This is a genomic window from Paraburkholderia atlantica, assembly GCF_000092885.1.
Lineage (GTDB): Bacteria > Pseudomonadota > Gammaproteobacteria > Burkholderiales > Burkholderiaceae > Paraburkholderia > Paraburkholderia atlantica.
Map to the genome: position 1 here is coordinate 2,118,811 of NC_014117.1, position 57,671 is coordinate 2,176,481.

Below are 57,671 nucleotides of genomic sequence, written 5' to 3' on the forward strand. Positions count from 1 at the left end.
GGGGGCGCGGGGCAACCGCACGGCGGCCCGCCGCCGCAGGGCGCAGCGGGCGGTCCGCGCGGGCCTGGCGGCGCCAATGGCGGCCCGCAACCCGGCGCAGGCGGGCCGCCTCCCGTACAGCCGCAAGCAGGCAACGGCGGACGAGGCACCGACTGGGTGAGAAACGCGCCCGCCCGTCGCGCGGGGCAACCGACGGAACATTGAGGACCGTCCGGCGCTGAGCTAAGCCCGCCCGCGCCCACGGTGACGGCTACGCGAGCGCGCGGCTGTCAAACCGCTCCCACTGCCGCCCGGTCAGCCAATATGGCTGCGTTGTGCTGCATACAGCTCGCGGAACGTACGACCCACCGGCGCCGGCATGTCGCGCGTATCGGTCCACCCCGCGCCGCCGAGCGGCAGTTTTGCGATCGACCGATTGTGCCCACCCATGCGCTCCAGCACTCGCACGGCGAGTTTCGTAACGAGCGCATAGGCATCCGGATGCAGGGCGAGCCAACCCCACAGCGCCAACCCGGCGCGCTCCTTCCACGGCCGCAGGTGTCGCTCCGTCTGCTTTTCGCGCAGCTTGCGTAACAGATCGGACAACGGGATTCCGACCGGGCACACGCTATTGCATTCGCCGCACAAGGTTGCTGCTTGTGGCAAATCGAGCGCCTTGTCGATACCGACATAGCTCGGCGTCAGCACCGAGCCCATCGGCCCCGGATACACCCACCCATACGCATGGCCGCCGACCTTCTGATACACCGGGCAATGATTCATACACGCGCCGCAGCGGATGCAGCGAAGCATCTCCTGAAAGTCGCCGCCGATCAGCCCAGTGCGGCCACCGTCGACGAGCACCACGTACATATGCTCCGGCCCGTCCTGATCGCCCGCGCCGCGCGGCCCGGTCAGCATCGAAAAATAGTTCGAGGTAGCCTGGCCGGTTGCTGAACGCGGCAGCAGGCGCATCGCGGTCGCGAGATCCTCGAGCGTCGGCAGCACCTTCTCGATGCCGGTGACAGCGACATGCACGCGCGGCATCACCGTGCACATGCCTTCGTTGCCCTCGTTGGTCACGACCGCCACCGACCCCGTTTCCGCGATGACGAAATTGCCGCCCGTCACGCCCATGTCCGCGCTCAGAAAATGCGGCCGCAGCATCTCGCGCGCCTCGCGTGTCATGTCGGGAATCTCGGTGAGCCGCGGCCGGCCGTGGGTCTTCGCGAACAGATCGGCGATCTCGTCCTTATCCTTGTGAACCACCGGCGCGATGATGTGGCTCGGCGGCTCGTTGTCGTTGATCTGCAGGATGTATTCGCCGAGATCGGTTTCGATCGACTGCACGCCCATCTGCCCCAGCACCTCGTTCAGGCGCATTTCTTCGGTGACCATCGACTTGGTCTTGATCACCTTCTTCACGTCGTGCTTGCGCGCGATGTCGCCAACGAGCCGCGCAGCCTCCTGCGTCGTTTCCGCGAACAGCACCGTCACGCCGCGCCGGGTCGCCTCGCGCTCGAAGGTTTCGAGCCACACGTCGAGATTTTCGAGCGCGCGATTGCGACGCTCCTTGAGCGCCGCACGGGTCGCGGGAAAGTCGATCGCGGTGATTGCGCTCGCGCGCGCCGATACGAACTTCGTGGACAGCTTGGTCAGGTTCTGCTGCAGGCGCTGGTCGGCAAGTTTCTGACCGGCGCGAGCCTTGAACTGCATCGATTGGACTTGCATGGCGGCCCTGATGAGATCGGATTGAAACGCGCGCGCCCTATCCGCGCGCGACGCAATGCGTGACAGACGAAAGAAACGTGACGCGAACAATGACCGTGTTCGCCGCGCTGGGATTACACGTCGCCGGCCAGCACCTGCGCGATATGCAGCACGCGCGTCGTGGAGTCGCCTTGGCGGCGCAGCCGCCCTTCGATATTCAACATGCAGCCGAGGTCGCCGAGCACGACCGTACCGGCACCGCTCGCGGCGATGTTGGCGCACTTTTCGTCGACGATCGCGGTCGAGATATCGCCGTACTTGACCGCGAACGTGCCGCCGAAGCCGCAGCAATGCTCGCAGCCGTTCATTTCGGTGACCGCGACGCCGACCTGCGCGAGCAGTTCGCGCGGCTGCGCCTTGACGCCCAGTTCCCGCAGGCCCGAACAGGAGTCGTGATAGGTCACCTGTCCCGCGAACTCGCCCGGTTGCAACCGCACCTTCGCGACGTTTACGAGGAACTCCGTCAGTTCGAACACCTTGCCGCGCAGGCGGCCGAAACGGTTCATCAGTTCAGGATCGTCGCGAAACAGGTCGCCGTAGTGCGCGCGGATCATGCCGCCGCATGAGCCCGACGGCACCACCACATAGTCGAACTGTTCGAACTCGCGCAGCGTTTTCTCGGCGAGTTCGCGCGCGAGCCGGCGATCTCCAGAGTTGTACGCGGGTTGCCCGCAACAGGTTTGGGCGGGTGGCACCACGACCTCGAAACCGGCGCCTTCAATCAGCTTGATGACCGAAAAACCGATTTCGGGACGCATCAGGTCGATCAGGCACGTGACGAACAATCCGACTCGCATGAGCCCTCCTTCCGGGAAACGTCCCTGATTATCCGCTGTTTGCCGGTGCAATACCAACGGCCGGAAGGCATAGGAAGCACGTCGCGTTGGATTGGAAGCGCGCCTCGAAGCGCGTTCGCTTTTTTCACAATACGAGATACAATCAGTTTTCGCTGTTTGACGCGTCCACCGATTCTCATATGAGCGATACGAACCCGGATCCCAAAACCTCGATCCAGGTGATCGAACGCATGATGCGCCTGCTCGACGCACTGGCTGCACATAGCGACCCGGTCAGCCTGAAAGAACTGGCCCTCCGCACGGAGCTGCATCCGTCCACCGCGCACCGCATCCTGAACGATATGGTGATGTGCCGGCTGGTCGACCGTTCGGACCCCGGCACCTACCGGCTCGGCATGCGCCTGCTCGAACTCGGCAATCTCGTCAAGGCGCGCCTGTCCGTGCGCGACGCGGCGCTCACGCCGATGCGCGAGTTGCACCGTCAGACCGGGCAGACCGTGAACCTGTCGGTGCGTCAGGGCGACGAAATCGTCTATATCGAACGCGCGTATTCGGAGCGCTCCGGCATGCAGGTGGTGCGGGCGATCGGCGGGCGCGCGCCGCTCCATCTGACCTCGGTCGGCAAGCTGTTCCTCGCCGCCGACGAAGCCACCCGCGTGCGCGCCTATGCCACCCGCACCGGTCTGTCGGGCCATACGCAGAACAGCATCACCGACCTCGCGAAACTCGAGCGCGAGCTGTCGCATGTGCGCCAGCAGGCCTGCGCGCGCGACAACGAGGAACTGGAGTTGGGCGTGCGCTGCATCGCCGCCGGCATCTACGACGACACGGGCAAGCTGGTCGCGGGGCTGTCGCTGTCGGCGCCGGCCGATCGTTTGCAGGATTCGTGGCTCGGGCAGTTGAGCCAGACCGCGTTGATGATTTCTGAGTCGCTAGGCTACCGGCCACAGGCGCAGCAGGATCATTCGCACGGCTCTCATGGGTCGCACAGTTCGCACGGCCAGCATTCGTAGGTCGCACGTACAGCGGTCGCCTGGCCGCAGTTGTACTTCCGCTCGCGCCCCCGTCGACGCCAAACGAAAAAAGCCTCGCATCTGCGAGGCTTTTTCTTTGCACGATAACTGCAGCCGGCCCGAATCCGATCGGCTGACTAATCGTTCCCGCTTCAGGTACCCGGACCGCCAGCATCGGCGCTCGTGATACGCGGCTGGTCGCCGCCGTTGTCGATCCATGTACGCAGACGCGTCGCATCGGCAAAACGCGAGTACTTGCCCGACGAATCGAGCAGCACCAGGATCATCGGCCGGCCGTGGATGGTCGCCTGCATCACGAGACACTCGCCCGCTTCGTTGATGAAGCCGGTCTTCTGCAGACCGATGTCCCACGTCGGGTTGCGCACCAGCGCGTTCGTGCTGTTGTACGCGAGCGTGCGCTTGCCGGTGTACACCTCGTAGCTGTGATCGGTCGAGAACTTGCGGATCAGCGGATACTGATACGCCGCGTTGACCATCTTCACGAGATCGCGCGCGCTCGACACGTTCATGCTCGTCAGACCGGTCGGGTTCTCGAAGTGCGTGTCGTTCATGCCGAGCTGCTTGGCCTTCGCGTTCATCGCCGCGAGAAACGCCGGACGGCCACCCGGGTAATACCGCGACAGCGCCGCCGCCGCGCGGTTTTCCGACGCCATCAGCGCGATGTGCAGCATGTCTTCACGCGACAGCACCGAGCCCACCGCCAAACGCGAACCGGTGTTCTTCTCGTAGTCGCGGTCTTCGTCGGTGACTTCGATCTGGTCGGTCATCGGCTCTTTCGAATCGAGCACCACCATCGCGGTCATCAGCTTGGTGATCGATGCGATCGGTACCACGGCACGCGAGTTCTTGTCGAACAGCGTCTCGCCGCTGTTCTGGTCGATCACGTAGGCGACGCTCGATCGCAGCATCAGCGCGTCCGGCGTCTCGTGCAAACCAAAGGCCTGGCCGACGCTCGGCTGGCGCGGCTCGTACGCCACGCGTCGCATCACCGAATGGTGCCGGCCGTTCGCCGCGAACGTCACGCGCTTGCGTTTGACGCTGGCGCGCGGCGCATCATCATCCGCGGCAGCGGCTTTCACGGCCTCGCCCTTGCCGGCTTTCGCTGCCTCAGCCTTGCCGGCTTTCGCCGCACGGCTCGACACCTTTTCGGTGGCGGCCGCTTGCGCCGGCTTTTTGGCGGTTTTTGCGTGCTTGGAAGTTTTTGCGGGTGCAGCAGACGTAGCTGCAAAAGTGCTGACAGGCGTAGCGAGCGCCGCTGCGACGGCCAGCGAGACGGCCACCGACAGAGCGGTGCTGCGCGCCGCGCCGTGGAGCACTTTTAGCGACGAAAACATGTCGGTTTTCATGGGTGTTCGATAGGGAGCGGCGAGAGGTTTCCGCAAGTGTAGTAAAGCAACGAAAAATTAGCAATTTGAAGCACTTATACGCGGTCCTTAAACCGGCTTGTCAGCTCCGATCGCGAAAACACAAATAAGTGCCGCACCTCGATCAAAAAAAACGATCGTCGCCAGCTAGCCTCGCCATTGCTGCCGCCCAGCCCAACCGAGCAGATCCTTGCAGGATAACGGCAATTTTGAGAAAACCTTGATCCGGGAAATACTGTCACAGCATCGGCGGAGATTACTGCGCCGCGCCATGAAGGCGTTGCGAGCGTGCGACAAACTTTTAAGTGTCTGACGAAGTCGCTAACGCGCGTTCGACTACCTTCGTTCCTTAACGTTCCTTGTCATCGTCTGGTTTACATCGAATTGATGATGATCGGTTTTTCAGGGGCGAATCGCAGCGATGCTACCCCTCTCGGGCCCGGAGAAAGGCTTGACGCGGAAAAATAATTTCTCGACCGCCTCTTAAGGAGGACGTTTATCTGGCACCAGCGAGGTGCAGTGGCCCAGTCGTTCCGCGTCATATTAATGACATGCCTACTGCATAAGCTCTTGTTTTATCGGCGTTTTCTTAACATTGTGCGACGCACAAAAAATGCTTGACATTCTTTGCGACCATCCTAAAATGGGAACCATTGCTGCGATGCACAATACATCGCTGTCCAGGCGGACGATCAATCGGCGTCTTGCCACCCACCCAATGCGGTCCGCACAGACCGGCCGCGATCCAGGAGCGTAAACCATGACTCTGCTGACCCCTGAGCAATTCGCCGCAGCCCAGAAAGCCAACTTCGAAACCCTGTTCGGCCTGACGACCAAAGCATTTGAAGGCGTCGAAAAGCTGGTTGAGCTGAACCTGCAAGTTGTGAAGTCGACGCTCGCCGAAAGCCAGGAAAATGCCCAACGCGCGCTGTCCGTGAAGGACGCGCAGGAACTGCTGGCGCTGCAAGCAAGCCTCGCGCAGCCGGTGGCTGAAAAGGCGCTGTCGTATGGCCGCCACGTGTACGAAATCGTTTCGGCAACGCAAGGTGAATTCACCCGCGTCGCGGAAGCGCAATTCGAAGAGCAAAACCGCAAGGTTCAGGCGCTCGTCGAAAACGTCGCCAAGAACGCACCGGCTGGTTCGGAAACCGCTGTCGCCGTGATGAAGTCGGCTATTACCGCCGCCAACACCACGTACGAAACGGTCCACAAGGCAACCCGCCAGGCCGTCGAAATCGCCGAAAGCAACTTCAATGCAGCGGCAACGGCCGCTTCGAAGGCAGCTTCGCAAGCCGCCGCGCAAGCATCGCGCGCTGCCGCCAAGAAGGCAGTCTAAGCTTCACGCATGAACACGCCAGGCTTTCCGCCCGGCGTCGTCGTCTTTCACGCCGGCCCAGCCTACGCGCTGCGCCGGCGTTCTCGCAAGCAACAGCGTCGTGCCGTTGCCGCTTATACGGTTTGATGGGCCGAACGCTCCGATACGTTGCAATGACGTATCGTTTGCCCGGCCGCCAAGCCGGGATTTTTTTGCCCGCCTGGCGGCCGTCACGAAAACAGAAACGGCGCGCTCCGACATGGAGCGCGCCGTTTTTCTTTGTGGTACGGCTTGACCCACTTCGGCAGGCCCGCATGTCGCCATGCAGGCCCCTCGCACCGTCTTACTTTTTCTTGACGGGCGGCAGATCGGTACAGACGCCTTCATACAACTCGGCCGCCATGCCGATCGATTCGCCGAGGGTCGGATGCGGATGGATCGTCTTGCCGATATCCGTGGCGTCCGCGCCCATCTCGATCGCGAGACAGACTTCGCTGATCAGGTCGCCCGCGTTCAGACCGACGATACCGCCGCCGATCACGCGATGCGTCTCCTCATCGAACAGCAGCTTCGTGAAGCCTTCGTCGCGGCCGTTGGCGATCGCGCGGCCCGACGCGGCCCACGGAAACACCGCCTTGCCGAACTTGATGCCTTCGGCTTTCAGCTGGTCTTCCGTCTTGCCGGCCCATGCCACCTCCGGATCGGTGTAAGCCACCGACGGAATCTGCATCGCGTCGAAGTACGCCTTCTCGCCATGCGCGGCTTCCGCCGCGACGTGGCCTTCGTGCACGGCCTTGTGCGCGAGCATCGGCTGACCGACGATATCGCCGATCGCGAAGATGTGCGGCACGTTCGTGCGCTGCTGATTGTCGACTTCGATGTAGCCGCGATCCGTCACCGCGACACCGGCCTTTTCCGCGCCGATGCGCTTGCCGTTCGGCGAACGGCCCACGGCCACCAGCACGAGGTCATAGCGTTGCGGCTCGGCCGGCGCCTTCTCGCCCTCGAACGACACGTAAATACCGTCGTCCTTCGCTTCGGCCGCGGTGGTCTTGGTCTTCAGCATCACGTTGGCGAAACGCTTGCTGTTGTACTTCTCCCAGACCTTGACCAGATCGCGGTCCGCGCCGGTCATCAGGCCTTCGAGCATTTCGACGACGTCGATCTGCGAGCCGAGCGTCGAGTACACGGTGGCCATTTCGAGACCGATGATGCCGCCGCCGATCACCAGCATGCGCTGCGGAATCTGGCGCAGTTCGAGCGCGCCGGTCGAATCGACGACCCGCGGATCTTCCGGAATGAACGGCAGCTTCACCGCTTCCGAGCCCGCGGCGATGATCGCCTGCTTGAACTTGACGACCTTCTTGCCGCCCTCGGTCTGCACTTCCATGTGATTCGGATCGACGAACGCGCCGGTGCCGGTCACCACTTCGACCTTGCGCATCTTGGCCATGCCGGCGAGACCGCCAGTCAGCTTCTTGACCACGCCCGATTTGAAATCGCGCAGCTTGTCGAGGTCGATCTGCGGCTTGCCGAACGTGATGCCGTGCGACGCGAGATCGGCTGCTTCGTCGATGACGAGCGCGGTGTGCAGCAGCGCCTTCGACGGGATACAACCAACGTTCAGACATACGCCGCCGAGCGTCGGATAACGCTCGACCAGCACGGTCTTCATGCCGAGGTCGGCGGAGCGGAATGCGGCCGAATAACCGCCGGGGCCCGAACCGAGCACGAGCATGTCGCACTCGATGTCGGCGCTGCCCGAATAGCTGCCGGCCTGCGGCGCCGGTGCGGCGGCCTTCGGCGCGGCAGGCGCCGGCGCCGCCTTTTCCGGTTCCTTCGCTGCCGGCGCGGCCGCGGCCGCGCCGCCCGCCGCGGCCTCGACGAGCGCGATCACCGTGCCCTGCGAAACCTTGTCGCCCGGCTTGATGCGCACTTCCTTGACGGTGCCGGCGGTATCGCTCGGCACTTCCATCGACGCCTTGTCGGATTCGAGCGTCAGCAGCGACTGCTCCTGCTCGATGACGTCACCCGGCTTGATGTTGACTTCGATGACGTCGACGTCCTTGAAGTCACCGATGTCCGGCACTTTTACTTCGACGAGACTCATGGTGTCCCCTTCTCTTATTGATCGATGATGAGCGGCGCATTCGGCGCGCACGGCGCACGCGAACGCGCGGACGGCGCGACGCGGATCGGTCGGAACCCTCCGCGCCCGCGCCGGCGGACCTCACCAGCCGGTCAAAGAATCACACGCCGGAAATCGGCAAGAATCGAACCGAGGTATGCGTTGAAGCGCGCGGCTTCCGCTCCGTCGATCACGCGATGGTCGTACGACAGCGACAGCGGCATGGTCAGGCGCGGCTCGAACTGCTTGCCGTCCCACACCGGCTTCATCGCGCTGCGCGACAGGCCGAGAATCGCGACTTCAGGCGCATTGATGATCGGCGTGAAGTGCGTGCCGCCGATACCGCCCAGCGACGAGATCGAGAAGCAGCCACCCTGCATCTGGTCCGGCTTCAGCTTGCCTTCGCGCGCGGCCTTCGACAGGTCGGCCATTTCCTTCGCGATGTCGACGAGACCCTTCTTGTCCGCGTCGCGAATCACCGGAACGACGAGGCCGTTCGGCGTGTCCGCGGCAAAACCGATGTGGTAGTACTGCTTGAACACCAGGTTGTCGCCGTCGAGGCTCGCGTTGAAGGTCGGAAATTTCTTCAGGGCCGCCACGCAGGCCTTGATCACGAACGCGAGCATCGTGAACTTGACGCCCGCCTTTTCGTGTTCCTTGTTCAGCTTCACGCGCAGCGCTTCGAGCTCGGTGATGTCCGCTTCGTCGTTGTTTGTGACGTGCGGGATCATGACCCAGTTGCGATGCAGGTTCGCGCCCGAGATCTTCTTGATGCGCGACAGCGGCTTCGGATCGATCGGACCGAACTTCGTGAAGTCGACCTTCGGCCACGGCAGCAGATTCAGTTCGCCACCGCCGGCGGCCGGCGCGGCGGCTCCTGCCGGCGCCGCGCGCTGGCCGGTCATCACGCCCTTCACGAACGCGGTCACGTCGGCCTGCGTAATGCGGCCCTTCGGACCCGTGCCCTTCACCTGGCTCACGTCGACGCCGAGTTCGCGCGCGAACTTGCGCACCGACGGCGAAGCGTGGCTCGGATGACGCGTGCCGCCTTCGCCCGCCGGGATCAGCGGCGCCTGCGCGAGCGCGGACGGCGCGGCCGGTGCCGGGCTCGGCGTGGCCGGTGCGTCGGACGGCTTTTCAGTTGGCGCCTTCACGGCCGGTGCCGGCGCGGGTGCCGCGGCAGCGCCGCCTTCCGCTTCGATCACGACGATGACCGAGCCTTCCGACACGTTATCGCCAACCTTGACCTTCACTTCCTTGACGACGCCGGCGGCCGAGCTGGGCACGTCCATCGTCGCCTTGTCGGATTCGAGCGTGACGAGCGACTGTTCCTTCTCGACGCGGTCGCCGACCTTCACCGCGATCTCGATCACGGGAACGTCTTTGTAGTCGCCGATATCCGGCACCTTGATTTCCTGCACGCCGCCGCCTGCCGCCGCAGGTGCGGGTGCGGGTGCGGGTGCGGGTGCGGGTGCGGGTGCCGCAGCGGGAGCCGCCGCCGGTGCCGGTGCGGGCGCTGGAGCCGCCGCCGGCGCGGGCGCCGCGGCAGCCGCGTTGGCGCCTTCCAGCACGACGATCAGCGTGCCTTCGGACACCGCATCGCCGACCTTGACCTTCACTTCCTTGACGACGCCGTCAGCCGAGCTCGGCACGTCCATCGTCGCCTTGTCGGATTCCAGCGTAACGAGCGATTGCTCTTTTTCGACGGTGTCACCCGCCTTTACCAGCACCTCGATCACAGGGACGTCCTTGTAATCGCCGATGTCCGGCACCTTGACTTCGATCGCTTGACTCATTGTTAGTGTCTCCTGGGCCGCGCACGCCGCCTGCCCCTCGCGACGAGGAGCAGGCGCGTGCATCGTGGCACACGGGTGATGCCTTAGACGGTCATCGGGTTGGGTTTGGCGGGATCAAGGTTGTACTTCTTGAGCGCCTCGGCGACCACCTTGCGTTCGATCGTGCCTTCGTCCGCCAGCGCGTTGAGCGCGGCGACCGTGACCCAGTAGCGATCGACTTCGAAGAAGTGACGCAGCTTCTCGCGCGTGTCCGAACGGCCGTAGCCGTCGGTGCCCAGCACGACGAACTTCTGCGGCACGAACGCGCGGATCTGCTCGGTCAGCGCACGCACGTAGTCGGTCGATGCGATGACCGGACCCGGCGCATCCTTCAGCAGCTTCTCGACGTGCGACAGCTTCTTCTCTTCGGTCGGGTGCAGCAGGTTCCAGCGCTGCACTTCGTGACCTTCGCGCGCGAGCTCGGTGAAGCTCGGTACGCTCCACAGGTCGGCGTTGACACCCCAGTCGTTCTTCAGCAGGTCGGCCGCCGCGATCACTTCGTTGAAGATCGTGCCCGCGCCCATCAGCTGCACATGCGGCGCCTTCTTGTCGGCAGCGGTCTTGCTGAACGAGTACATGCCCTTGATGATGTCCTCGGCCACGCTTTCCAGCCCCGGGCCCTGCGGGATCGCCGGGTGCTCGTAGTTCTCGTTCATCACCGTGATGTAGTAATACACGTCTTCCTGGTCGGCGACCATGCGGCGCAGACCGTCCTGCACGATGACCGCGAGTTCGTAGCCGAACGTCGGGTCGTAGCTGATGCAGTTCGGGACCGAAGCCGCCCACAGCAGCGAGTGGCCGTCTTCGTGTTGCAGACCTTCGCCGTTCAGCGTCGTGCGGCCAGCCGTGCCGCCCAGCAGGAAGCCGCGCGAGCGCATGTCGCCCGCGGCCCATGCGAGGTCGCCGATGCGCTGGAAGCCGAACATCGAGTAGAAGATGTAGAACGGGATCATGATCTCGCCGTGCGTCGAGTACGACGTCGCGGCCGCGATCCAGTCGGCCATGCCGCCGGCTTCGTTGATGCCTTCCTGCAGGATCTGACCGGTTTCCGACTCACGGTAGAACATCAGCTGGTCGGAATCTTCCGGCACGTACTTCTGGCCGTCCTGATTCCAGATGCCGATCTGGCGGAACAGGCCTTCCATACCGAACGTACGCGACTCGTCCGGCACGATCGGCACGACGCGCTTGCCGAGCGCCTTGTCTTTCAGCAGGATGTTCAGGATTCGCACGAACGCCATCGTCGTGGAGATCTCGCGGCCTTCGCCCGTGCCCTTCAGCAGCGGCTCGAATGCCGATAGTTCCGGCACCGGCAGCGACTGGGCCTTCTGACGACGCGCCGGCAGATAGCCGCCGAGGTCCATGCGCCGCTGGCGCATGTATTCGAGTTCCTTCGAGCCTTCCTCGAACGTCAGGTACGGCACGTCGACGATCTGCTCGTCCGTGATGGGCAGACGGAACTGGTCGCGGAATTTCTTCAACTGCTCCACCTGCATCTTCTTCTGCTGGTGGGTGATGTTCATCGCCTGGCCGGCTTCGCCCATGCCGTAGCCCTTGATCGTCTTCGCGAGGATGACGGTCGGCTGGCCCTTCGAATTCGTCGCTTCCGTGAACGCCGCGTAGATCTTGTGCGGATCATGGCCGCCGCGGTTCAGATTCCAGATGTCGTCGTCGGACCAGTCGGCGACCAGCGCCTTCAGTTCCGGCGTGTTGAAGAAGTGCTCGCGCACGAACGCGCCCGACTCCGACTTGTACGTCTGGTATTCGCCGTCGACCACTTCCATCATGCGGCGCATCAGCGCGCCCGACTTGTCGCGGGCAAACAGCGCGTCCCAGCGGCTGCCCCAGATGACCTTGATCACGTTCCAGCCGGCGCCGCGGAATTCGCTTTCGAGTTCCTGGATGATCTTGCCGTTGCCGCGCACCGGACCGTCGAGACGCTGCAGGTTGCAGTTGATCACGAACACGAGGTTATCCAGCCGCTCGCGGCCGGCCATGCCGATCGCGCCGAGCGATTCCGGCTCGTCCGTTTCGCCGTCGCCGAGGAAGGCCCAGACCTTGCGGCCGTCGGTCTTCGCGATGCCGCGCGCCTGCAGGTACTTCATGAAGCGCGCCTGGTAGATCGCCATGATCGGGCCGAGGCCCATCGACACGGTCGGGAATTGCCAGAAGTCCGGCATCAGCCACGGGTGCGGATACGACGAGATGCCCTCGCCGCCGACTTCCTGGCGGAAGTTGTCGAGCTGCTTGTCGGTCAGGCGACCGAGCAGGAACGCGCGCGAATAGACGCCCGGCGACGAATGGCCCTGCACGAACACGAGGTCACCACCGTGCTCGGCCGACGGTGCGTGCCAGAAGTGGTTGTAGCCGACGTCGTACAGCGTGGCGGCCGACGCGAACGACGCGATGTGGCCGCCGACGTTGGTTTCCTTACCGGCGCGCAGCACCATCGCCATCGCGTTCCAGCGGGTGTACGAGCGGATGCGGTGTTCGATGTCCTGGTCGCCGGGGTTCTTGGCCTGGCGCGCGACCGGAATCGTATTGATGTAAGGCGTGTTGGCGGAGAACGGCAGATGTTCGCCGTGCACGCGTGCAAACTCGATCTGCTTTTCGATCAGGTAGTGGGCACGGTCAGGGCCAACAGCAGAAATCACGCCATCCAGCGCTTCCAGCCATTCGCCGGTTTCCTGGGGATCGTCGTCTTTCTCGGCGGCGACATATTTCATGACTTCGTCGGGTACAGCGGACATGCTCGTCTCCTGGGTATGGGGAACGCACTTTGAACAGACCACGCGGACGCAGGATTAGGCCGCGGCAGCACCGGCTGATTGTAATAAGGGTCCCGACGTCAACGCAATCAAATTTTCAAATTACGAGATCAATTCTCACAATGCGGAAAATTGCTGCAACGCAACCTGGTTTGACTGCCATTAGACGTATCCGTCGGCTAGTTTGCGCCGATTAACTGCACTTTCCGCGCTTTTTTGCGTCATTTGTCGGGGACGTGCTGAGCTACAATGCCACGCATGTTGACCGAACGGCTTTTCTCTCGCTCGGCGCGCACCGCGGGTTCGCCGGCGGATTCGTCGCCGTCCTCGCGCTGGCACCACGGACCCTGGTGGTCCAATTCCTATTTGCTGACGCCGCTGCTGTCGATCCTGGTATTCCTGGTCGTCATGAGCCTGATTCTCTGGAGTCTGAACCGGCGCGAGCAGCAGCAGCAGGAAGACACGCTGTACCGCAACGTCGCGTGGGCGCAGCAGCAGATCCGGCTGTCGATGACGAGCGCACAGGAACAGATCCAGGCGCTCGCGCGCGACCTCGCCGCCGGCCATGCCGACGAGCACTCGTTCCAGGTGAACACCACTGACATCATGCAGGGGCATCCCGAGATCCTCTACATGAACTGGTACACCGCACAGCAGCAGCCGCGCTGGCCCAATGCCGCGCCGCCGGTGCTCGGCCAGCGGCTCGCGCGCCCGAACGACGCGCAAATGGACGAAGCGGTCAAAGCTGGTTTCGCCGAGGCGCGCAACACGCGCCGCCAGGTGTACTCGCCGCTCATCTACGACGACCTCGGCAACGGCTTCATCACGCTGCAAACGCCGATCTTCCGTGATCGCGATTTCCTCGGCACGATCGCCGCGGTGTTCTCGGTGGAAGGCATTCTGAAGCGCGACATCCCGCCCGAGCTGTCGGCCAAATACAAAATCTCGATCATCGACGCGAACAACCGCGAGTTGACCACCACGTCGACCCGCCCGCGCCTGCCTCGCGACATGTTCTACGACCTGCCGCTCGACCCGCCGGGCCAGGGCGTCTCGGTGCGCGTCTACGCGTTCCCGCAGATCACCAACTTCACGAACAACACGCTGGTGTGGCTGGTGGCGGGCCTCTCCTGTTTCGTGCTGTGGAGCCTGTGGAGTCTGTGGAAGCACACGCGGCAGCGCTTCGAGGCGCAGCAGGCGCTGTACGCGGAAGCGTTTTTCCGCCGCGCGATGGAAAACTCGGTGCTGATCGGCATGCGCGTGCTCGACATGCACGGCCGCATCACGCACGTGAACCCGGCGTTCTGCCGCATGACCGGCTGGGACGAAAGCGACCTAGTCGGCAAGAGCGCGCCGTTCGCCTACTGGCCGCGCGACGCTTACCCCGAGATGCAGCGCCAGCTCGACATGACGCTGCGCGGCAAGGCGCCCTCGTCCGGCTTCGAGTTGCGCGTGCGCCGCAAGGACGGCTCGACGTTCCACGCACGGCTGTACGTGTCGCCGCTGATCGACAGCTCGGGCCGCCAGACCGGCTGGATGTCGTCGATGACCGACATCACCGAGCCGAAGCGCGCGCGCGAAGAGCTCGCCGCCGCCCACGAACGCTTCACGACCGTGCTCGAAAGCCTCGATGCGGCGGTGTCGGTGCTCGCCGCCGACGAAGCCGAGCTGCTGTTCGCGAACCGCTACTACCGGCATCTGTTCGGCATCCGCCCGGACGGCCACCTCGAACTCGCGGGCGGCGGCTTCGACAGCTCGCAGGCGTCTTCCGATTCGATCGACATGGTCGACACCTTCGTCGGCCTGCCCGCCGCCGCGCTGACCGAAAGCACGGCCGACGCGCAGGAAATCTACATCCCCGGCATCCAGAAGTGGTTCGAGGTGCGGCGCCAGTACATCCAGTGGGTCGATGGCCATCTCGCGCAGATGCAGATCGCGACCGACATCACGACCCGCAAGCGCGCGCAGGAGCTGGCGCGCCAGCAGGACGAGAAGCTGCAGTTCACGAGCCGCCTGATGACGATGGGCGAAATGGCCTCGTCGCTCGCGCACGAGCTGAATCAGCCGCTCGCCGCGATCAATAACTATTGCTCCGGAACCGTCGCACTGGTTAAATCCGGTCGGACGACGCCTGACAATCTGCTGCCGGTGCTCGAAAAGACCGCGCAGCAGGCGGTGCGCGCCGGCATGATCATCAAGCGCATCCGCGAATTCGTGAAGCGCAGCGAGCCGAAGCGTCAGGCCACGCGGGTCGCGGATATCGTCGCCGACGCGGTGGGTCTCGCCGAAATCGAGGCAAGGAAGCGGCGGATTCGCATCGTGACCGATCTGCGCTCGCGGCTGCCGGTGATCTACGTCGATCCGGTGCTGATCGAACAGGTGCTGGTGAACCTGCTGAAGAACGGCGTCGAGGCGATGGCCGAAGCGCGCCCGAACGCGGTCGACCCGGTCATTCGCGTGGTCGTGCGGCTGGATAGCGGCTTCGTTTGCATCAGCGTCGTCGATCAGGGGCCGGGCGTCGACGAAACGACCGCCGAGCGTCTGTTCGAACCGTTTTACAGCACCAAGTCCGACGGTATGGGCATGGGGCTGAACATTTGCCGTTCGATTATCGAATCGCATCGCGGACGTCTGTGGGTGGTCAACAACGTCGAATCCGACGGCCACATCACGGGCGCCACGTTCCATTGCAGTCTGCCTATTGGGGAGCCTGACGGCCCGAGCAACGGCGGGTCCGAGGCGCCGACACCACAAACCGTTACGGGAGAGCTATGAACAGCCCAGTCACCACCCAGGAAACCGTCTTTGTCGTCGACGACGACGAGGCCGTGCGAGATTCGCTGCGCTGGCTGCTGGAGGCGAACGGCTACCGCGTTCAATGCTTCCTGAGCGCCGAACAGTTCCTCGACGCATGGCAGCCGCATCAGCATCCGGGCCAGATCGCGTGCCTGATCCTCGACGTGCGGATGTCCGGCATGAGCGGACTCGAGCTGCAGGAACGCCTGATCGCCGACAACGCTTCGCTGCCGATCATCTTCGTGACGGGCCACGGCGACGTGCCGATGGCCGTGTCGACGATGAAAAAAGGCGCGATGGACTTCATCGAAAAGCCGTTCGACGAAGCCGAGTTGCGCAAGCTCGTCGAGCGCATGCTGGACAAGGCGCGCAGCGAAAGCACCAGCGTCCAGCAGCAGCGTGCCGCGGCCGAGCGCCTCGGCAAGCTGACCGCGCGTGAGCATCAGGTGCTCGAGCGGATCATCGCGGGCCGCCTGAACAAGCAGATCGCCGACGACCTGGGCATCAGCATCAAGACGGTGGAAGCGCATCGCGCGAACATCATGGAAAAGCTGAACGTCAACACGGTCGCCGATCTGCTGCGACTCGCGCTGTCGAACAAACCGCAAACGGCGCAGTAACGGCGGTACGGGCGGCCCTCCGCTCGGAGGGCCGTTTCTATGTGCCCGCCGCGGGTGGCGGTTGCGTCGCCGGTTCGCGACGGCGTGAGCGTCGCTGAGTCCTGCGTGCGCGTGGCGTGCGAGCGGCCTGCCCCGCCGCCCGAGTAGCGCTTTCTTGCCGTCGCACGTCCCGCCCCACCTCCCGTACGCTCCCAAGCGCGCCGCGAATCCACTGCGGAAGCGCGCGCCCCGCGCCGGTATAATGTCGGACTTTGCAGCGGCGCCTTGCGCGAATCCCCAACGCTCTGTGACAGGCGACCTGGCTTCGTCAAGCAGCCGAAGCACACCGTCGCGCGCCCCCTCCGCGCGAGCGCTTCGCCCGCCAGCCAAACCGCCTGCCCCGAATCCATTCCCGATCCCAACCTCGACTCAACGTTCGACCGACCATGACTGCCAAACTGATCGACGGCCTCGCCCTCTCCAAGACCCTGCGCGCCGACGTCGCGGCGCGCGCCGCCGCCCTGACCGCCCGCGGCCATCAGCCGGGCCTCGCCGTGATTCTGGTCGGCGACAATCCGGCCAGCGAAGTGTATGTGCGCAACAAGGTGAAAGCCTGCCACGACAACGGCCTCGGCTCGTCGTTCGACCGCTATCCGGCCGACCTGCCCGAAGCCGACCTGCTCGCGCGCATCGACGAGCTGAACCGCGATCCGGCCATCCACGGCATCCTCGTGCAGCTGCCGCTGCCGAAGCACATCGACAGCCACAAGGTGATCGAGGCGATCGCGCCCGAGAAGGACGTCGACGGCTTCCACGTCGCCAATGCGGGCGCGTTGCTGACCGGCCAGCCGCTGTTCCGTCCGTGCACGCCGTACGGCGTGATGAAGATGTTCGAGGCCTACGGCATCGAGCTGAAGGGTGTCAACGCGGTGGTGATCGGCCGCTCGAATATCGTCGGCAAGCCGATGGCGCTGCTGCTGCTCGAAGCGGGCGCGACCGTCACGATCTGCCACAGCAAGACGCGCGATCTGGCCGCGCACACGCGCAACGCCGATGTCGTGGTCGCCGCGACCGGGCTTCGCAACATTCTGACCGCGGACATGGTGAAGCCGGGCGCGACCGTGATCGACGTCGGCATGAATCGCGACGACGCCGGCAAGCTGTGCGGCGACGTCGACTTCGCGGGCGTCAAGGAAGTGGCCGGCCATATCACGCCGGTGCCGGGCGGCGTGGGCCCGATGACGATCACGATGCTGCTGGTCAACACGATCGAAGCGGCCGAGCGCGAGGCGAACGCGGCCAAGGCCTAAGCACCGGGCGGTCAGTGCGAGACGGAGTAAGGCAACTCATCCGTCTCGTCCACCGGGTCATCGCCCGTCCTCCTCTCTCGTAGCCCCCCCTCGTCACCGCGCCCGCCGGACCACGCCCCGCCCCATCGCGCGCCAGCGCACCGCAACATCTGTTAATTTGTCAGCCGATGGATTGGAATCGGCGCGCCCCGCCCCAATACTGTCCTCAGCCGGTGCCGCCACGCGCCGTGCGCCGATCGTCGAGCGACACGCCATGAGACGGCTCGCGCGAACGCCGCCGCACCACCACCCCTTTCACCCGCGTCAGACAGGAAGCCCTATGTCCACTACCGCCACGCCTCAAGACAATCCGCTCCTCGATTTTTCCGATCTGCCGCGCTTTGGCTCCATCCGACCCGAGCACGTGACGCCCGCCCTCGACGTGCTGCTCGCCGACGCGGCGGCCGCGGTCGAGCGGGCCGCGCTGCCGGTCACGCCCGCGTCGTGGCCCGACGTCGTCGAACCGGTCGAGCGCGCCACCGAGCCGCTGTCGCGCGCGTGGAGCGTGATCGGCCATCTGAACGCCGTCGCCGATACGCCCGAGCTGCGCGCCGTATACGGCGAGAACCTGCCGCGCGTGACCGAGTTCTGGTCGAGCGTCGGCCAGAATCTCGCGCTCTACGAGAAGTACAAGGCACTGAACGCCAGCGACGAGTTCGCGTCGCTGAACGGCGAGCGCAAGAAGATCCTCAGCAACGCGCTGCGTGACTTCCGTCTGTCCGGCGCCGAGCTGCCGGAAGACCAGAAGCCGCGTTTCGCCGAATTGCAGGAGCGCCAGGCGGCGCTGTCGAAGGCGTTTTCGGATCACGTGCTCGATGCGACCAACGCGTATGCGTACCTCGTCGATGCGGGCAACGAGGCGCAACTGGCGGGGCTGCCCGAAGACGTGATCGAGGCCGCGAAGGAAGCCGCCGAGCGCGACGGCAAGACCGGCTACAAGTTCACGCTGCACTTCCCGTCGTATTTCCCAGTCATGCAGTACTCGGAAAACCGTCCGATGCGTGAAGCGATGTATCGCGCGTACGTGACGCGCGCGTCCGAGCTCGGCGCGCAATACGGCAACGGCAAGACCGAGTGGGACAACACCCAGGTGCTCGCCGACGAACTGAAGCTGCGCGCCGAAGAAGCGCAGATGCTCGGCTACGGCAACTTCGCCGAAGTGTCGCTCGCGCCGAAGATGGCCGAATCGCCGGCTCAGGTGATGACCTTCCTCGAAGACCTCGCGACGCGCGCGCGTCCGCATGCTGAGCAGGACTGGAAAGAGCTGCGCGAATTCGCCGCGAGCGAACTCGGCATGACCGATCTGCAGCCGTGGGACATGACGTTCGCCGCCGAGCGTCTGCGTCAGAAGCGCTATGCGTTCTCGGAAAACGAAGTGAAGCAGTACTTCCCGGAAGACGCGGTGTTCAAGGGTCTGTTCAAAGTCACCGAGACGCTGTTCGGCGTGCGCATCCGCCGCGACGAAGCGGCCGTCTGGCATCCGGACGTACGCTTTTTCCGCGTCGAGAATCAGGACGGCGGCCTCGTCGCGCAGTTCTATCTCGACCTGTATGCACGCGAAGGCAAGCGCGGCGGCGCCTGGATGGACGACGCGCGCGGCCGTCACAAGCTCGCGCACGGCGCGGTGCAAACGCCGGTCGCATACCTGACCTGCAATTTCTCGGCGCCGGTCGGCGGCAAGCCCGCCTGCTTCACGCACGACGAGGTGATCACGCTGTTTCACGAGTTCGGCCACGGCTTGCATCACATGCTGACGCGCGTCGATGAGCTCGGCGTGTCGGGCATCAACGGCGTCGAATGGGATGCGGTCGAACTGCCGTCGCAGTTCATGGAGAACTTCTGCTGGGAATGGGACGTGCTGTCCGACATGACCTCGCACGTCGATACCGGGAAGCCGCTGCCGCGTGATCTGTTCGACAAGATGCTCGCCGCGAAGAACTTTCAGAGCGGTCTCGGCACGCTGCGGCAGATCGTGTTCTCGATGTTCGACATGCAACTGCATACGGGCTTCGATGCGAATGGCGCGAAGAGCGCCAACGACCTCGCGCGCGAAATCAACGAACGCTTCCACGTCGTGCCGCAAGCGCCGTTCTCGCGCTGGCCGAATACGTTCAGCCATATTTTCGCGGGCGGTTACGCGGCCGGCTACTACAGCTACAAGTGGGCGGAAGTGCTGTCGGCGGATGCGTACGCGGCGTTCGAGGAAGCTGCGCAAGCCGCGGGCAGCGTGCTCGATCAGTCGACCGGCATGCGCTATCGTCGCGAGATTCTGGAAGTGGGCGGCAGCCGGCCGGCGATGGAATCGTTCAAGGCGTTCCGCGGCCGCGAACCGAATATCGATGCGCTGCTGCGGCATAACGGCATGGCGCCGGGTGCCGCACACTGAGCGATTCAAGCGTCGCGATGATCGTTCGTTCGGCGTGGATGGGATGGCGCCGAACGAGCGATGCCGACAAAAAACCGGCGGTCTGCGCGAGCAGGCCGCCGGTTTTTTCATTCATCCGCGAGATACCGCGCTACGCGCGATGCAGCTTGAAATCGACCTGCTCAGGGCGCCCTTCGAGCGATAACGACGCGCGCGCGGCCGGCGCACGGCTCACCACCCTGCCCCGGCTCACCACCGCGAGCCGCGCGGCGCGCAGACGGATCGCCTCGATCTCGTCGCGCGCGTCGAGCACGACGAGATTGGCCGCGCAACCGGGCGCGATGCCGTAGTCTTCCAGACCGAGAATGCGCGCCGCGTTCACGGTCACCGCGTCGAAACAGGCGCGCATGCCGTCGACGCTGGTCATCTGCGCAACATGCAGGCCCATCTGCGCGACTTCGAGCATGTCGGCCGAGCCGAGGCTGTACCACGGGTCCACCACGCAGTCGTGGCCGAATGCGACCGTGATGCCCGCCGCCAGCATCTCCGGCACCCGCGTCATGCCGCGCCGTTTCGGGTAGGTGTCGCTGCGGCCTTGCAGCGTGATGTTGATTAGCGGATTTGCGATCGCCGCGACGCCCGACTCGCGCATCAGCGGCAACAGCTTGCTCACGTAGTAGTTGTCCATCGAATGCATCGACGTCAGGTGCGAACCGGTGACGCGTCCGTGCAAGCCGAGCCGATGGGTTTCGGCCGCGAGCGTTTCGATGTGGCGTGACAGCGGATCATCCGATTCGTCGCAGTGCATGTCGACGCGCAAGCCCTGCCCGGCCGCGTACTCGCACAGCATGCGCACCGACTGCGCGCCGTCGGCCATCGTGCGCTCGAAATGCGGAATGCCGCCGACCACGTCGACACCCATGCCGATCGCGCGCTTGAGGTTGTCGAACGCACCAGCGCTGCGCAGCAGACCGTCCTGCGGGAAAGCGACCAGCTGCAGATCGAGATACGGCGCGACGCGGCGCTTCACTTCGAGCAATGCTTCGACGGCGAGCAGACGCGGATCGCATACGTCGACGTGGCTGCGGATCGCGAGCAGGCCGCGCGCGACGGCCCAGTCGCAATACTGCATCGCGCGTTCGATCAACGCTTGCTGCGTGAGCTCGGGCTTCAACTCGCCCCATAGCGCGATGCCTTCGAGCAGCGTGCCCGAGGCGTTCACGCGCGGCAAACCGTACGACAGCGTCGCGTCCATATGGAAATGCGGATCGACGAACGGCGGCGTGACGAGCGAACCGGCCGCGTCGATTTCGTCGCGCGCGCTCGCGGCCAGGTTCGGCTCGACCGCGACGATGCGCCCCGCGTCGATGCCGATGTCGACTGGGGACGGGTGATGCGGGGACAGCTGGGCGGCACTGCGCGGCAGCGTCGCGCGGCGGATGATCAGATCCATGTTCGCTCCGGTTGATCGCGTTCGGACTGGCTACGATTCTATCGACGCCAGAATAATGCGGGCACCGATGCGTACCGGCGCACGCGCCGCAATCCGTACCGGCTGCGCGCGATGCGACGCGCCTATACTCGCCGTTTCGGCCATGCATTGACGGAGCGTACAGATGAAAACGATCGGTGTGATCGGCGGAATGAGCTGGGAGTCGTCCTCCGAGTATTACCGGCTGCTGAACCGCCACGCGAAGACGCGGCTCGGCGGTCATCATAACGCGCGCAGTCTGCTGCTGACCGTCGATTTCGCGTCGATCGAGGCGAACCAGCGCGCCGGCGACTGGCAAGCGCTCGGCGAACAGATGGCCGATGCCGCGCGCCAGCTCGAACGCGGCGGCGCCGATCTCGTGATTCTTGCGACGAACACGATGCATCGCGTGTACGAATCGATCGAGCAGGCAATCACGGTGCCGTTCCTGCACATCGCCGATCCGACCGGCGCGGCGTTGCGCGCGGCTGGCGTCGAGCGCGTGGGCCTGCTCGGCACGCGCTACACGATGGAACAGACGTTCTATACGGGCCGGCTGCGCGAGCGCTATGGACTCGACACGCTCGTGCCTGATGACGACGAACGCACGGACGTGCACCGCATCATTTACGACGAGCTATGCCACGGTAACGTGGACGACGCGTCGCGCAAGGTCTATCAACGCGTGATCGAACATCTGGCCGCGCGTGGCGCGCAGGCGGTGATACTCGGGTGCACGGAGATCACGCTGCTGATCAAGCCGGAAGATTCGGTGCTGCCTGTATTCGACACTACTGCGTTGCATGCGCAGGCGGCGGTGGAGTGGTCGATTGGGGAATGACGATGGGTTCGAGGCTTCGATCGCGCACCAATCGTGTTGCGTCAGTTCACGCGCTCGCAGCATATGCAGCGAGCTACCACAGGCAAAACGAGGCGCTGAAAGTCAAAAAGCCCGCATGGCTTGCGCGATGCGGGCTTTCAACAATGCTTTGGTTGCGGGGGTAGGATTTGAACCTACGACCTTCGGGTTATGAGCCCGACGAGCTGCCAGACTGCTCCACCCCGCGTCAGAGAAAAAAGATTATATAAGGTTACTAGCAAAACGTCAAACCTATGCGCGGAACATTTCTCGAACGACCTCGTCGCCATGAAATTCGAGCCTCGATAAACACGCATGAACATGCGCCGTGAATCGCAAGACAAGCGACCCAGCCTCGCATTCCATGCACGGCGCAAGGCACACAGCAATTCGAATGTCGCCGACTTTGACCGGCGAGGCCCCCGCTATAATCGGCCTTGCTCTCATCACGCACGCAACGGATATTTTCGTGAAAATCGCCACCTGGAACGTCAACTCCCTCAAAGTCCGCCAGCAGCACGTGATCGACTGGCTCGCGAGCAGCGGCACCGACGTGCTGTGCCTGCAGGAACTGAAGCTCCCCGACGAAAAGTTTCCGCGCGCCGAACTCGAGGCGGTCGGCTATCGAAGCTGGTACGCGGGTCAGAAAACTTATAACGGTGTCGGCATTCTGGTGCGCGAAGGTGTGAACGTCGACGAAAGCAGCATCGTGCGCAACATCCCCGGTTTTGAGGATCCGCAGCAGCGCGTCATCGCGGCAACCGTCGACGGCGTGCGCATCATCTCCGCGTATTTTCCCAACGGCCAGGCGCCCGGCACCGACAAGTTCGCGTACAAGCTGCGCTGGCTCGACGCGCTGCACGACTGGCTCGCAACCGAGATGACGCTGCATCCGAAGCTCGCGCTACTCGGCGACTACAACATCGCGCCCGAAGATCGTGACGTGCACGACCCGAAGGCATGGGAAGGCCAGAATCTGGTGTCGCCCGAGGAACGCGCCGCGTTCGTGCGGCTGATCGGCCTCGGTCTGCTCGACGCGTTCCGCCAGTTCGAGCAGCAGGAAAAAATCTATTCGTGGTGGGACTACCGGATGATGGCGTTCCGTCGCAACGCGGGGCTGCGCATCGATCACATCCTGCTGTCGAAGGCGCTGTCCGACATCTGCAAAGCGTGCGACATCGACAAAGTACCGCGCAAGTGGGATCAGCCGTCGGATCACGCGCCGGTGTTCGCGCAGCTCGGTTGATCCGCAACCCAGCCACGAAGCGAGGCAGTGCGGCCTCGCTTCCCTGGTGCTTCAAGCGCCGCCCAGCACACCCCACAAGAACTCGAACACCATCGCATCATGCTCGGCCTGCTCCAGCTCATCGGAGCCGCCGTGTCCGCCTTCCGTATTCTCCCGGTACCACACGTTCTGCGCGCCCAGCGCCTGCATGCGCGCGGCCATCTTGCGCGCGTGGCCGGGATGCACGCGATCGTCGGCGGTCGACGTCATGAATAGCACCGGCGGATACGCGACGCCCGCCGCGAGGTTGTGATACGGCGAATACGCGGCGAGCGCGCGCGCTTCATCGGGTTCATCCGGGTCGCCGTACTCGTCGATCCACGACGCGCCCGCGTGCAGCAGGTGATAGCGGCTCATATCGAGCAACGGCACCTCGCACACGACTGCGCCGAATAGCTCCGGCCGCTGCACCATGCAGGCGGCCACCAGCAGACCGCCGTTGCTGCCGCCCTGAATGCCGAGCTGCGCGGCGCTCGTCACGCCGCTCGCAATCAGAGCCTCGGCGACCGCGATGAAATCATCGAATGCGCGCTGGCGATGTTCGCCTTGCGCCGCCGTGTGCCAGCGCGTGCCGAACTCGCCGCCGCCGCGAATATGCGCGACCACGTATACGCCGCCACGTTCGAGCCAGCCGATGCCCTGCCCCGTCAAATAGCTCGGCAGCAGCGGGATCGCGAAGCCGCCGTAGCCGCTGAGCAGACACGGACGCGTCGGCTGTCTATCGCCCGGCGATGACGGCGCTTCCTTCGGTCCAATCACCGTGTACGGAATGCGCGTGCCATCGGCCGATACCGCATGGCCGCGCGTCACGGCAACGCTCGTCGCGTCGAACTGCGTCGGCCAACGGTCGAGCAACTCCCATTCGCCGGGCTCGTCGCGCGCGAGATCGGCGAGCCAGTAGGCGGGCGGTTGCAGATAATCGTCGGTGTCGACGAACACTTCGTCGTTCAGCGTCGACTCGACCGGCGATACGTCCACTTGCGCGTCGCCGCGCAACGCGAACACACGCTCGCGCCAGTGCCAGGTGCCGTCCTCGCGTTGCGACGGCGTCCAGATCAGCGTCTTGCCGCGCACGTCGTCGAGATACGACACGATCAGATGATGGCGCGTATGCGACCACTCGCAGGCCGAAGTCAGCGGCGTCGGCGTGAAGAGCGGCGTCACGTCGCGCTCGCCGCGCAGAAACGCGTCCTCGCGAATCGCGAGCAGCGCGCCGCCAGCATAGCGCGCGCGATTGCCGTCCCACTCGCATTCCCAGTCGAGGCGCGGCTCGAGCAGCAGCCAGCCCTGCCACGCCCCCACCGCGACGTGCGACGGTACCTCATAGCGATGCCAGGCATCGCTGGCACCGTCGAGGTAATAGGTGTGCGAATCGAAAAAGTCGACGCTGCTCGTCACCGTATGCCTGCGGTCGACCGGATCGTAATTCGCCTCGACGCCGATGTCACCGAACTCGCCGCGAAACACGACCGGCGCGTCGGAGAGCGCGGTGCCGCGAGTCCAGCGCCGCACGTCGCGTGGGTAACCGGAACGCGTCAGCGTCTTGCGCCCGTTGTCCCAGCCGACGTACAGCGTATCGCGATCGATCCACGACACCGTGTGCTTACCCGCCTTCGCAATCGCGAAACCATCATCGACGAAACGCCGCACGTCGAGATCGAACTCGCGCACGACGAGCGCGTCCGAGCCGCCCGGCGACATCGTGATCAGCGCGCGATCGCCGTCAGGATAAAGGATGTCGAGATCGACGCACACCCACGGCTTGCCTTCGGCCGCACCGAGCGCGTCGAAGTCGAGCAGGTTCTGCCACACCGGCGCGCCGGCGCGCCATGCGGCCCACGCGGTGCGTCGCCAGATGCCGCGCGGATTGCGTTCGTCCTGCCACAGATCGTAGGCCCAGTCCTTCCAGCGATCCGGAATCACCGGACGCTCGCGCGGCAGATACGCATCGGCGAGCCTGCGTCTGAGCGTGTCGAACGACGCGCCGCTGCACCACGCCGCACGTGTGCGCGCATTCTGCGCGTCGACCCATGCGAGTGCGTCAGTGTCGTACAGCTCTTCGAGCGACAGAAAAGGATCGGGGGAAAGCGGCCACTCGAACGGGGCGGGAGAAGCGGAAGAAGCTGGCATCGTTGGCTGTCGGATCGGAACAGCGTTGATTATGCCTTGTGCGCGCGGGTTGCCCGCCTGCCACGACGCGCGATGCAAAAACGACGAAGGCGGCCAGAGCCGCCCTCGCCTGCGATGCAGGATCGCTCAATACGAACGCATCAAGGCTCGAGATTGAGCTCCTGAATCTTGCGCGTAATCGTATTGCGGCCAATACCGAGCCGCTCGGCCGCCTCGACCTTGCGGCCGCGCGTGAAGTCGAGCGCCTCGCGGATCACGGCCGCTTCGAAGCGGCGTGCGAGTTCGTCCATCACGTCGGCCGCGTTCTCGCGCAGCATGCGCGCGACTTCGGTGCGCAGGCCGCCTTCCCATGCGCTCAGCGCAGTGGCGACCGACGCACCCGCCGGATGCACGAGCGTGCTGGCGTTCGCGCCAGCGAGCGGCGCGCCGACCGTGAAGCCCGCATTGGTCGCCACGGCGCCATCCGTCGTCGCTCCCGCGGCGGCACCCGCACCAGGCTCGCTCCCGCCGCTGTGCGCGGGACCGAGATCGGGCGGCAGATCCTTGATTTCGATCGTCTGCGCGGGCGCCATCACCGTGAGCCAGTTTGCGAGGTTCTCGAGTTGCCGCACGTTGCCCGGAAACGGCAGCGACGCGAGATACGCGAGCGCCTCGTCGGACACGCGCTTCGGTTCGACGCCGAGATCGCGCGCGCTCTTCTGCAGGAAATGCCGCGTCAGCAGAGGAATGTCCTCGCTGCGCTCGCGCAATGCGGGCAAGCGCAGACGGATCACGTTCAGACGGTGATACAGATCCTCGCGAAACAGCCCCTGCCGCACGCGCGCTTCGAGGTTCTGGTGCGTCGCCGCGATCACGCGCACATTCGCCCGCAGCGGATTGTGGCCGCCCACGCGATAGAACTGTCCGTCCGACAGCACGCGCAACAGGCGTGTTTGCAGATCGAACGGCATGTCGCCGATTTCGTCGAGAAACAGCGTGCCGTTCTCGGCCTGTTCGAAGCGTCCCTGGCGCATCGCCTGCGCGCCGGTGAACGCGCCGCGCTCATGACCGAACAGCTCGGACTCCAGCAGATCCTTCGGAATCGCGGCCGTGTTCAACGCGATGAAGGGGCCGTTCGCGCGTGGGCTATGTCGGTGCAGCGCACGCGCGACCAGTTCCTTCCCGGTGCCTGATTCGCCCGTAATGAGCACGGTGGCCGCCGAATGCGACAGGCGACCGATCGCGCGAAACATGTCCTGCATCGCAGGCGCCTGGCCGAGCATCTCGGGCGCTTCAGCGACGCGGTCGTCCCATGTCTGCTCGCCGCGCATGCTTTCGTCGACCGCGCGGCGAATCAGTTCGACCGCCTTATCAATGTCGAACGGCTTCGCGAGATACTCAAACGCACCGCCCTGGAATGCGGCGACCGCGCTATCGAGATCCGAGAACGCGGTCATGATGATGACCGGCAAGCCCGGCACCTTGTCGCGTACGGTCTGCAGCAGCTCCAGCCCGGAGCCGCCGGGCATGCGGATATCGGAGACCAGCACCTGCGGGCTGTCATGATCGAGCGCGGCCGACGCTTCGCGCACGTTCGCGAAGCTGCGCGTCGCGAAGTTCTCGCGCGCCAGCGCTTTCTCGAGCACCCAGCGAATTGATTGATCGTCGTCTACTATCCAGATCGGCTTCATAAGGTCGGTCTTGAGGTGCTTGGTGGTATCTAGAGATCGAGCGGCAGCAGAATCTGAAACTCGGTATGGCCCGGCCGGCTATCCACCTCGATCAGGCCTTCGTGCTGCTGCACGAAGGTCTGCGCAAGCGTGAGACCGAGACCGCTGCCGTCCTCGCGCCCCGATACGAGCGGATAGAAAATGCGGTCGCGAATCTCTTCGGGAATGCCTGGGCCGTTGTCGACGATATGCAAGTCCAATGCCAGCTTGCACAGGCGTTTTGAAATCGTGACCTTGCGCGCGATGCGCGTACGCAACTCGATGCGCGCATCGCCCTGCGAGATCCGCTCGCGCAACGCCTCGGCCGCATTGCGCACGATGTTCAGCAGCGCCTGGATCAGCTGCTCCTTGTCGCCGCGCAGATCCGGCACGCTGACGTCGTAGTCGCGCTCGATCGTCAGACCGCGGGGAAATTCCGCGAGAATCACCTGACGCACGCGCTCGCACACCTCGTGAATATTCACGTCGCCGACGATATGCGGATGCCGGTGCGGTTCGAGCAAGCGGTCGACCAGCGTCTGCAGGCGATCCGATTCCTTGATGATGACCTGGGTGTACTCGCGCAACTCGTCGCGCTGACGCTCGCCGAGTTCGAACTCGAGCAACTGCGCGGCGCCGCGAATGCCGCCGAGCGGATTCTTGATTTCGTGCGCGAGATTGCGGATCAGATGCTTGTTGACGGCCGTCAGGTCGTTGATGCGCTCTTCGCGGTCGGTGCGCAGATGCCGCTCGTTCTCGAACAGTTCGAGCAGCACGTAGTCCTGCGCGCTTTCCAGAAAGCCGACGATCGCATGCACGTGCAGCGGCTCGTGGCCGGGACGCTCGAGCACGGCGTCCAGATGCGTCGCGTGAAAACGGTGAGCGGCGATCGCGGTGATCGTCGCGACCAGTTCGTCCGCATTCGAGAAGATGTCCGGCCACGCCATCTGCGTCAGTTGCTTGCGCGACATCTCCAGCATCGATTCCGCCGACGGATTCGCGAACGCGACGCGCAGCGTGCGCTTCTCGAGCACCAGCACGACGGTGGGCAACGCCTCGAAACCCGGCAGCAAGCCAGAGCTCACGAGCTGAACGTCATCCGACAGCGTCTGTTCGTGTACTTTCCTTGCCTTGATCAGATTCTTGAGAACCATCTTGCAGTGTGGCCGGTAGGAGATGGTGGTAAATCAGGAGTGCGGGCCCGTTGGTGATTCGTCGAATTGCATGTTGACCGCGCGCGGTCGGCCGTGCGTATGGCCTAACAAAAAAGGGACGGCGCCGCCGTCCCTTCGTGACCGATCGCGAGCGTCGGGCAAAGCGCTTCGCCGCGTGAAGGGCGAAGCGCCATGGCCGCTTACAGCGAGTAGTACATTTCGAATTCGATCGGGTGCACCGACTGACGATAGCGTTGCAGCTCGCCCGTCTTCAGTTCGATGTACGCGTCGAGCATCGAATCCGTGAACACGCCACCGCGCGTCAAGAACTCGCGGTCCGCGTCGAGTGCGTCGAGAGCCTGGTCGAGGCCCGCGCACACGGTCGGGATCTTTGCATCCTCTTCCGGCGGCAGGTCGTACAGGTTCTTGTCGGCAGCTTCGCCCGGGTGAATCTTGTTCTGCACGCCGTCCAGACCCGCCATCATCAGCGCGGAGAAGCACAGGTACGGATTCGCCAGCGGATCCGGGAAGCGCGTTTCGATACGGCGGCCCTTCGGGTTCGACACGTGCGGAATACGGATCGATGCCGAACGGTTGCGAGCCGAGTAAGCGAGCTTGACCGGCGCTTCGAAGTGCGGCACGAGACGCTTGTACGAGTTCGTACCCGGGTTCGTGATCGCATTCAGCGCGCGAGCGTGCTTGATGATGCCGCCGATGTAGAACAGCGCGAATTCCGACAGACCCGCGTAACCATTGCCCGCGAACAGGTTCTGGCCGTCCTTCCAGATCGACTGGTGAACGTGCATGCCCGAGCCGTTATCGCCGACGACCGGCTTCGGCATGAACGTCGCCGTCTTGCCGTACGTGTGCGCGACGTTGTGGATGATGTACTTCATCTGCTGCAGCCAGTCCGCGCGCTGCACGAGCGTCGAGAACTTGGTGCCGATTTCGTTCTGGCCCTGGCCCGCCACTTCGTGGTGGTGCACTTCGACCGGAATGCCGATCTGTTCGAGCAGCAGACACATTTCCGAGCGGATGTCCTGGAACGTGTCGACCGGCGCGACCGGGAAGTAGCCGCCCTTGGTGCCCGGACGGTGACCGGTGTTGCCGCCTTCGAATTCCTTCGCCGACGACCACGGTGCTTCTTCCGAGCCGATCTTGATGAAGCAGCCCGACTGGTCCGTGTTCCACTGGACCGAATCGAAAATGAAGAATTCCGGTTCCGGACCGAAGAAGGCCGTGTCGCCGAGGCCCGAGCTCTTCAGGTACGCTTCGGCGCGCTTTGCGAGCGAGCGCGGATCGCGCTCGTAGCCCTTGCCGTCAGCCGGTTCGACGACGTCGCAAGTCAGCACGAGGGTCGATTCTTCGAAGAACGGGTCGATGAAGGCCGTGTTCGCGTCCGGGACCAGCAACATGTCCGATGCTTCGATGCCCTTCCAGCCGGCAATCGACGAACCGTCAAACGCATGGCCGCTTTCGAACTTGTCCTCATCGAATGCCGACACCGGCACCGAAACGTGTTGCTCCTTGCCACGGGTGTCGGTGAAGCGGAAGTCGACAAACTTGACGTCTTCGTCTTTGACGAGTTGAACGACGTCGGCCACGGATTTACTCATAACCTATCTCCTGATTAACAATTTCGGCGGAATTCAGCCGCCGCCCAATCTAGCTGACCCGTCCCGGAACGTCCACATATACGGCGTCGCAGGCGGAAAATTCTGCGGGACCAATCGATCGGCACCAATAAAGCAGATAGTGTGCCACCTATGAGCCCACTATGAGCCAATTCGGCGGACATCCTTGCTGCGCTTACGTGTGCGGGCTGCGTGCGGAGCGCGGGCCGCGCCACGAAGAAACGCCCGAACATCCGCACGCACCAGTTTTGTGCATTCACCGCTTTGGAAAACACGTTGTCTTCCATTTTGGTGCATTCAGATTAAAGCGCACCATATTTGCGCATCGAGGTTAGGACAGCGCCCGCCGACTGCCCCGCAGACGCCCAGTCTACACAGGTCTGCGCGGTGCCTGCCGCGCGCTAGAATGATCATTTGGTCCGAAGGAGATTGACGCTCATGAGCACGCTCGAACAGCTTTACGCGAAGGCGGACGCCCGTCGCGCCGAGAACCAGTTGCCCTACGCGGGCGCGGTATCGCCGGCCGAGGCGTTCGAACTGCTGGAACTCGATCCGCGCACCCGTCTCGTCGACGTGCGTACCCGCGCCGAACTCGACTGGGTCGGCCGGCCGGTGATCGGTGATGGCCAATACGCGCATGTCGAATGGACGCGCTATCCGGGCGCGGTGCCCAATCAGGAGTTCATGCAGCAACTCGCGCAGGTCGCCTCGCCCGACACGCCAGTGCTGTTCCTGTGCCGCAGCGCCGCGCGCTCGAAGCTGGCCGCGATCGCCGCGACCCAGGCCGGCTTCACGAAGGCGTACGATCTGCTGGAAGGCTTCGAAGGCGATAAGGACGGCCAGGGGCATCGGAAGACGGTGTCGGGATGGTGTTTTCGCGGCTTGCCCTGGATCGGCGCCTGACGGCGGTCGGCGCACTGCCCTCACATGCGCAAGCCCCGTCGCACGGGTCTGAGGCAGGCCAATCGAAACGGGACGCGCCGACCACGCATTGATTGCATCGTCGGCGCGGGTTGTGACACTGGGATGTCGCGGCCCGCGCCAACCCAACCTCCGGCGCGAACCGCTGCCAGCCGCTCAGCTTCGCGGCTTACCGGTGGCGGCTGCCGCCGCGGCCGCTACTTCAGGCTCGACAATATCGCCACCGAGCAGATGCACCCCCTCGCGCAGCTTCACGAACGCCGCGGCGACGGCTTCCGGCTCACCCTTCACACCGAGATCGATGTGATGCCGCGCATACACACCACCGCGCTCCGCATCCCCGACGCTCGGCAGGCTGAACACCCGCACGCCCGGAAAATCGCGCTCGATTTTCTCCATCAGCGGCGTCACGCGCGACTCCGGCAGCTCGAACACCAGCAACGACTTTTCAGCGTGCGGCGTGGTGTGATGCAGATGCGCGTACTGCGTGTCGAGCACCCACTCGATCATCGGCCAGGCCATCACCGGGAAACCCGGCACGAAATGGTGCTGGCGGATCGAAAAGCCCGGAATCTTGTTGTAGCCATTCGGAATGATGTCGGCGCCCTGCGGATAGGTGCCCATGTTCAGGCGATGCCGGTTCTCGGGCGAGTTCAGATCGAGCGGCATCGCCGAAGTCGCCGGATACATGTCGCGGATGCGCTCCTGGATCAGCTTCGCCGCCTCCGGATGCAGTTCGAGGGGCACGCCGAGTGCGGCCGCCGCGCACTGGCGCGTGTGGTCGTCAGGTGTCGCGCCGATGCCGCCCGTCGAGAAAACGATGTCGCCCGACGCGAACGTGCGACGCAGCGTCGCCGTGATGCGCTCCGGATCGTCGCCGATGTACTCCGCCCAGCCGAGCGACAGCCCGCGCGCCCGGAGCAACTCGATGACCTTCGGTAGATGCTTGTCGACGCGCCTGCCCGACAGGATTTCATCGCCGATGATGATGACGCCAAATGCCATTGCCGCCTCTTTCGTTTGGATCAATAGGGAATCGGCGCGACCTCGCGCGCGCCGCCAGACGCTTCCGCCCGCATCCGCTGCAACGCGCGTAGGCAGTAGTTGCCGAACCACAGCGCCGAGAACACGAGGATGAACGCGTAAATCCAGATCGTCACCGTCGTAATCACCGGGAACAGCACGATCAGCCATACAGACGACGCCCATAGCAGCGTCGGCAGCGAACCTAGCAGGCCGCTCGCGACACCGATCAGCAGCAACGGCAACCGATGGCGCCGCACCAGTTCGCGCCGCTCGTCGGGCGTCGCATGCAACGCGAGCGCGTCGTAGGTCATCACGCGATACGTGAGCCAACCCCACAGCAGCGGCGGAATCAGCGCAAAGAACGGCGGCACGAGCCACAACGGCAACGTGACGATCAGCAGGACGAGACACAGCAGCGTGGTCCAGAGCGCCTGACCGAGGCTACCGTACCATGTTCCGCCGCGTCGTATCTCCAGCCCGGCGAACTGGCGCGCCGCGAGAAAGCGGATCACGGCCGGCATCGACAGCATGGCGATCAGCAGCAGCACCGTGACGACGATCAACGGGATCGCCATCGCGATCACGATGAACGGCGCGATGACCGCGTGTAGCGTCGAAAAACCGAGCACGTCGAACAGATGATAAAGCGTGGCGGTGAAAGACCAGTCGTCGAGCCAGGTGCGGGTCGCGCCGGTCAGCGTCTGCCAGAAGAACCACAGCAGTAATCCCCAGCCGACCGTCGCGACGATAAACGGTTTGAAGGTCAGCCAGAGCATGCGCGGATGCAACGCGCTTGCGAGTGCGCGCCCAAACGAGCGCAACAGATCATTCATCGAGCCAATGCCTGCGTACGAAACGATGGACGGGAAAAACGCGCCGCCCCGGCCTGGCATGCTGGGGCACTGGAGGCGCGCACGAACGTGCACAGCATAAACCAAGGGACGCGCCGCCGGCGGAAGTGGGCGGGGCGGCGGAGCGCGTGCACGAATGGATGCGCAATGGGCGCAGAATGGATTCTGAATACTCTGAATGAACTCAAACGGCGGCGGTGTCGTTGCGGGTTGCGCGGCGCTTCGATACGAGGCGATGCGCGATGCGCACGAACGCGAACCAGTGCTGCGCCCAGAAGCCATCACCATAGCGGCGGCCTTCGAGCTGATCGCTGATACCGGTCGGCTCCATGTCGCGGCTCCACGACACGCTGCGGAACAGCATGTCCCACCACGGGAACAGCACGCCGAAATTGCAGCCGTACTTGAGCCCTTCATGACCCAAGCCAATCGCGTGGTGACGGCGATGGAATGTCGGACTGACGAGCAGCCGCTCGCCGAGCCAGCCGTAATACAGGCGGATGTTCGCGTGCTGCACGCTTTGCGCGAGGTTCGTGATCGCGACTAGCACGACGAACTGCGACGGCGGCACACCGATCGCGAGCGAGATCACCGCGAAGAACGACGCCTGCAGCAAATCGTCGAGCAGATGGTTACGATCGTCGGACCACAGCGACATCTGCCGCTGACTATGGTGTACCGCATGCAGTTCCCACCACACGCCGAAGCGGTGCTGCCCGCGGTGATACCAGTACCCGGCGAAATCGAGTACCAGTAGATACATGACGAACGTGGCGAGCGGCTGCGTGGTCACGCCAGGCCACAGGTTGTCGAAGTTCAGGTTCGCGATGCCGTGAAGCCGGAGCCAGCCTTGCACGTTGTCGAAGAATGGCTGCAGTGCGAAGAAAAAGAACAGGTTCAGAATGCCGAGCTTGGCGATCCAGGTGTACAGCACGTCGACGCGCACTGCCTTGCGGTTTTCCCATTGCTCGACCGGGCGCAGCGCCTCGAGCGGACGCAGGATCGCGTACATCGCGAGCACCTCGAGCACACCGACGATGACCCAGTACAGGCTGTCGTAGGTGTCCTCGTCGTAGTCCATCAGATTGAACCGGAACAGCAGCGGCTGCACCACGTCGACGTACAGCCACGTCTGCGTGGCTGAAACGAAGCTGTCGAGTGTGGAGAAAATCAGATGGAACATTGTGCTGGCCTGTTACTTCATTCTTGATGGCTCGTGGCGCCCGGGCTCTGCTCTGTTGCTCTCAGGCACACGCTGAGACCCCTCAAGCACCGTTCGGCGCCGTGACCGGCGCGCGGTTGAAGAAATAGATGCCATGCGGCGAGCGGCCCACTGCAATCGTCTGGATCAGCTTGCGCGTGTTGAGATCGATGATGCCAATGTGCTTCGCGAAGCGGAAGGTCACCCACAGATAGCGCTTGTCGGCGGAAAGTTCCATGTCATCCGGTCCCGGCATCAGGCCGCTGATGTCGCCGACGTTGGTGAGCGTGTCTTCGTCGATGATGCTGATCGTGCTAGCGACGCGGTTCGACACCGCGACATGCTTGCCGTCGGCGAGCGAGCGGAAGTTGTGGGCGCCCTTGCCGGTGTGAATCGTCTTGACAACCTTCTGGTTGCGCCAATCCACGACGGCGACGTAGTCCTCGCCGGTCATGCCAACGAGCAGGTACTTTTCGCCCGGCGTCATCCACAGACCCGCGGGCACCTTGCCGACCTTCATCTTCCATTTGACGGTTTGCGTGGGCAGATCGATGGCGGCGAGTTCGCCCGAGATCTGCAGCGAAACGAACACCGTCTTGCTGTCGTTCGTGAACGCCATGTGGCTCGGCATCACCGCGAGCGGCAACCGTGTAGCCAGCGTCATCTGGTTCTTCTGGTTGTCGTAGTGGTAGATGTCGAGGCGGTCGAGCCGCAGGCCCGTAGTGACGAGCCACTTGCGATCCGGCGAAAAACCGATTTGATAGGGATCTTCGATGTTTTCGACCCAGCGCTGCAACTGCCCCGTTTTCGGATCGACGAACATCAGGTTGTTCGACACCGAATTGGCGACGATCAGCGAGGAATTGTCCGGCGTGACCATCAGGTGATGCGGTTCCTTGCCCGTGGACACGGTGCCGATGACCTGTCGGCTGTTCTCGTCGATCAGGCTCAGCGTGGCCTCACCGGAATTGAGCACGATCACGTTATTGGCGTGCGCCGCCGTAGAAAAAAAGCCTGCGGCGGCGACCAGCGCCGCAGCCGCGGCGAACGTGGCAGTGAAGCCGGGAAGAAGAAATTTACGCATGAAAACTCGCTTCGGAGAACAACGGTCATTGTAGAACGTTTGCCGGCCCGAGCGGTTGACGTAAGTCACCGGGCGACGACCGAAAAATGACGGATGCGATGAAGTGCGGCCGCGCGCAGGTGGGTTCGTCTACCACGTCCAGGTCGATGCTCGCGTCACGGGTTTTCGAGTGCGAAATCAATGTGCTCTCCTTGTCAGAATCAATCATGCATCAACCACACGCCAATATCGCCCAGAAGCATTAGCGAAAAAATAGGAATATTCCTTTTTTCACACCAGTTAAAATCTACCTGTATTAATATATTTTTTAGCCCGTTTGAATTTCGGAGTTCGCTGATATCCGAATTGCGCGCGTACATCGGAGAATTCTTCTACGCGCCGCCTCGCCAGCGCCTCACCCATGAAAGCCGCGCGCACAACGCGGGGACGACGCGCGCTCGGCCAAATAACGCAGGTTTCATCAATGCCCAGCGTTTTGTATTTTCAATATTTTAAAACCCACCATGGCAATAACGTCGCGTTTATCTTGAATTACACACCAAACGCACAAAGCACAATAATGCGGAGAAATTTAAATTGATGCCCAAACATATTTCGATAATTCGCCGTACCACGTCTCAAATAAAAGTCGCGGCGTCGCGAACAGCCTGCCTGCAAACACACGTTGCTTGCGCGCGCCAGAAAAGCATGTCCCGGGTGGTTCGACGTACCGCGGGTGTTGCCATAGCGGCGGCCCTTTACGTCACGGAAGCGAACGGCGCCGGCGTCGCTTCCGTCGAGGTCGGCACGGCCAGCGCGCCCGGTGACGCCGCGGTCGCGATAGGCGCACAGGCCATCGCAAGCGGCAACTCATCGCTGGCGATCGGCTCGCAGGCGAACGCGCAAAACGACGGCGCGCTCGCGGTAGGGGCAGGCGCCACCGCACAGGGCGACAGCGCAGTCGCCGTGGGTCTCTCCTCTTCCGCACAGGGTGAAGGCGCGAGCGCCTTCGGGCCCTATGCGAATGCGCAAGCGGAACGCGCGACCGCGGTCGGTCTGAACGCGTCGGCGCTCGGCGTCGACTCGGTCGCAGCGGGCTCCGGGTCAATCGCGGCGAATTCGGCCGCCTCCGCGTTCGGTTCCCTATCCACGGCAACCAGCGTCGGATCGACCGCGCTCGGCTATGTCGCGCAGGCCGGAGGCACCAACTCGCTTGCCGCTGGAGCATGGGCCTCGGCGCTGGCGGATTCTAGCGTCGCGCTGGGTAGTAGTACCCTTGTCAGCGGTGTCGGCGCCATCGCCCTTGGCGTCGCTGCGCAGGCGAGCGGCGCCTACGCCAGCGCAATCGGCTTCGGCGCAACGGCGGCCGGAGCCGGCGCGATCGCGCTCGGCAGCAACGCAAACGCGAGTGCCGACAACAGCGTCGCGCTTGGCGCCAATGCCAGCACCACGACGGATCTGTCGCAAAGCGCCTTTGTGCACGGGGGAGTGGGCGCGACCCCGGTCGCAGCCTCCAGCGCGACAGGCGAAGTCTCGCTCGGTTCGGCGAACAATGAGCGTCGCCTGACCAACGTCGCCGCGGGCGCCGCGCCCACTGACGCGGTCAACGTGAGCCAGTTGAGCGCGGTCGACAACAAGGTCGATGCACTCGCTCAAAGCAGCGCGCTGCATTACCTCAGCGCTGCTGACCCGGCCGACGGCTCCAACGACGCGCTCGCAGACGGTACACACGCGCTCGCCGCGGGCAGCAACGCCAGCGCCATGGGCACCGACGCAAGCGCATTCGGCACGAGCGCCAGCGCGAGCGCAACCGACTCGACCGCGATCGGCGCGGGCGCTGCCGCCGGCACGGCCGGCGCGACCTCGCTGGGCGCATCAGCGTCGGCCTACGGCTCAGGGGCGACGGCGCTCGGGGCCAGCGCGACGGCAAACGGAGACGGCGCCCTCGCGCTCGGCTATCAGTCGAGCGCGCTAGCCGCAAACTCCGTCGCGCTCGGCCAAGGCTCGATTGCCGATCGCGCGGGTACCGTGTCGGTCGGTTCACCGGGCAACGAGCGCCAGATCACCAACGTCGCGGCTGGCACTGCCGACACCGATGCGGTCAACGTCGCCCAGTTGAAAGCGGTGAGCGACCAGAGCAGCGCGAACGCAGCGAAATTGGACGGCGCGGTCATGTACGACACGAACGCCGACGGCAGCATCAATCACAACAGCATTACGCTCGGCGGGGATACCACAGAGCGCACCGCCATCCACAACGTCGCGGACGGCGTGCTCGCGTCCGACGCGGTCAACCTCGGTCAGCTGAACGCGGCGCTCGAAGGCGCGATCAATAACGCGGCGATCGGCACAGCCGGCGCGTTGTTCAGCGCGGAGGGCGATAACGCGACCGAAACCGCGCAGGCATCGGGCGCACACGCGATTGCGGCTGGGGCGAACGCGCGGGCAAGCGGCGTCAACGCGGTCGCCGAAGGTGCGAACGCGCAGGCGGGCGGCACGAACGCCATTGCTGTCGGAGCGAATGCACAAGCAAACGGCGCCAGCGCGGCAAGCATCGGAGCGAATGCCATCGCCAACGGCAACAACGCGACGGCGGTCGGCGCCGCAGCCAACGCGAGCGCCGACAATTCGGTGGCCTTAGGCCAAGGCTCCATCGCAGACCGAGCGAACTCAGTATCGGTTGGCTCGGCGGGCCAGGAGCGCCAGATCACCAATGTCGCGGCCGGCGTGCGAGGCACCGACGCGGTCAACGTCAATCAGTTGCAGCAAAGCATGACCGGCGCGATCAGCGCGGCGAATCGCTATACCGACGACCAGATCCGTTCCGCCCGCCGGGACAGTTACGCAGGCACGGCATCGGCGATCGCGATGGCGGGCTTGCCACAAGCGGTCCTGCCGGGACACGGCATGGTCGCGATGGCCGGCGGCACGTACGGTGGTCAATCCGCACTCGCGATCAGCGTGTCGCAGTTGTCGAACACGGGCAAATGGATCTACAAGGTCCAAGGCAGCACCGACTCGCGCCGGCAGTTCGGCGCATCGATCGGCGCGGGGATGCATTGGTGAAATCAGTTCGAGCGAACGTATCGGACAAAGCCCGGACGCGGTGCACACCCAGTGTCCCGCGTCCACATCCGAGCGCCCTGGCTTTAGCGCTGCATCGACTCCCACACTTTGTGCAGGCGCTTCACCGAAACCGGCATCGGCGTGCGCAGCTCCTGCGCAAACAGCGAGATGCGCAATTCCTCGAGCAGCCAGCGGAATTCCGCAAGCCGCGGATCCACGACGCCGCCGCGCTGCGATACCGCCCGCTGATAATGCTGCAGCAGCGGCTGGAATTCGGCGAACTGCCGCGCGTCGCGGGTGGCGTCCGCGCGCAGCTTGTCGATACGCAACGCCATCCCCTTCAGATAACGCGGGAAATGTGCGAGTTGGGCGTACGGCGTATCGACGACAAAACGCTTGCCGATCAGCGCATCGAGTTGATTCTGCAGATCGGTGTACGCGGCCGCGAATGGCTTCGCCTGCAGAAGCTTCTTCATCAGGCTCGCGTATTCGGCGAGGATCTGGCCAACCAGCCGCGAGATTTCCTGCGCGAGCAACGTGAGGCGGCTACGCCCTTCGTCACGTCGGGTATGGAAGCTCGCATCGTCGTCGGGCAGGGGGGCCTGCAGGCACGCGCGGTCGAGTGCGGTGTCGATCAGTTGATCGCGCAGTTCTTCCTGCGTGGCGCGCGGCATGAACTGCATGGCCATTTCGCGCAGGCCCGGCAGATTCTTTTCCAGATACTTGATCGGCTCCTTCAATTGCAGTGCGAAAAGCCGACGCAAGCCCGTCCGATGAATCCGCGCGGCTTCTTCCGGCGAATCGAACACCTCGACGTCGCAATGGGTGCCACGGTCCACGAGCGCCGGATAACCAAACAACGTCTGACCACCTCGGCGAATTTCGAGCAATTCGGGCAGCTTGCCGAAATTCCACGTGGTCAGGTTTTCGTACAGCGCGGTGGCTGCTGCGCCATCCGGCGTCGCGGGTTGTGGCGCGGCCGCGCCCTTGCCGCGCGCCGGGCCACTCGCAGCCAGATCCGGAGAGCGCGCAGGTGTTGCGACACCGCCGCCGCCCGCATCGGTCAGCGCGGCGCCTGCCGCGCCCGAAACGAGCTTCTGGAAATGCTGCTGCGCCTGACCGCCGAGCTCCGCGCGCAGTTGCGACAGATTGCGCCCCATCGCGAGTTGCCGGCCATGTTCGTCGATGACCTTAAAGTTCATGAACAGATGCGCGGGCAGCGTCTCGAGCTTGAAGTCGGACTGCTTCATCGCGACCTGGGTCTGCTCGCGCACGTCGGCGATCAGCGCCTCGAGCAGGCCCCCTGCTCCGAAGCGCTGTGCGCTGTGCCGTTCGACGAAGCCCGCCGCGTATTCAGGGAGCGGCACGCAATGCCGACGCAGCTTCTGCGGAAGCGACTTCAGCAGCAACTGCGTCTTTTCTTTCAGCATGCCGGGCACGAGCCACTCACAACGACGCGCGTCGACCTGATTCAGCGCATACAGCGGCACCGCGAGCGTTACGCCGTCGCGCGGCGTACCCGGCTCGAAGTGATAGGTCAGCGCCATCTCGATGCCCGCCATCGTCAGCCGCTTCGGGAACAGATCCGTCGTGACACCCGCCGCTTCGTGCCGCATCAGATCGTCGCGCGACAAATACAACAGCCGCAGCTTGTCCTCCGCCTGGCCGCTCTTTTTGACTTCATCGCGATACCAGCGCTCGAACGACGCGCCGGTGTAGACGCCATCCGGCAGCGCCTGATCGTAGAACGCGTAGATCAACTCGTCGTCGACCAGCACGTCCTGGCGGCGCGACTTGTGCTCGAGCTGTTCGATGTCGGCAAGCAGCTTGCGATTGTGCGCGAAGAACGCAAGCTTCGTGTCGAACTCCCCTTCAACAAGCGCACCGCGAATAAACAGCTCGCGCGCCCGCGCAGGGTCCTGCTTGCCGAATGCGACGCGCCGCCGGTGGTAAATCGGCAGACCATACAACATCGCGCGCTCGAACGCGGACACCTGCGCTGCACGCTTTTCCCAATGTGGCTCGGACAGCGACTTCTTCAGCAGATGCGCGCCGACCTTCTCGACCCACTCCGGCTCGATTTTCGCGATACAGCGCGCGTAAAGCCGGCTCGTTTCGACGAGTTCTGCAGCCATCACCCACTTGCCCGCTTTTTTCACGAGCGCAGAGCCCGGCCACAAATAGAACTTGATGCCGCGCGCGCCGAGGTAGTACGGCTCGTCGTCGGCTTTCAGGCCGATGTTGCCGAGCAGGCCCGTCAGCAGCGCAAGATGGATCTGCTCGAACGTAGCCTCTGCTTCGTTCAGGCGCCAGCCGTGCTCGCGCACGACCGTCAGCAATTGCGAATGGACATCGCGCCACTCGCGCAGCCGCAATTGCGACAGGAAGTTCTTGCGGCACTCGTCCTGCAACTGCCGGTTCGATTTCTTGTGCGCGATCGCTTCGTCGAACCAGGTCCAGATCTTCAGCCACTGCAGGAATTCGGAGCGCTCGTCGGCGAACCGGCGATGCGCCTGGTCGGCCTGCTCCTGAGCTTCGATCGGGCGATCGCGCGGGTCCTGCACGGACAGCGCGCTCGCGATGATCAGCACTTCCTTCAGCGCCTGCTGGTCGCGCGCGGCGAGGATCATGCGGCCGACGCGCGGGTCGAGCGGCAACCGCGCGAGTTCGCGGCCGAGCGGCGTCAGCTGATTGTCGTCGTCGACGGCGCCGAGCTCGTTGAGCAACTGATAGCCGTCGGAAATCGCACGGCCCGGCGGCGGTTCGATAAACGGGAACGTTTCGATCGCCGTCAGATGCAGCGACTTCATGCGCAGAATCACCGAAGCGAGCGACGAGCGCAGAATTTCGGGATCGGTGAAGCGCGCACGGCCCTGGAAGTCGCTTTCCTCGTACAGACGAATGCAGATGCCATCGGCGACCCGGCCGCAACGCCCCGCGCGCTGGTTCGCGGCGGCTTGAGAAATCGACTCGACCTGCAGCTGCTCGACCTTGTTGCGATACGAGTAGCGCTTCACGCGCGCGAGGCCCGTGTCGACCACGTAGCGGATGCCGGGTACCGTCAGCGAAGTTTCGGCGACGTTGGTCGCCAGCACGATGCGGCGCGCGTTCGACGCGCGGAACACGCGCTCCTGCTCGGCGGCCGAGAGCCTGGCGAACAGCGGCAGAATTTCCGTATGGGGCGGATGATGTTTGCGCAGCGCCTCGGCGGCGTCGCGTATTTCGCGCTCGCCGGGCAGGAACACCAGTACGTCTCCGTGGCCTTCGCGGCACAGTTCGTCGACGGCGTCGACGATCGCCTCCATCAGATCGCGATCGGTCTCGCGCTGCGTCTTCGGGCGTTCGCGGCCAGACGACGCCGCACCCGCGGTCCCTTGCGCCGCCTTGACCGCCGGGCTGTCCTCGACCACCGGCCGGTAACGCACCTCGACCGGATACAGCCGCCCGCTCACTTCGATCACCGGCGCGGGCTTGTCGTCGCTGCCGAAGTGACGCGCGAAACGGTCGGCGTCGATCGTCGCCGAGGTCACGATGAGCTTCAGGTCAGGACGCTTCGGCAGAATCTCCTTCAGGTAGCCGAGCAGAAAATCGATGTTCAGGCTGCGCTCGTGCGCTTCGTCGATGATCAGCGTGTCGTAGGCTTTCAGCAGCGGATCGGTCTGCGTTTCCGCAAGCAGAATGCCGTCGGTCATCAGCTTGACCGATGCGCCCGGCGCCAGGTTGTCGTTGAACCGCACCTTGTAGCCGACCACTTCGCCGAACGGCGTGCCGAGTTCCTCGGCGATCCGGCGCCCGGTCGCCGACGCAGCGATCCGACGCGGCTGCGTATGGCCGATCAGACCATTGCCGCCGGCACCGAGACCACGGCCGAGCGCGAGGCAGATTTTCGGCAGCTGCGTGGTCTTGCCCGAGCCGGTTTCGCCCGACACGATCACCACCTGATTCTCCGCGATTGCCCGCGCGATCTCATCGCGACGACCGGAGACAGGAAGCGCTTCGGGGAACGTGATCGGTGGAATCGGATTCGGCTCGACGACCCGCGGCGGCCTCGGTTCGCGGGGCGCGCGAGGCTCCTTGCGCGGCTCGCCCGATTGTTTGTCGTGCGATTGCGTGTCGCGCGAGCCGTGACGTGGCTCGCCGCGGGTAGCCCCGCGTTGCTCGTGGCGTGGCCCGCGCGCTCCCTGTTCGTTGCCAGGCGTACGACGCTGTTCAACGCGAGGTGCGTCCGAGCGCCCGTCGCGGACTTCGTCACGCTGCTCGCTTTGCCGCGCATCGCCTCGCTCATCGCGAGCCTGCCGGCCATGCGCACCGCGGGGCGCGGTCGAAGGCGTACTGCGGTGCTCGCTTTGCGGTCCAGCGCCCTGCTGCTCGCGGGCCGCGTTATGAAGCGCGGAACGGAACTGGCCAAGCTGCTCGCTCAACGAAGCGCCACGTTGCTCGCTACGAGCCGCACTGCCCCGCTTTGCACCAGACACTTCACCCGATTCAGCGCGAGACACACCGCGCCGTTCGTCACGCGCCGCGCCTCGCGCTCCAGCGTGCTCTTCGCGACCTTCACGGCCTACACCGCCGGCTTCCGGCGGCACTTTTCGCGCAGACGCGCCCTCCTCCCGACGCGCGTCACGCGCCTGATCGGGTCTCGCATCCTGCGCAGGCTGGCGCATCGTGTCGCCGGGGTTGGCCGGCTCGCCGGACGACGCCGGTTTCTCGTTCGCCCCAGCGGGACTTTTGGGTACATTCGACATGGGGGCGCATTATAATCCCCGGCATGAATTCCCAAACCGACCTCGTCCCCGCGCCCGCGAGCGTTCCGGCCCCCGCCGACTCGACGGAAACCCTCGCCCAGCACGCGCAATTCGTCGACTGGATGCGTTCAGTCGCACCATATATCCACGCGTTCCGAAACAAGACATTCGTTGTCGGTTTCGGCGGCGAAGTGGTGCATCAGGGGCTGCTGAATGCACTCGTGTCCGACATTGCGCTGCTGCAGGCAATGGGCATCCAGATCGTGCTGGTGCATGGCTCGCGCCCGCAGGTCGAGGAGCAGATGAGCCTGCACGGTGTCGAATCGGAGTTTTCGCACGGCATGCGCATTACCGACGCGCGCGCGCTCGAGTCCGCGAAGGAAGCGGCCGGCGAAGTGCGTCTCGACATCGAAGCCGCGATCAGCCAGGGTCTGCCGAACACGCCGATGGCGCACGCGCACATCAGCGTCGTGTCGGGCAACTTCGTGACGGCGCGCCCGGTCGGCATTCTGGACGGCGTCGACTTCCAGCACACTGGCCTCGTGCGCAAGATCGACGCGGATTCGATCCGACACTCGCTCGCGAGCCGCAAGCTTGTGCTGCTGTCGCCGCTCGGCTTCTCGCCCACAGGTGAAGCGTTCAATCTGTCGATGGAAGACGTGGCCTCGGCCGCGGCGATCGCGCTGCGCGCCGACAAGATCGTGTTCCTGACCGAAACGCCGGGCCTGATGGAAGCCAGCGAAACCGGTACCGAGCTGATCCGCGAACTGTCGCTCGACGACGCCTACAAACTGCACGAAAGCGGCGAAGTCACCGGCGACGCCGGGTTTTACCTGAAGCATTCGATCCGCGCCTGCCGCGGCGGCGTGCCGCGCGCGCACATCATCCCGTATGCGCTCGACGGCAGCCTGCTGCTCGAACTGTTCCTGCACGACGGCGTCGGCACGATGATCTCGTACGAGAACCTCGAAAGCCTGCGCGAAGCGACGCCGGACGACGTCGGCGGCATTCTCGCGCTGATCGAGCCGCTCGAAGCGGACGGCACGCTGGTACGGCGCGGCCGTCACCAGATCGAGCGTGACATCGACCACTTCTCGGTGATCGAGCACGACGGCGTGCTGTTCGGCTGCGCGGCGCTGTATCCGTATTCGCAGGAGCGCATCGGCGAAATGGCGTGCCTGACGGTCGCGCCCGAAGCGCAAGGGACCGGTGATGGCGAGCGTCTGCTCAAGCGCATCGAGCAGCGCGCGCGGGCACGCGGCCTCACACGCATTTTCGTGCTCACCACGCGCACCGAACACTGGTTCCTGAAACGCGGCTTCGTCAAGGCTACGGTCGACGACCTGCCCGAAGACCGTCGCCGACTCTATAACTGGCAGCGCAAGTCGCTCGTGCTGATGAAACAGCTTTGAATAGCCGCGTGATCGTCCCCATCTGATCGAACTGGCGCCTGCCCACCTCACATTGATACAGTAACCATTTTTCATGGGACCGCAGTTAGTGCTAAAGCACCAACTCCGGTCGACACAGGAGAAGCACAGCATGACTCGTATGGTTCAATGCGCGAAGCTCGGCAAGGAAGCCGAAGGCCTCGATTTCCCGCCGCTGCCGGGCGAACTCGGCAAGCGGATCTACGAAAGTATCTCCAAGGAAGCCTGGCAGGCCTGGTTGAAGCAGCAAACCATGCTGATCAACGAAAACCGCCTGAACATGGCCGATCCGCGCGCGCGTCAGTATCTGATGAAGCAGACCGAAAAGTTCTTCTTCGGCGAAGGCGCAGATACCGCATCGGGCTACATACCGCCGTCGGCCTGAGCTTGCCACGTCGAGACAACTCAACACCACGCTTCGCCCGAACGGGCAACGCACGGCTAAAAGTCCGCGCCGCAAGCGCGGATTTTTTTCGCCCTGACATCGGCGGCGTATCGTGTCCGCATTGCCGTCGTCTTCCCGTCAAAAAATCGTCCCGCTAATGTTCTATGCGGTCCGTTTTCAAACCCGTTCGGACCCCGCCAAAGCCCCCGCCCGGCAATGGATGCAGCCGCATCGGCGACCCCTCCTCGCGCCCCGGTTTGCACGATCCTCTGTCATCGTGCTAACATATGCCCCGTTTCAGCTGCAATTCACCTTCATTCGTGTTCTTTTCAAGTTGACTCGGCGTGCGTTTTCCGCGCATGCGTCATCCTGAATCGAGCTGTTTTTAAACAAGAAGGCTCGTCGGTCGTTTCCCCGCCTCAAGCGGAAAAATTCAAGACCGGCCTTTTTCGTTTCAAGCCTTCAGTGGCGCATGGGTCAGCTTCCGCCAGCCCCGCGTCCTTCATGCATCTGCCCCCCTTCCACGGCCACGCAGGTGCAACAGTCAGCACAATCTAGACGAGTGTTTTTTCGCGAACTTATCGCGAGGCACTGGCGTTTGTTTCTTTTCGCCAACTGTTCCGCCGCCGGATAAACGGCGCCGCGGATACCCTCGCCACGCTCACGAAATTGCACTTCCAGCAACCGAGGCGGAACGCATCACGAGTTTCGTCGCAGTCATTGGAGTTTTTACCTTGACCGCTTCCAGCAACGGCTTCTGGCGACATCACAAACAAGAACAACGCCTTTCCCTCGACGACATCACCGTCGTCGATCACTCCCTCCTGAAACGGGCCGTCGGCGCCATGGCGCTCGGCAACGCGATGGAATGGTTCGATTTCGGCGTGTACAGCTATATCGCGGTAACGCTCGGCAAGGTGTTCTTCCCTTCGTCGAGCCCGTCGGCGCAGCTCATCGCAACCTTCGGCACGTTTGCCGCGGCGTTTCTCGTGCGGCCGATCGGCGGCACGGTATTCGGGCCGCTCGGTGACCGCATCGGCCGGCAGCGCGTGCTGGCGATGACGATGATCATGATGGCCGCGGGCACCTTCGCGATCGGCCTGATCCCCAACTACGCGACGATCGGCATTCTCGCGCCGGTGCTGTTGCTGCTCGCGCGCCTCGTGCAAGGTTTCTCGACCGGCGGTGAGTACGGCGGCGCCGCGACCTTCATCGCCGAATTCTCGACCGACAAGCGCCGCGGCTTCATGGGCAGCTTCCTGGAGTTCGGCACGTTGATCGGCTATGTGCTCGGCGCGGGCACGGTCGCGCTGTTGACGGCGACGCTGTCGACCGACGAGCTGCTGTCCTGGGGCTGGCGCGTGCCGTTCCTGATCGCCGGTCCGCTCGGCCTCGTGGGTCTCTACATCCGTATGAAGCTCGAGGAAACGCCCGCGTTCAAGAAGCAGGCCGAACAGCGTGAAGCCGAGGACCGCGCGGTGCCGAAGCAGTCGTTCCGCCAGTTGCTCTTGCAGCAATGGAGGCCGCTGCTGCTGTGCGTCGGCCTCGTGTTGATCTTCAACGTGACCGACTATATGGCGCTGTCGTATCTGCCGAGCTATCTGTCGGCGACGCTGCACTTCAACGAAACGCACGGCCTGTTCCTCGTGCTGCTCGTGATGATCCTGATGATGCCGTTGACGCTTGCCGCCGGCCGTCTGTCCGACGCGATCGGCCGCAAGCCGGTGATGCTGCTCGGCTGCGTCGGTCTGTTCGCGCTGTCGATTCCCGCGCTGCTGCTGATTCGCATGGGCACGGTGTTGCCGGTGTTCGCCGGTCTGATGATCCTCGGCGTGCTGCTCTCGTGCTTCACCGGCGTGATGCCGTCGGCGCTGCCGGCGCTGTTCCCGACCCGGATCCGCTATGGTGCGCTCGCGATCGGCTTCAATATCTCGGTGTCGCTGTTCGGCGGTACGACGCCGCTCGTGACCGCATGGCTGGTCGACCGCACCGGCAATCTGATGATGCCCGCGTACTACCTGATGGGCGCCTCGCTGATCGGCATCGTGTCGGTGCTCGCGCTACGCGAAACCGCGCGCAAGCCGCTGCTCGGCTCGGGCCCGTGCGTCGCGACGCGCGCCGAAGCACACGCGGTGCTGCGCGGCGAGCGCGAGGCCGAGGAGATGGATGAAGGGTTCGCGGCGGGTGCGACCGCGCGTGCCTGATCCGCGCAGTCATCCCTCGCTAGAGTAGTGTCGAAGCGGGCCGGCGATATTCGCCGGCCCGTTTTTTTTTTACGTCAGCAGCGAATCGAACGTCGCGCTGACCTGCGTGCCTTCGACGATCAGTCTACCCGCGCACACCGGCAGCTTGAAACGCCGCGGCCCCGCGCTGCCCGGATTGACGTACAGCACGCCGTCGCGCTCGGCGATCGACGGCTTGTGCGAGTGGCCGCTCACGACGACCCGAATGCCTTCGTCGTGCGGCACGCAGCCCAGTTCGGCGATGTCGTGCACGACCAGAATCGTCACTTGCTGGACGGTCAGCCGCGCATGCGTCGGCAAAGACGCGGCCCAGTCGCCCGTATCGTTGTTGCCGCGCACCGCGGTCAGCGGCGCGATCCGCGCGAGCGCGTCGAGCACGTCCGGGTTGCAGATATCGCCCGCGTGAATGATCGCGTCACAGCCGTCGAGATAATGCAACGCTTCGGGACGCACGAGGTTGTGCGTGTCGGAGATGAGCCCGATACGGGCAGCAATCGAAGGTGGGCGCCGTGAAGCCATGCTCAATCTCACTCAGTCTGCGGCTGCGCCAACTCTCGCGCCGCCGCGTGAGCGCGCCGCTGCCCAGCCAGCATGAGCCGCGTCAACCCCTGCACGACGACCGACACCACCGCCGCGCACGCAAAGCCCGTCGCCACACCGTACTGCGGCAGCAGCAACGCCGTCACCGCGAAGAACGCGGCGAACGAGCCGCGCCCGACCACCATGCCGCGCATCAGCAGCGCGACGAAGTCCGCGCCATGCGCACGCTGAGCCGATACCGCGAGCACGATGCCGAGCAGCGGAAACACCGACAGCACGCCACTCCAAGCCGCGCCCATCGATGCAGAGGCCGCCGTCACCGCGAGCGTCAGCAGCGCGCCCGCGAGCATCCTTACGGCCAGATCCGCGCGTCCGACGCGCGCCGCCGGCACATGGCCCGTCGCGCGCGGCAAGCTGCTCTGCGACACCGCCACGCCCACGCACGCCGCCGCCAGCGCCCATCCGGCCGAGCCGGGCAGCCGCACGATCAGCAGCGCCGCGCCGAGCCAGCCGGCCACCCCCACAAGTAGTGCAAGCGGCCAGTCGAAGCGCCGGCAAGTCCACCCATAAGCAAGATTGAACGCCTCCAACGCGGCGATCGCCGCAATCGACGCCGCCGACGCCTGCGCCGCGAACGCCGGCCCGCGCTCGAGCGCGAGCAGCAGCATGATCGGTCCAGCGACGACCGGCAGCCCCGCGAGCCATCCCGCGACCGATGGTCCCCAGACGCGCGCGGCCACCGTCAGCGCGGCGAGAAAGGCCGGCACCAGCACGAGCTTCAGCGCGAGCAGCATGCTCAGGCCTCCAGCACGTGTTCGATGCGCCGGTCCGGCACGAACCACCAAGCGGCCGCGAGCGTGTACAGCGCAGCCGACGCCCACGGCACGACAAACGCGAGCCCGATGCCGGTCAGGTAAACAACGACCGAGACCTTACCCTTGAAGTCGCTGCCCAGCGCTTTGGCCAGAGCCGAATCGCGTCCATGCTGAGAAATCAGCGCGCGCGTCAGGATGAAATACGCAATCGCCGACATGAACAGCACGATGCCGTACATCGCGGTCGGCCACGCGGCCAGATTGTTTCGGCCGACCCAGTGCGTGACGACCGGCAGCAGCGACAGCCAGAACAGCAGATGCAGGTTCGCCCACAGCACCTTGCCGTTGACCGTCTGCACCGCATGGAACACGTGATGGTGATTGTTCCAGTAGATGCCGACGTAGATGAAGCTCAGCACGTAAGCGCAGAACACCGGCACGACCGGGCGCAGCGCCGCGAGATCGTAGCCCTCGGGCACCTTCAGCTCCAGCACCATGATCGTGATGATGATGGCGATTACGCCATCGCTGAAGGCTTCGACGCGTCCCTTGCCCATGCTGCGATGTCCCGAAGATGAATGCGGTGGGGCGCACAGCCCGCCCGCGCATTGCGCGCGGGCCGCGCCGCTGCCGATTATCCGTGATGGTGTGAGGATTTGTCGATGCGCGGAGCCGGCCGCGCGGATGGCTCCGTCCGCCGCGGCTCACGGGTAGTGGACGGCGAGCCACACGCTTGGCTCGGTGTCGCTCGTATATGCGACGCGGTGCCGGCAATGCGCTTCGATAAGCACGTGATCGCCTGGCTTCATCGGATGCGGCTCAGGGTCGCCGTCGAATTCGAGCACCGCCGCGCCGCTGAGCAGCACGACCCATTCGGCGCGCGGGCTGTCGTACCAGAAGCCGGGCGGACTCGCCTGCCCGGTCGAGACGATCCGCTCGATCGTCACGCCGCCCTGCTCGACGAGCGCGTCGACCTGCTCGTCGGTCGTCGTCGCCGGCCGCGCGACGGCGTCGAACAGGTTGCCGCTGTTACGTGCGGGTTTGAGCGAGCTTGTCATTCGCGTGTCGCGCCGGCGTCAACGCGGTTCATTGCATCGGCTCGAGCCCATCGAGCAGCGTCGGCACGAGTTCGCTGATGGTCGGATGCACGTGCATCGCATATTGCAAAGTCGGATATGGCGCGCCCGCCGTCATGATGTCGACGAACGTATGGATCGCCTCGTCGCCCTCGACGCCGTGAATCGCCGCGCCGAGTATCTGTTTGCTGTTCGCATCGACGAGCGCCTTCATGAAGCCGTCGGTTTCGCCACGCTCGCGCGCACGGCCCACACGCGACATCGGCATCGTCGCGATCAGCGCTTTGCGGCCGCTCTTGCGCACCTCCTCTTCCGACATGCCCACGCGCGCGAGCGGCGGATCGACGAACACCGCGTACGTCATGATCCGCGTGTCGACGCTGCGCGCGCCGCCGTCGAGCAGGTTCGCCGCGACGATCTGGTAGTCGTCGTAGGACGTATGCGTGAACGCGCCGCGGCCGTTCACGTCGCCGATCGCCCACACCCCCGGCACGCTGGTGCGCAGCTGGCCGTCGACGATGATCGTGCCGTGCCGGTCGGTCTCGATGCCGGCGACGTCGAGACCGAGGTCGTCGGTATTCGGCGTGCGGCCGGTCGCGACCAGCAGGTGCGATGCTTCCATCGCCGGGATGTTCTGCTCGAAGCCGATGCACACGTCGTTCGCGCGATGCGGATGCGGCTCGACGCGCGTCGGCTGCACGCCGAAATGAAACTCGACGCCCTCGCGCGCGAGCACCTTCTGCACCGACTCGGCGAAATCGGCATCCTCGCGGTTGAGCACGCGCTCGCCACGCACCAGCACGCTGACGCGGCTGCCGAAGCGGCGAAACACCTGCGCGAATTCGAGCGCGATATAACTGCCGCCGACGATCACCAGATGATTCGGCAACGTGGTCAGTTCGAGCAGCGTCGAGTTGGTGTAGTACGGAATCCGCTGGATGCCATCGAGCGGCGGCACGACCGCGCGCGTGCCGGTGTTGATGAAGATTTCGAACGCGCTGAGCTCGTCCAGTAGTTGGCCGTCGCGTCCGATGATCGAAAGCGTGCGCGCGCCGGTGAAGCGCGCGTGGCCATTGAACACCGTGATGTTTTCCGTGCCGCGCAGCCATTTTTCGACGCCGCTGCGCGACTGCCCGATGATCCGGTCCTTGCGCGCCTTGACGGCCGCCATATCGACGCTGACCGAGCCCACCTGCACGCCGAGGTCCGCCGCATGGCGCGCCACGTGCGCCGCGCGGGCGCTCGCCACATAAGATTTGGTCGGTGTGCAGCCAACATTTACGCAGGTGCCGCCGAAGTCCGCGCGCTCGATCACCGCGGTGCGGCGCCCGCTTTGAGCGAGCCGCACGGCGAGCGGCGAGCCGCCTTGTCCCGTACCGATCACGACTGCGTCGAAGTGCTGTGGCATGGCAACTCTCCCGGGTCTGGGTGCAGGTCGTAGCATCTTACGCTTAGTGCCACGGGCTGCCATGCGATGTCGGATTGTGCGGGCGCTTTGGCGACGGCCCGTTTTGCCGCGCGCAGCGCGCAGCGGCGCCAATCAGTCTGGGTTACTGCGAATACTTCGCGGGACTTCTCAGGCGTGGCAATGAACCGCGCAAATCAACTCGCGCGAACGCTGCAGGGCGGCCTGCGCGCCGCGCGCCGCGAATACCCAGCCGACCTGGCCGAGATTGAAGTCTTGCGACACCATCACCTGCATCAAAGCGACCATCGGCAACACGACCGATGGCCTGTAAAGCTGGTTTCTGATCAACTCTGACATCACGACCCCCATTGCGGAGCGCCGCTTCGGCACCGCGCACCAATAACGTTTCAATGGGGGAATTCTAGGGAGCGCGTCGCCGCCGATAAATAGCGGCAATGCGAAGTCACTTGTTCGGCAAACTGAACAATCGGGTCAGGACGCCTTCGCCATGCCGATCAATTGCGCGTCGTACAGCGTGCGCGCATAGGCGCTAGCCCCGACCGGCCGGCTGTACAGGTAGCCTTGCTGCTTGTCGCAATCGATCGCGCGCAGAAACGCCGCCTGCTCGGCGGTTTCGACGCCCTCGGCGGTCACGTTCATGCCGAGCGAGTGTGCCATCGCGACGACCGCCTGCGTGATCGCGATCGAATCGCGATGATCCGGCAGCCCCGCGACGAACGACCGGTCGATCTTCAGGTTATGCAGCGGAAAGCGCTTCAGGTACGACAGCGAAGAATAACCGGTGCCGAAATCGTCGACCGACACGCGCACGCCCATTGCGCTCAGCGCGCACAGCATCGGCAGCACGGTGTCGCTGTCGCTCATCAGCAGCCGCTCGGTGATCTCGAGTTCTAGCGCGGCGGGTTCGAGCCCGGACTGCGCGAGACAGCGCTCGATCCGCTCGAGCAGCCCGTCGTTGAACTGCCGCGGCGACAGGTTCACCGCGACGATCAGATGCGGCGCCAACGTGCGCCGCCACTGCGCGACCTGCTGGCAGGCGTGGTCGAGCACCCAGTCGCCGATCTCGACGATCAGCCCGGCGTCCTCGGCGACCGGAATGAATTCGCCCGGCGACACGTTGCCCAGTTCGCTGTTGTACCAGCGCAGCAGCGCTTCCGCGCCGATCGTGCGAGCGCTCTGGCTATCGACGATCGGCTGGTACACGAGGCTCAGCTCGTTGGCCGCGAGCGCGCGCCGCAGCGACTGCTCGATCGTGAAACGCCGCTGCAGATGCTGGTTCAGCTCGGCGGTGAAGAACTGGAAGTTGTTGCGACCGCGCTGCTTCGCGTGATACATCGCCGAGTCGGCGTTGCGCATCAGCGTCGCGACGTCCTGGCCGTCTTCGGGAAACAGGCTAATGCCGATCGACGCACCCAGGTAGTACTCGTTGCCCGCCACCGCGAACGGCACCGCGATCAGGTCGAGAACGCGATGCGCGAGGGCGATCAACTGACCCGTATTGCCGTACGCGCTAGCGACGATCACGAACTCGTCGCCACCCACGCGCGCCAGCGTGTCGCTGCGCCCGACGCAGGCCGACAGCCGCTCGGCGACGCTGCACAGCAAGGTATCGCCGGCTTCGTGACCGGCGGTGTCGTTGACCTTCTTGAAGCCGTCGAGATCGACGAACAGCACGGCGACGCTGGCGAGTTCGCCGCCATGGTCGCCGCTGGCGCGCGGCGCGAACAGGTCGCGCATCCGCTCGGTCAGGTAGGCGCGGTTGTAGAGGCCCGTCAGCGAATCGCGCGTGGCGAGGTACTTCAGCTGGCGCTGCGCCTCGCGCACCGGCCCGATATCGGAAAACGAAATCAGCACGGAGTCCGGCTCGCTGTCGCCGGGCCGCAGGATCGGCACCACGTTTTCCGTGATCCACACGACTTCGCCGCTCATCAGCTCGAGGCCGATCGTCACGCCGAGCATCGGCTTGCCGGTCGCGAAGACCTGGGTGACCGGACGGTTGCCGTCGCCGATCACCGAGCCGTCCTCGCCGAACGCGCGTGTCATCACGGTCTGCATGCTGCGGCCGACGACCTGCGGTGTCACGTGCAGCATGCGCTGCGCACTCGGATTGCAGGCAAGCACGATGCCGGTGCGCGACTGCACGACGATGCCTTCGCTCAGATGATCGACGACCAGCCGGTGACGCTCCTCGCTATGCGCGAGGCGCTGCGCCATCGCGTCCTGATGGACCGCGAGGCCGACGCTGCTGCCGATGTCGCGCAGCATCGCCTCTTCCTCGGGGGTCGGACGGCGGGTGGCGCGGTAGTAGACGGCGAACGCGCCGAGCACGATGCCGGCGTCGTTTTCGAAGGGCACGGACCAGCAGGCGCGCAAGCCGTGCGGCAATGCGAAAGCGCGGAAGTTTTCCCACAGCGGATCGGATTCGATGTCGTCGACGATGACCAGACGGCGCTCGAACATCGCCGTGCCGCACGAGCCGGCGCGCGGACCGATCGCGGCGCCCTCGATCGCGGCGCTGAACGGGGGCGGCAGCGACGGCGCACCGCCGACGCGCACATGCAAGCCGTCGGGGTCGAGCAGCAGGATCGAGCAGCACGCGCCGTCGCCGAGCAGCGCCTCGGCGCGACGGCAGACTTCGTCGAGCAACTCGGGCAGCGGCGTGTTGCGCGTGATCAGCCGCAACACGCTGCGCTCGGATGCGAGTACTTCCTCGGCCCGTTCCGGGCGATAGCGGGCGCCCTCCGGCGCGGCTGTCGTCGTGCCACGTGATGTCGCTTCGCAAATCATAGTTGCGCCCCCCCAACCCAACATCGGCAAGTTAGTGTACGCGGCACACCGGGGTTTACGCTAAGCACGGCGTGAAAATCCGCAGCGCATCGCGTGCGGACGGCTACGGGTGTGGCGTGCAAGCATCGGTTGACGCGGGTACGACGGACGACGGCGCTTTTGGGGTGCCGGTTCGTGGCCCGGAGGCGCTGCGCGGCGGCTCGACGCGCCGGACCGCCGCGGCAGGTAGCGGCGGCCCGTTTGGCACGATTGTCTTCAGCGCGGCGGCGGCGTCAATCGCTAAATTGTCAATGGTTGCCGCCGCCTCCTGGAGGCCCCTTTGACCATGCCGGCCTATGGGCCCCCGCTTCCCATAACTAGACGTTGCGCCTTTTTCATGACACGCGAACGCGCGCTCGCGCCCGCAGCGCTTGCGCACGGCAAAGGCCAGCCGGCAAGCCCGCGCGGCAACATCTGGTAATGACCCGCCCGTACTCCGGCGTTATTCGGACGTGTGCGGGGCGGGCAGCCGGCCGATCATCGGCGGCATGACAATCGATGCCCCGCCGGGACCTGATGACCCTCTTGCGCCCCCTCCTGATCGCCGGACTGCTGCTCGCGCATCCGTACGCCAACGCCACCAGCTTCGATTGCCAGCGCGGCCGCTCGCCGGCGGAGCGCATGATTTGCGGCGATTCCGCGCTGTCGGCGCTCGACGACACGTTGGGCGAACTCTACTGGAAAGCGCGTCGACGAGTCGCCCAGCGCCGCGCGTTCATCGACGACAGCGACAGCAAGTGGGCCTGGCGCGAAGCGAACTGCCGCGACGCCGGGTGTCTGCGCACGTGGTACACGACGCGCATCGACGAATTGCAGCGGCTGCTGGCGAGCTTGCCGGGCGGCGCGCGGCACACGGCGCCCGTGGGTGGGGATGCGCAAGCGCACTCGGACCCCTCGCCGCTGCAATGCACGGCCGCAAAGCCCGGCCTCGTCGTCAACGAGCAGTGTGCGAGCGTGATCGGGCAGTCGGGTCAGCGGTGGAAGTATCAGCCGCGCGATGGCGACTGGTTCTGCGGCGTGGCCACGCTCGAGGCGGCGGACATGGCGCCATCGCAAGCGCAAGCGCCGATGCCGATGCCGATGCAACCGCAGGTGCAGGCGGGCGTCGGGGAATGAGACGGAAGAACGCACGGGTCTTGAATTGCGCGCCGGTGCCAAGCGTGCCAACAAGCTCAGTCAGCGGCCGACGACTCACCATCCTCGCCCGTGCCGAACAGCTCCGCGCAAAGCTGCGCGCCGCTTTCGCTCAGCGACGCCGCTCCAGTCCCATCGTCGTGAAACATCGTATCGACGAGACCATCGCCCGACAGCGCCGTCAATTGCCGCCGCAAGCTGCTCATCGGCACGCCGGCCTGCTTCGACAGCTTCGCGAGCGACCACGCGCGCCGGGGCGTCTCGCGATGCGCGCGCCATAGCTGCGCGAGTATCGCGGCGAGTTGCGGGTCGATGTCGTCGTCGTTCATGTCGGTCTTCCTGGGTTGTGTCGCGCCGTTCACGCCATCGCCGTAGCCAGCTCGCCGAGCGTCTTCAACGCCGCCTCGGCCTGCGCGGTCCACGGATAGCTGTAATTCAGCCGGATGAAGTGCCGATAATCGTTGCTCGTCGAAAACATCATCCCCGGCCCGACCGTGATCCCGCGTTCGAGCGCCGCCTGATAAAGCCGCATCGAGTCGATCGCAACCGGCAGCTCGACCCACAGCACGTAGCCGCCGCGCGGCGTCGACACGCGCGTGCCGACCGGGAAGAAGCGCAGCACCAGCGCGCTCATGATGCTCGCCTGTTGCCGGTACACGCGGCGCAGATGCCGCAAATGCCGGTCGTAGCCGTCCTGACGCAGATAATCGGCAACCGCGACCTGCGGCACCGACGGCGTCGTCAGCGTATTCAGGAACTTAAGCTTCTCGACCTGCCCGCGATAACGCCCCGGCAGCGCCCAGCCGATCCGGTACGACGCGGTCAGGCTTTTCGAAAACGACGCACAGTGCAGCACCAGCCCTCCGGTGTCGAAAGTCTTCAGCGTCGATGGCCGCGCGTCGCCGAAGTACAGCTCCTGGTAGACGTCGTTTTCGATCGCGGGAATCTCGTGCGCGGCCAGCAGTTCGACCAGTTGCCGCTTGCGCTCGTCGGACATGCAGAAACCCAGCGGATTCTGAAAATTCGGCATCACCATGCACGCGGCAATCTTCTGCCGCGCGATTATCTTCGCGAGCGCGTCGATGTCGATACCGTCGACCGGATGCGTCGCCACCTCGATCGCGCGCATGCCGAGGCGCTCGATCGCGTGCAGCATCGCGTAGAAGGTCGGCGATTCGACCGCGACGGTATCGCCCGGCTTGGCCACCGCCTGAAGGCTCAGGTTGATCGCCTCGGTCGCGCCGAGCGTGATCACGATTTCGCCCGGATCGACCGGCAGACCGTTTTCCGCATAGCGCCGCGCGATCTGGCGGATCAGCTCGGGGTTGCCCGGCGGCAGATCGTCGATCAGATTCCAGCTCGCGTGCCGCCGTGCGATCGCGTTCGCGTACTGGTTGATGCGCCGCCACGGGAACAGCGACGGATCGGGATACGGCGAGCCGAACGGCACGGCATCGTGCGCGCGGATGCTGCGCAGTGTCGACAGCACGAGCCGGCTCACGTCGACCGTCGCGGGCACCGGCGGCGGCGCGGACGTGCGGCTCGCGCGCGCCGCGGCAGGCATCGGCGCGAGCGCCCGCGCGGCTGCGTCGCGCACGAAATAGCCCGACTGCGGCCGGCTCTCGACGATGCCGCGGCTCTCCAGCAGCGCATACGCGTGCAGCACCGTCTTGATGCTGACGCCGTGCTGCTGACTCGCCTGCCGCACCGACGCAATCCGCTCGCCAGCCGCGAACACGCCGCGGCGCACGGCTTCGGTGATTTCGTCGGCGAGTTTTTCGTAGAGCTTCATGCGATTCGGGCGGAGTCGGGCGGGTTCAGGGATCGTCGCGCAACTGTACTCCTGTTCTTTCCGATTTTCTGTATCCGACATGCATTGTGGAACACAGTACGCTACGGGCATTGGTCTGCAAAGCCTGTCAAATCTTTCCATCGCCACGTCATGAAGAAGAACGAAGCACAAGCCGAAGCCCGCATCGAGCCGTACAAGCACCCCGCCGCCGGCTGGGGCGCGCTGAAGTATGTCGCCATCAACCTGCTGAAGGAAAAGGTCGCGGGCGGCAACTACCGCACGCTGCTCAAGCAGAACCAGCCCGACGGCTTCGACTGCCCCGGCTGTGCATGGCCGGATCGCGAGCACGCGTCGACGTTCGAGTTCTGCGAAAACGGCGTGAAGGCCGTGGCTGCCGAGGCCACCGGCAAGCGCGTGACGCCCGCGTTCTTCGAGCAGCACAGCGTCACCGAGCTGATGACGCAATCCGACTTCGAGCTCGAGCAGCACGGCCGCCTGACCGATCCCCTCGTCTACGACGCCGCGCGCGACCGCTATGTGCCGATCGGCTGGGACGACGCGTTCGCGCTGATCGCGAGCCATCTGAAGCGCCTCGACGATCCGAACCGCGCCGCGTTCTATACGTCGGGGCGCGCGAGCAACGAAGCCGCGTTCCTGTACCAGCTGTTCGTACGCATGTACGGCACAAACAATTTTCCCGATTGCTCGAACATGTGCCACGAGGCGACGAGCCGTGGCCTGCCGCACACGGTCGGCATCGGCAAGGGCACGGTCACGCTCGACGACTTCGAACACGCGGATACGCTGC

Annotated in this window: 43 protein-coding genes and 1 tRNA gene (2 of these 44 only partly in view); 16 read left to right on the top strand and 28 right to left on the bottom strand. The window is 64.6% G+C overall.

Annotated elements, in window-relative coordinates:
• A protein-coding gene (locus BC1002_RS09450; protein WP_041734376.1) for a hypothetical protein crosses the window boundary here: on the top strand, window positions 1-204 show its 3' portion. Its footprint begins 291 nt before the window's first position; the window shows 204 of its 495 coding nt (coding positions 292-495); its start codon lies beyond the left edge, outside the window; its stop codon occupies window positions 202-204.
• A 90-nt stretch (window positions 205-294) separates the two neighbouring features.
• On the opposite strand, the gene BC1002_RS09455 is transcribed toward BC1002_RS09450, so the two are convergent.
• The gene (locus tag BC1002_RS09455; RefSeq protein ID WP_013089823.1) at window positions 295-1,710 is read right to left on the bottom strand and encodes a lactate utilization protein B; all 1,416 of its coding nucleotides are present in this window, start codon (window positions 1,708-1,710) and stop codon (window positions 295-297) included.
• A 113-nt stretch (window positions 1,711-1,823) separates the two neighbouring features.
• Window positions 1,824-2,546: a (Fe-S)-binding protein gene (locus tag BC1002_RS09460; RefSeq protein ID WP_013089824.1), complete on the bottom strand. Its 723-nt coding sequence runs from the start codon at window positions 2,544-2,546 to the stop codon at window positions 1,824-1,826.
• Window positions 2,547-2,725: 179 nt separating this feature from the next.
• Between BC1002_RS09460 and BC1002_RS09465 the strand changes: the two genes are divergently transcribed.
• On the top strand, window positions 2,726-3,559 hold the full coding sequence (locus tag BC1002_RS09465) for an IclR family transcriptional regulator (RefSeq protein ID WP_018435412.1): 834 nt from the start codon (window positions 2,726-2,728) through the stop codon (window positions 3,557-3,559).
• A 152-nt stretch (window positions 3,560-3,711) separates the two neighbouring features.
• Here the strand turns inward: BC1002_RS09465 and pbpG are convergent, their stop codons facing one another.
• Entirely contained in the window at window positions 3,712-4,926 is a 1,215-nt protein-coding gene (gene pbpG, locus BC1002_RS09470) for a D-alanyl-D-alanine endopeptidase (RefSeq protein ID WP_013089826.1), read from the bottom strand.
• 778 nt (window positions 4,927-5,704) lie between these two features.
• Here pbpG and BC1002_RS09475 point away from each other — a divergent pair.
• Complete coding sequence (locus tag BC1002_RS09475; protein WP_013089827.1) at window positions 5,705-6,280, top strand: phasin family protein; 576 nt, start codon at window positions 5,705-5,707, stop codon at window positions 6,278-6,280.
• A gap of 3 nt (window positions 6,281-6,283) precedes the next feature.
• Here the strand turns inward: BC1002_RS09475 and BC1002_RS37685 are convergent, their stop codons facing one another.
• The 4 genes from BC1002_RS37685 to aceE all read right to left on the bottom strand — a co-directional run bounded on the left by BC1002_RS37685 (window position 6,284) and on the right by aceE (window position 12,972).
• Window positions 6,284-6,520, bottom strand: coding sequence for a hypothetical protein (locus BC1002_RS37685; RefSeq protein WP_157874660.1), 237 nt, complete (start codon window positions 6,518-6,520; stop codon window positions 6,284-6,286).
• Window positions 6,521-6,602: 82 nt separating this feature from the next.
• Window positions 6,603-8,369: a dihydrolipoyl dehydrogenase gene (gene lpdA, locus BC1002_RS09480; protein WP_013089828.1), complete on the bottom strand. Its 1,767-nt coding sequence runs from the start codon at window positions 8,367-8,369 to the stop codon at window positions 6,603-6,605.
• A gap of 131 nt (window positions 8,370-8,500) precedes the next feature.
• Window positions 8,501-10,183 (bottom strand): dihydrolipoyllysine-residue acetyltransferase, encoded by a 1,683-nt coding sequence (aceF, locus tag BC1002_RS09485; RefSeq protein ID WP_013089829.1) that lies wholly within the window; start codon window positions 10,181-10,183, stop codon window positions 8,501-8,503.
• Between the two features lie 83 nt (window positions 10,184-10,266).
• On the bottom strand, window positions 10,267-12,972 hold the full coding sequence (gene aceE, locus BC1002_RS09490; RefSeq protein ID WP_013089830.1) for a pyruvate dehydrogenase (acetyl-transferring), homodimeric type: 2,706 nt from the start codon (window positions 12,970-12,972) through the stop codon (window positions 10,267-10,269).
• Window positions 12,973-13,248: 276 nt separating this feature from the next.
• Between aceE and fixL the strand changes: the two genes are divergently transcribed.
• The 4 genes from fixL (at window position 13,249) to BC1002_RS09510 (ending at window position 20,120) form a co-directional block, all read left to right on the top strand.
• Entirely contained in the window at window positions 13,249-15,765 is a 2,517-nt protein-coding gene (fixL, locus tag BC1002_RS09495) for an oxygen sensor histidine kinase FixL (RefSeq protein ID WP_041734379.1), read from the top strand.
• Window positions 15,762-16,406 (top strand): oxygen response regulator transcription factor FixJ, encoded by a 645-nt coding sequence (gene fixJ, locus BC1002_RS09500; protein ID WP_008922736.1) that lies wholly within the window; start codon window positions 15,762-15,764, stop codon window positions 16,404-16,406. The genes fixL and fixJ overlap by 4 nt, the downstream gene beginning before the upstream one ends.
• Before the next feature lie 425 nt (window positions 16,407-16,831).
• The gene (folD, locus tag BC1002_RS09505) at window positions 16,832-17,695 is read left to right on the top strand and encodes a bifunctional methylenetetrahydrofolate dehydrogenase/methenyltetrahydrofolate cyclohydrolase FolD (protein WP_013089832.1); all 864 of its coding nucleotides are present in this window, start codon (window positions 16,832-16,834) and stop codon (window positions 17,693-17,695) included.
• Window positions 17,696-18,014: 319 nt separating this feature from the next.
• Complete coding sequence (locus BC1002_RS09510; RefSeq protein ID WP_013089833.1) at window positions 18,015-20,120, top strand: M3 family metallopeptidase; 2,106 nt, start codon at window positions 18,015-18,017, stop codon at window positions 20,118-20,120.
• A gap of 130 nt (window positions 20,121-20,250) precedes the next feature.
• Here BC1002_RS09510 and BC1002_RS09515 read toward each other — a convergent pair whose 3' ends face one another.
• Window positions 20,251-21,552 carry an amidohydrolase family protein gene (locus BC1002_RS09515; protein WP_013089834.1) on the bottom strand — a complete coding sequence of 434 codons (1,302 nt, stop codon included), beginning with the start codon at window positions 21,550-21,552 and terminating at the stop codon, window positions 20,251-20,253.
• Window positions 21,553-21,715: 163 nt separating this feature from the next.
• On the opposite strand from BC1002_RS09515, the gene BC1002_RS09520 reads away from it, so the two are divergent.
• Complete coding sequence (locus BC1002_RS09520; protein WP_013089835.1) at window positions 21,716-22,411, top strand: aspartate/glutamate racemase family protein; 696 nt, start codon at window positions 21,716-21,718, stop codon at window positions 22,409-22,411.
• Between the two features lie 149 nt (window positions 22,412-22,560).
• Here the strand turns inward: BC1002_RS09520 and BC1002_RS09525 are convergent.
• Window positions 22,561-22,637, bottom strand: a tRNA-Met gene (locus tag BC1002_RS09525).
• Window positions 22,638-22,898: 261 nt separating this feature from the next.
• On the opposite strand from BC1002_RS09525, the gene xth reads away from it, so the two are divergent.
• Window positions 22,899-23,675 (top strand): exodeoxyribonuclease III, encoded by a 777-nt coding sequence (gene xth, locus BC1002_RS09530; protein ID WP_041734657.1) that lies wholly within the window; start codon window positions 22,899-22,901, stop codon window positions 23,673-23,675.
• 51 nt (window positions 23,676-23,726) lie between these two features.
• Here the strand turns inward: xth and BC1002_RS09535 are convergent, their stop codons facing one another.
• The 4 genes from BC1002_RS09535 to glnA form a co-directional block, all read right to left on the bottom strand.
• Entirely contained in the window at window positions 23,727-25,844 is a 2,118-nt protein-coding gene (locus BC1002_RS09535) for a prolyl oligopeptidase family serine peptidase (protein WP_013089837.1), read from the bottom strand.
• 140 nt (window positions 25,845-25,984) lie between these two features.
• A complete protein-coding gene (gene ntrC, locus BC1002_RS09540; RefSeq protein WP_013089838.1) occupies window positions 25,985-27,514 on the bottom strand; it encodes a nitrogen regulation protein NR(I) in 1,530 nt (509 codons plus the stop codon).
• 29 nt (window positions 27,515-27,543) lie between these two features.
• Complete coding sequence (gene glnL, locus BC1002_RS09545) at window positions 27,544-28,686, bottom strand: nitrogen regulation protein NR(II) (protein ID WP_013089839.1); 1,143 nt, start codon at window positions 28,684-28,686, stop codon at window positions 27,544-27,546.
• Between the two features lie 200 nt (window positions 28,687-28,886).
• Window positions 28,887-30,302 carry a type I glutamate--ammonia ligase gene (glnA, locus tag BC1002_RS09550; RefSeq protein ID WP_013089840.1) on the bottom strand — a complete coding sequence of 472 codons (1,416 nt, stop codon included), beginning with the start codon at window positions 30,300-30,302 and terminating at the stop codon, window positions 28,887-28,889.
• Between the two features lie 456 nt (window positions 30,303-30,758).
• On the opposite strand from glnA, the gene BC1002_RS09555 reads away from it, so the two are divergent.
• Window positions 30,759-31,223 (top strand): rhodanese-like domain-containing protein, encoded by a 465-nt coding sequence (locus tag BC1002_RS09555; RefSeq protein WP_013089841.1) that lies wholly within the window; start codon window positions 30,759-30,761, stop codon window positions 31,221-31,223.
• Window positions 31,224-31,397: 174 nt separating this feature from the next.
• Here BC1002_RS09555 and BC1002_RS09560 read toward each other — a convergent pair whose 3' ends face one another.
• The 4 genes from BC1002_RS09560 to BC1002_RS09575 form a co-directional block, all read right to left on the bottom strand.
• A complete protein-coding gene (locus BC1002_RS09560) occupies window positions 31,398-32,246 on the bottom strand; it encodes a competence/damage-inducible protein A (protein WP_013089842.1) in 849 nt (282 codons plus the stop codon).
• 20 nt (window positions 32,247-32,266) lie between these two features.
• A complete protein-coding gene (locus BC1002_RS09565; protein WP_013089843.1) occupies window positions 32,267-33,100 on the bottom strand; it encodes an EI24 domain-containing protein in 834 nt (277 codons plus the stop codon).
• A gap of 202 nt (window positions 33,101-33,302) precedes the next feature.
• Entirely contained in the window at window positions 33,303-34,301 is a 999-nt protein-coding gene (locus BC1002_RS09570; RefSeq protein WP_013089844.1) for a sterol desaturase family protein, read from the bottom strand.
• Between the two features lie 82 nt (window positions 34,302-34,383).
• On the bottom strand, window positions 34,384-35,403 hold the full coding sequence (locus BC1002_RS09575; RefSeq protein ID WP_013089845.1) for a YVTN family beta-propeller repeat protein: 1,020 nt from the start codon (window positions 35,401-35,403) through the stop codon (window positions 34,384-34,386).
• Between the two features lie 579 nt (window positions 35,404-35,982).
• Between BC1002_RS09575 and BC1002_RS09580 the strand changes: the two genes are divergently transcribed.
• A complete protein-coding gene (locus tag BC1002_RS09580) occupies window positions 35,983-38,448 on the top strand; it encodes a YadA family autotransporter adhesin (protein WP_041734380.1) in 2,466 nt (821 codons plus the stop codon).
• Between the two features lie 83 nt (window positions 38,449-38,531).
• Here BC1002_RS09580 and hrpA read toward each other — a convergent pair whose 3' ends face one another.
• Both hrpA and BC1002_RS37690 read right to left on the bottom strand, forming a co-directional pair.
• On the bottom strand, window positions 38,532-42,869 hold the full coding sequence (hrpA, locus tag BC1002_RS09585) for an ATP-dependent RNA helicase HrpA (RefSeq protein WP_013089847.1): 4,338 nt from the start codon (window positions 42,867-42,869) through the stop codon (window positions 38,532-38,534).
• A complete protein-coding gene (locus BC1002_RS37690) occupies window positions 42,866-43,006 on the bottom strand; it encodes a hypothetical protein (protein WP_157874661.1) in 141 nt (46 codons plus the stop codon). Before BC1002_RS37690 ends, hrpA begins: the two co-directional genes overlap by 4 nt.
• A gap of 210 nt (window positions 43,007-43,216) precedes the next feature.
• Here BC1002_RS37690 and argA point away from each other — a divergent pair, with 210 nt between their 5' ends.
• From argA to proP, 3 genes are all read left to right on the top strand, one after another.
• Window positions 43,217-44,605: an amino-acid N-acetyltransferase gene (gene argA / locus BC1002_RS09590; RefSeq protein ID WP_013089848.1), complete on the top strand. Its 1,389-nt coding sequence runs from the start codon at window positions 43,217-43,219 to the stop codon at window positions 44,603-44,605.
• A gap of 130 nt (window positions 44,606-44,735) precedes the next feature.
• The gene (locus BC1002_RS09595; RefSeq protein WP_013089849.1) at window positions 44,736-45,008 is read left to right on the top strand and encodes an oxidative damage protection protein; all 273 of its coding nucleotides are present in this window, start codon (window positions 44,736-44,738) and stop codon (window positions 45,006-45,008) included.
• Between the two features lie 734 nt (window positions 45,009-45,742).
• Window positions 45,743-47,212: a glycine betaine/L-proline transporter ProP gene (gene proP / locus BC1002_RS09600; RefSeq protein WP_013089850.1), complete on the top strand. Its 1,470-nt coding sequence runs from the start codon at window positions 45,743-45,745 to the stop codon at window positions 47,210-47,212.
• Window positions 47,213-47,281: 69 nt separating this feature from the next.
• On the opposite strand, the gene BC1002_RS09605 is transcribed toward proP, so the two are convergent.
• From BC1002_RS09605 to BC1002_RS09635, 7 genes are all read right to left on the bottom strand, one after another.
• Entirely contained in the window at window positions 47,282-47,770 is a 489-nt protein-coding gene (locus BC1002_RS09605; RefSeq protein WP_013089851.1) for a metallophosphoesterase family protein, read from the bottom strand.
• An 8-nt stretch (window positions 47,771-47,778) separates the two neighbouring features.
• Window positions 47,779-48,585 (bottom strand): hypothetical protein, encoded by an 807-nt coding sequence (locus BC1002_RS09610; protein ID WP_013089852.1) that lies wholly within the window; start codon window positions 48,583-48,585, stop codon window positions 47,779-47,781.
• Window positions 48,586-48,587: 2 nt separating this feature from the next.
• On the bottom strand, window positions 48,588-49,163 hold the full coding sequence (locus tag BC1002_RS09615) for a TMEM175 family protein (protein ID WP_013089853.1): 576 nt from the start codon (window positions 49,161-49,163) through the stop codon (window positions 48,588-48,590).
• Between the two features lie 147 nt (window positions 49,164-49,310).
• Entirely contained in the window at window positions 49,311-49,664 is a 354-nt protein-coding gene (locus tag BC1002_RS09620; protein ID WP_013089854.1) for a cupin domain-containing protein, read from the bottom strand.
• 28 nt (window positions 49,665-49,692) lie between these two features.
• Window positions 49,693-51,090 (bottom strand): FAD-containing oxidoreductase, encoded by a 1,398-nt coding sequence (locus tag BC1002_RS09625; RefSeq protein WP_013089855.1) that lies wholly within the window; start codon window positions 51,088-51,090, stop codon window positions 49,693-49,695.
• A 168-nt stretch (window positions 51,091-51,258) separates the two neighbouring features.
• On the bottom strand, window positions 51,259-51,447 hold the full coding sequence (locus BC1002_RS09630) for a hypothetical protein (RefSeq protein ID WP_008922008.1): 189 nt from the start codon (window positions 51,445-51,447) through the stop codon (window positions 51,259-51,261).
• Window positions 51,448-51,582: 135 nt separating this feature from the next.
• Window positions 51,583-53,898: a putative bifunctional diguanylate cyclase/phosphodiesterase gene (locus tag BC1002_RS09635; protein WP_013089857.1), complete on the bottom strand. Its 2,316-nt coding sequence runs from the start codon at window positions 53,896-53,898 to the stop codon at window positions 51,583-51,585.
• Between the two features lie 555 nt (window positions 53,899-54,453).
• Between BC1002_RS09635 and BC1002_RS09640 the strand changes: the two genes are divergently transcribed.
• Complete coding sequence (locus BC1002_RS09640) at window positions 54,454-55,053, top strand: lysozyme inhibitor LprI family protein (protein ID WP_013089858.1); 600 nt, start codon at window positions 54,454-54,456, stop codon at window positions 55,051-55,053.
• A 56-nt stretch (window positions 55,054-55,109) separates the two neighbouring features.
• On the opposite strand, the gene BC1002_RS09645 is transcribed toward BC1002_RS09640, so the two are convergent.
• Both BC1002_RS09645 and BC1002_RS09650 read right to left on the bottom strand, forming a co-directional pair.
• Complete coding sequence (locus BC1002_RS09645) at window positions 55,110-55,400, bottom strand: helix-turn-helix domain-containing protein (protein WP_013089859.1); 291 nt, start codon at window positions 55,398-55,400, stop codon at window positions 55,110-55,112.
• Between the two features lie 29 nt (window positions 55,401-55,429).
• Window positions 55,430-56,863 (bottom strand): aminotransferase-like domain-containing protein, encoded by a 1,434-nt coding sequence (locus BC1002_RS09650; protein ID WP_013089860.1) that lies wholly within the window; start codon window positions 56,861-56,863, stop codon window positions 55,430-55,432.
• A gap of 150 nt (window positions 56,864-57,013) precedes the next feature.
• Here BC1002_RS09650 and BC1002_RS09655 point away from each other — a divergent pair, with 150 nt between their 5' ends.
• Window positions 57,014-57,671, top strand: the beginning of a protein-coding gene (locus BC1002_RS09655) for an FdhF/YdeP family oxidoreductase (protein WP_013089861.1). 1,679 nt of this gene lie beyond the right edge of the window; 658 of the gene's 2,337 nt are visible here — the first part of the coding sequence; its start codon is at window positions 57,014-57,016; the stop codon falls past the right edge of the window.

Bases quoted from the DNA above. Each gene is read 5' to 3' on its own strand.
- fixJ (WP_008922736.1), top strand. From the start codon at position 15,762: ATGAACAGCCCAGTCACCACCCAGGAAACCGTCTTTGTCGTCGACGAC.
- glnL (WP_013089839.1), bottom strand. From the start codon at position 28,686: ATGGTTCTCAAGAATCTGATCAAGGCAAGGAAAGTACACGAACAGACG.
- BC1002_RS09595 (WP_013089849.1), top strand. From the start codon at position 44,736: ATGACTCGTATGGTTCAATGCGCGAAGCTCGGCAAGGAAGCCGAAGGC.
- BC1002_RS09615 (WP_013089853.1), bottom strand. From the start codon at position 49,163: ATGGGCAAGGGACGCGTCGAAGCCTTCAGCGATGGCGTAATCGCCATC.
- BC1002_RS09580 (WP_041734380.1), top strand. From the start codon at position 35,983: ATGCCCAAACATATTTCGATAATTCGCCGTACCACGTCTCAAATAAAA.
- BC1002_RS09640 (WP_013089858.1), top strand. From the start codon at position 54,454: ATGACCCTCTTGCGCCCCCTCCTGATCGCCGGACTGCTGCTCGCGCAT.
- argA (WP_013089848.1), top strand. From the start codon at position 43,217: ATGAATTCCCAAACCGACCTCGTCCCCGCGCCCGCGAGCGTTCCGGCC.
- BC1002_RS09460 (WP_013089824.1), bottom strand. From the start codon at position 2,546: ATGCGAGTCGGATTGTTCGTCACGTGCCTGATCGACCTGATGCGTCCC.
- BC1002_RS09475 (WP_013089827.1), top strand. From the start codon at position 5,705: ATGACTCTGCTGACCCCTGAGCAATTCGCCGCAGCCCAGAAAGCCAAC.
- BC1002_RS09515 (WP_013089834.1), bottom strand. From the start codon at position 21,552: ATGGATCTGATCATCCGCCGCGCGACGCTGCCGCGCAGTGCCGCCCAG.
- BC1002_RS09510 (WP_013089833.1), top strand. From the start codon at position 18,015: ATGTCCACTACCGCCACGCCTCAAGACAATCCGCTCCTCGATTTTTCC.
- BC1002_RS09560 (WP_013089842.1), bottom strand. From the start codon at position 32,246: ATGGCATTTGGCGTCATCATCATCGGCGATGAAATCCTGTCGGGCAGG.
- BC1002_RS09455 (WP_013089823.1), bottom strand. From the start codon at position 1,710: ATGCAAGTCCAATCGATGCAGTTCAAGGCTCGCGCCGGTCAGAAACTT.
- BC1002_RS09620 (WP_013089854.1), bottom strand. From the start codon at position 49,664: ATGACAAGCTCGCTCAAACCCGCACGTAACAGCGGCAACCTGTTCGAC.
- lpdA (WP_013089828.1), bottom strand. From the start codon at position 8,369: ATGAGTCTCGTCGAAGTAAAAGTGCCGGACATCGGTGACTTCAAGGAC.
- BC1002_RS09630 (WP_008922008.1), bottom strand. From the start codon at position 51,447: ATGTCAGAGTTGATCAGAAACCAGCTTTACAGGCCATCGGTCGTGTTG.
- BC1002_RS09625 (WP_013089855.1), bottom strand. From the start codon at position 51,090: ATGCCACAGCACTTCGACGCAGTCGTGATCGGTACGGGACAAGGCGGC.
- BC1002_RS09610 (WP_013089852.1), bottom strand. From the start codon at position 48,585: ATGCTGCTCGCGCTGAAGCTCGTGCTGGTGCCGGCCTTTCTCGCCGCG.
- BC1002_RS09605 (WP_013089851.1), bottom strand. From the start codon at position 47,770: ATGGCTTCACGGCGCCCACCTTCGATTGCTGCCCGTATCGGGCTCATC.
- pbpG (WP_013089826.1), bottom strand. From the start codon at position 4,926: ATGAAAACCGACATGTTTTCGTCGCTAAAAGTGCTCCACGGCGCGGCG.
- BC1002_RS09555 (WP_013089841.1), top strand. From the start codon at position 30,759: ATGAGCACGCTCGAACAGCTTTACGCGAAGGCGGACGCCCGTCGCGCC.
- BC1002_RS09535 (WP_013089837.1), bottom strand. From the start codon at position 25,844: ATGCCAGCTTCTTCCGCTTCTCCCGCCCCGTTCGAGTGGCCGCTTTCC.
- ntrC (WP_013089838.1), bottom strand. From the start codon at position 27,514: ATGAAGCCGATCTGGATAGTAGACGACGATCAATCAATTCGCTGGGTG.
- folD (WP_013089832.1), top strand. From the start codon at position 16,832: ATGACTGCCAAACTGATCGACGGCCTCGCCCTCTCCAAGACCCTGCGC.
- BC1002_RS09650 (WP_013089860.1), bottom strand. From the start codon at position 56,863: ATGAAGCTCTACGAAAAACTCGCCGACGAAATCACCGAAGCCGTGCGC.
- BC1002_RS09575 (WP_013089845.1), bottom strand. From the start codon at position 35,403: ATGCGTAAATTTCTTCTTCCCGGCTTCACTGCCACGTTCGCCGCGGCT.
- glnA (WP_013089840.1), bottom strand. From the start codon at position 30,302: ATGAGTAAATCCGTGGCCGACGTCGTTCAACTCGTCAAAGACGAAGAC.
- aceF (WP_013089829.1), bottom strand. From the start codon at position 10,183: ATGAGTCAAGCGATCGAAGTCAAGGTGCCGGACATCGGCGATTACAAG.
- aceE (WP_013089830.1), bottom strand. From the start codon at position 12,972: ATGTCCGCTGTACCCGACGAAGTCATGAAATATGTCGCCGCCGAGAAA.
- BC1002_RS09520 (WP_013089835.1), top strand. From the start codon at position 21,716: ATGAAAACGATCGGTGTGATCGGCGGAATGAGCTGGGAGTCGTCCTCC.
- BC1002_RS37685 (WP_157874660.1), bottom strand. From the start codon at position 6,520: ATGTCGGAGCGCGCCGTTTCTGTTTTCGTGACGGCCGCCAGGCGGGCA.
- BC1002_RS09465 (WP_018435412.1), top strand. From the start codon at position 2,726: ATGAGCGATACGAACCCGGATCCCAAAACCTCGATCCAGGTGATCGAA.
- BC1002_RS09635 (WP_013089857.1), bottom strand. From the start codon at position 53,898: ATGATTTGCGAAGCGACATCACGTGGCACGACGACAGCCGCGCCGGAG.
- BC1002_RS09645 (WP_013089859.1), bottom strand. From the start codon at position 55,400: ATGAACGACGACGACATCGACCCGCAACTCGCCGCGATACTCGCGCAG.
- BC1002_RS09565 (WP_013089843.1), bottom strand. From the start codon at position 33,100: ATGAATGATCTGTTGCGCTCGTTTGGGCGCGCACTCGCAAGCGCGTTG.
- BC1002_RS09570 (WP_013089844.1), bottom strand. From the start codon at position 34,301: ATGTTCCATCTGATTTTCTCCACACTCGACAGCTTCGTTTCAGCCACG.
- fixL (WP_041734379.1), top strand. From the start codon at position 13,249: ATGTTGACCGAACGGCTTTTCTCTCGCTCGGCGCGCACCGCGGGTTCG.